The 45,747-nt window shown below is 41.9% G+C and carries 35 protein-coding genes and 1 tRNA gene (1 of these 36 cut by a window edge); 14 read left to right on the forward strand and 22 right to left on the reverse strand.

What is annotated here, in order from left to right; genetic code table 11:
• Both D0T51_RS06580 and D0T51_RS06585 read left to right on the forward strand, forming a co-directional pair.
• A protein-coding gene (locus D0T51_RS06580) for a KamA family radical SAM protein (RefSeq protein WP_163726902.1) crosses the window boundary here: on the forward strand, positions 1-1,901 show its 3' portion. 220 nt of this gene lie to the left of the window's left edge; the window shows 1,901 of its 2,121 coding nt (coding positions 221-2,121); its start codon lies beyond the left edge, outside the window; its stop codon occupies positions 1,899-1,901.
• A gap of 74 nt (positions 1,902-1,975) precedes the next feature.
• Complete coding sequence (locus D0T51_RS06585; protein WP_163726905.1) at positions 1,976-2,509, forward strand: ferredoxin domain-containing protein; 534 nt, start codon at positions 1,976-1,978, stop codon at positions 2,507-2,509.
• On the opposite strand, the gene yihA is transcribed toward D0T51_RS06585, so the two are convergent.
• From yihA to D0T51_RS06605, 4 genes are read right to left on the reverse strand one after another with little or no spacing between them, the layout of a single operon-like run.
• Positions 2,510-3,112 carry a ribosome biogenesis GTP-binding protein YihA/YsxC gene (gene yihA, locus D0T51_RS06590; RefSeq protein ID WP_163726907.1) on the reverse strand — a complete coding sequence of 201 codons (603 nt, stop codon included), beginning with the start codon at positions 3,110-3,112 and terminating at the stop codon, positions 2,510-2,512.
• Positions 3,113-3,125: 13 nt separating this feature from the next.
• A complete protein-coding gene (locus tag D0T51_RS06595; protein ID WP_163726910.1) occupies positions 3,126-4,598 on the reverse strand; it encodes a sodium:solute symporter in 1,473 nt (490 codons plus the stop codon).
• 44 nt (positions 4,599-4,642) lie between these two features.
• Positions 4,643-5,962 carry a SpoIID/LytB domain-containing protein gene (locus D0T51_RS06600; protein ID WP_163726912.1) on the reverse strand — a complete coding sequence of 440 codons (1,320 nt, stop codon included), beginning with the start codon at positions 5,960-5,962 and terminating at the stop codon, positions 4,643-4,645.
• Between the two features lie 4 nt (positions 5,963-5,966).
• The gene (locus D0T51_RS06605) at positions 5,967-7,970 is read right to left on the reverse strand and encodes an OPT family oligopeptide transporter (protein WP_163726915.1); all 2,004 of its coding nucleotides are present in this window, start codon (positions 7,968-7,970) and stop codon (positions 5,967-5,969) included.
• A gap of 230 nt (positions 7,971-8,200) precedes the next feature.
• On the opposite strand from D0T51_RS06605, the gene D0T51_RS06610 reads away from it, so the two are divergent.
• Positions 8,201-8,797 carry a 30S ribosomal protein S16 gene (locus D0T51_RS06610; protein WP_163726918.1) on the forward strand — a complete coding sequence of 199 codons (597 nt, stop codon included), beginning with the start codon at positions 8,201-8,203 and terminating at the stop codon, positions 8,795-8,797.
• 183 nt (positions 8,798-8,980) lie between these two features.
• Entirely contained in the window at positions 8,981-10,228 is a 1,248-nt protein-coding gene (locus D0T51_RS06615) for a hypothetical protein (protein WP_203583336.1), read from the forward strand.
• Here the strand turns inward: D0T51_RS06615 and D0T51_RS06620 are convergent.
• The 6 genes from D0T51_RS06620 to D0T51_RS06645 all read right to left on the reverse strand — a co-directional run bounded on the left by D0T51_RS06620 (position 10,225) and on the right by D0T51_RS06645 (position 21,898).
• Complete coding sequence (locus D0T51_RS06620; RefSeq protein WP_163726924.1) at positions 10,225-10,443, reverse strand: FeoB-associated Cys-rich membrane protein; 219 nt, start codon at positions 10,441-10,443, stop codon at positions 10,225-10,227. The genes D0T51_RS06615 and D0T51_RS06620 overlap by 4 nt on opposite strands.
• Before the next feature lie 42 nt (positions 10,444-10,485).
• Positions 10,486-12,969: a ferrous iron transport protein B gene (gene feoB, locus D0T51_RS06625; protein ID WP_163726926.1), complete on the reverse strand. Its 2,484-nt coding sequence runs from the start codon at positions 12,967-12,969 to the stop codon at positions 10,486-10,488.
• 314 nt (positions 12,970-13,283) lie between these two features.
• On the reverse strand, positions 13,284-13,862 hold the full coding sequence (locus D0T51_RS06630; RefSeq protein WP_163726927.1) for a Crp/Fnr family transcriptional regulator: 579 nt from the start codon (positions 13,860-13,862) through the stop codon (positions 13,284-13,286).
• Between the two features lie 113 nt (positions 13,863-13,975).
• The gene (carB, locus tag D0T51_RS06635) at positions 13,976-18,391 is read right to left on the reverse strand and encodes a carbamoyl-phosphate synthase (glutamine-hydrolyzing) large subunit (protein ID WP_163726929.1); all 4,416 of its coding nucleotides are present in this window, start codon (positions 18,389-18,391) and stop codon (positions 13,976-13,978) included.
• Between the two features lie 10 nt (positions 18,392-18,401).
• The gene (locus D0T51_RS06640) at positions 18,402-20,309 is read right to left on the reverse strand and encodes an amidophosphoribosyltransferase (protein ID WP_163726931.1); all 1,908 of its coding nucleotides are present in this window, start codon (positions 20,307-20,309) and stop codon (positions 18,402-18,404) included.
• Between the two features lie 299 nt (positions 20,310-20,608).
• Positions 20,609-21,898 carry a DUF1080 domain-containing protein gene (locus D0T51_RS06645; RefSeq protein WP_163726932.1) on the reverse strand — a complete coding sequence of 430 codons (1,290 nt, stop codon included), beginning with the start codon at positions 21,896-21,898 and terminating at the stop codon, positions 20,609-20,611.
• Positions 21,899-22,371: 473 nt separating this feature from the next.
• On the opposite strand from D0T51_RS06645, the gene ileS reads away from it, so the two are divergent.
• The 5 genes from ileS to D0T51_RS06670 all read left to right on the forward strand — a co-directional run bounded on the left by ileS (position 22,372) and on the right by D0T51_RS06670 (position 28,046).
• Positions 22,372-25,791 carry an isoleucine--tRNA ligase gene (gene ileS, locus D0T51_RS06650; RefSeq protein WP_163726935.1) on the forward strand — a complete coding sequence of 1,140 codons (3,420 nt, stop codon included), beginning with the start codon at positions 22,372-22,374 and terminating at the stop codon, positions 25,789-25,791.
• A gap of 118 nt (positions 25,792-25,909) precedes the next feature.
• On the forward strand, positions 25,910-26,290 hold the full coding sequence (locus D0T51_RS06655) for a TraR/DksA C4-type zinc finger protein (protein WP_163726936.1): 381 nt from the start codon (positions 25,910-25,912) through the stop codon (positions 26,288-26,290).
• A 1-nt stretch (position 26,291) separates the two neighbouring features.
• Complete coding sequence (locus D0T51_RS06660; protein ID WP_163726939.1) at positions 26,292-26,927, forward strand: lipoprotein signal peptidase; 636 nt, start codon at positions 26,292-26,294, stop codon at positions 26,925-26,927.
• Positions 26,914-27,714 carry a DUF4296 domain-containing protein gene (locus D0T51_RS06665; protein WP_163726941.1) on the forward strand — a complete coding sequence of 267 codons (801 nt, stop codon included), beginning with the start codon at positions 26,914-26,916 and terminating at the stop codon, positions 27,712-27,714. The genes D0T51_RS06660 and D0T51_RS06665 overlap by 14 nt, the downstream gene beginning before the upstream one ends.
• An 8-nt stretch (positions 27,715-27,722) precedes the next feature.
• A complete protein-coding gene (locus D0T51_RS06670; protein ID WP_163726944.1) occupies positions 27,723-28,046 on the forward strand; it encodes a hypothetical protein in 324 nt (107 codons plus the stop codon).
• Here D0T51_RS06670 and D0T51_RS06675 read toward each other — a convergent pair.
• Complete coding sequence (locus D0T51_RS06675) at positions 27,969-28,736, reverse strand: RNA methyltransferase (protein WP_163726947.1); 768 nt, start codon at positions 28,734-28,736, stop codon at positions 27,969-27,971. The genes D0T51_RS06670 and D0T51_RS06675 overlap by 78 nt on opposite strands.
• Positions 28,737-28,810: 74 nt before the next feature.
• Here D0T51_RS06675 and D0T51_RS06680 point away from each other — a divergent pair, with 74 nt between their 5' ends.
• Together D0T51_RS06680 and D0T51_RS06685 are read left to right on the forward strand one after the other, a co-directional pair.
• On the forward strand, positions 28,811-31,171 hold the full coding sequence (locus tag D0T51_RS06680; RefSeq protein ID WP_373457009.1) for a BamA/TamA family outer membrane protein: 2,361 nt from the start codon (positions 28,811-28,813) through the stop codon (positions 31,169-31,171).
• A gap of 87 nt (positions 31,172-31,258) precedes the next feature.
• Positions 31,259-31,332: transfer RNA gene (locus D0T51_RS06685), tRNA-Arg, on the forward strand.
• A gap of 383 nt (positions 31,333-31,715) precedes the next feature.
• Here the strand turns inward: D0T51_RS06685 and D0T51_RS06690 are convergent.
• The 11 genes from D0T51_RS06690 to D0T51_RS06740 form a co-directional block, all read right to left on the reverse strand.
• Positions 31,716-32,660, reverse strand: coding sequence for a YafY family protein (locus tag D0T51_RS06690; RefSeq protein WP_163726950.1), 945 nt, complete (start codon positions 32,658-32,660; stop codon positions 31,716-31,718).
• 1 nt (position 32,661) lies between these two features.
• On the reverse strand, positions 32,662-34,392 hold the full coding sequence (locus tag D0T51_RS06695) for an ATP-binding protein (RefSeq protein WP_163726953.1): 1,731 nt from the start codon (positions 34,390-34,392) through the stop codon (positions 32,662-32,664).
• 11 nt (positions 34,393-34,403) lie between these two features.
• A complete protein-coding gene (locus D0T51_RS06700) occupies positions 34,404-34,925 on the reverse strand; it encodes a hypothetical protein (RefSeq protein WP_163726955.1) in 522 nt (173 codons plus the stop codon).
• A gap of 473 nt (positions 34,926-35,398) precedes the next feature.
• Complete coding sequence (locus D0T51_RS06705) at positions 35,399-35,614, reverse strand: hypothetical protein (protein ID WP_163726958.1); 216 nt, start codon at positions 35,612-35,614, stop codon at positions 35,399-35,401.
• Positions 35,615-35,624: 10 nt separating this feature from the next.
• Positions 35,625-36,230 carry a metallophosphatase domain-containing protein gene (locus D0T51_RS06710; protein WP_163726961.1) on the reverse strand — a complete coding sequence of 202 codons (606 nt, stop codon included), beginning with the start codon at positions 36,228-36,230 and terminating at the stop codon, positions 35,625-35,627.
• Positions 36,231-36,235: 5 nt separating this feature from the next.
• Positions 36,236-38,587 carry a DUF262 domain-containing protein gene (locus D0T51_RS06715; protein ID WP_163726964.1) on the reverse strand — a complete coding sequence of 784 codons (2,352 nt, stop codon included), beginning with the start codon at positions 38,585-38,587 and terminating at the stop codon, positions 36,236-36,238.
• Positions 38,577-40,499: a DUF262 domain-containing protein gene (locus D0T51_RS06720; protein WP_163726967.1), complete on the reverse strand. Its 1,923-nt coding sequence runs from the start codon at positions 40,497-40,499 to the stop codon at positions 38,577-38,579. The genes D0T51_RS06715 and D0T51_RS06720 overlap by 11 nt, the downstream gene beginning before the upstream one ends.
• Before the next feature lie 10 nt (positions 40,500-40,509).
• Complete coding sequence (locus D0T51_RS06725; protein WP_163726970.1) at positions 40,510-41,001, reverse strand: 3'-5' exonuclease; 492 nt, start codon at positions 40,999-41,001, stop codon at positions 40,510-40,512.
• Positions 41,002-41,360: 359 nt separating this feature from the next.
• On the reverse strand, positions 41,361-42,635 hold the full coding sequence (locus tag D0T51_RS06730; protein ID WP_163726973.1) for a relaxase/mobilization nuclease domain-containing protein: 1,275 nt from the start codon (positions 42,633-42,635) through the stop codon (positions 41,361-41,363).
• A complete protein-coding gene (gene mobC / locus D0T51_RS06735; protein WP_239056717.1) occupies positions 42,625-42,813 on the reverse strand; it encodes a plasmid mobilization relaxosome protein MobC in 189 nt (62 codons plus the stop codon). The genes D0T51_RS06730 and mobC overlap by 11 nt, the downstream gene beginning before the upstream one ends.
• Positions 42,814-43,515: 702 nt before the next feature.
• Positions 43,516-44,037: a DUF3408 domain-containing protein gene (locus tag D0T51_RS06740; protein ID WP_163726976.1), complete on the reverse strand. Its 522-nt coding sequence runs from the start codon at positions 44,035-44,037 to the stop codon at positions 43,516-43,518.
• A gap of 594 nt (positions 44,038-44,631) precedes the next feature.
• Here D0T51_RS06740 and D0T51_RS06745 point away from each other — a divergent pair.
• Genes D0T51_RS06745 through D0T51_RS06755 form a run of 3 tightly spaced genes read left to right on the forward strand, consistent with a single transcriptional unit; the run spans position 44,632 to position 45,586 of the window.
• Positions 44,632-44,943 (forward strand): helix-turn-helix domain-containing protein, encoded by a 312-nt coding sequence (locus tag D0T51_RS06745; protein WP_163726979.1) that lies wholly within the window; start codon positions 44,632-44,634, stop codon positions 44,941-44,943.
• Positions 44,940-45,239: a hypothetical protein gene (locus tag D0T51_RS06750; protein WP_163726982.1), complete on the forward strand. Its 300-nt coding sequence runs from the start codon at positions 44,940-44,942 to the stop codon at positions 45,237-45,239. The genes D0T51_RS06745 and D0T51_RS06750 overlap by 4 nt, the downstream gene beginning before the upstream one ends.
• Before the next feature lie 47 nt (positions 45,240-45,286).
• Positions 45,287-45,586 carry a helix-turn-helix domain-containing protein gene (locus D0T51_RS06755; protein ID WP_163726984.1) on the forward strand — a complete coding sequence of 100 codons (300 nt, stop codon included), beginning with the start codon at positions 45,287-45,289 and terminating at the stop codon, positions 45,584-45,586.
• Positions 45,587-45,747 lie beyond the last annotated feature (161 nt).

Below are 45,747 nucleotides of genomic sequence, written 5' to 3' on the forward strand. Positions count from 1 at the left end.
AGACAGTGAACGAACTGTCTACCGGAGAGAATCTTTCTATACAAACAATCACTTTTTTGTGGAAATTTCTAAGAGGGACCGTAGAGGATACAGTCTCTGCCGATCTCTTTTTGGATTTGTATAATCAGTTTCTTTTACTTTTTTCTTCTTCTGAGCAAGAAACATTGGAGCGTTCACGCCTGAAAAGGCAAATGAACCGATGGCCTACTGGAATGGATGAAGAAGTCCGGGAGATCCGACAAAAGAATAAAGAACGTATTATACATGGATTAGTTCGACGTATTGAGCGCCGCCATGCTCCCTCTTCCCGCTATCAATTTGTTCCTGCACTCAATTATGAGGAAAAATACCAGCAGGTAATAGAGTGGTGGAACTCCAGTCGTTTTCATCTGTCTATGGCAATCAAAAGCCCCGGCGAACTGAATGCTTTTCTGGGCAATACTCTTTCGGATGAAACGATGCAATTATTGATGCAGGCAAAGAAAAAAGGAATGCCGTTTTTTATAACGCCTTATTATTTATCCCTGCTGAATACGACAGATGAAGGATATGATGATGCTTCTATACGTTCCTATATCCTTTATTCGAAGGAACTGGTGGATACGTATGGGCAGATACGAGCCTGGGAAAAAGAAGATGTCGTTGTGGGCGGAGAGCCGAATGCTGCCGGATGGTTGTTGCCGGAAGGACATAATATTCATCGTCGTTACCCGGAAGTGGCTATTCTTATCCCCGATTCTATGGGGCGTGCCTGTGGCGGCTTATGTGCTTCTTGCCAGCGCATGTATGATTTTCAGAGTGAGCGTCTGAACTTCGATTTCGATTCACTCCAACCCAAAGAGACATGGGATAAAAAGTTACGCCGGTTGATGCAATATTTTGAAGAAGATACCCAGCTTCGCGATATCCTGATTACCGGTGGAGATGCTTTTATGAGCCAAAATGCTACTTTGCGTAAAATATTGGAGGCTGTTTATAAAATGGCTGTCCGTAAGAGAAAAGCCAATGAGGAACGCAGGTCGGGAAAAAAATATGCCGAATTGCAACGCGTCCGCTTAGGCTCTCGCTTGTTGGCTTACCTGCCTATGCGTATCACGGATGAATTGATTGATATCTTGCGTGAATTTAAAGAAAAAGCCTTAACCGTTGGCATCACCCAGTTTTATATACAAACGCATTTTCAGTCTCCCCTGGAAATAACCCCGGAAGCCAAACGGGCAATAGAGGCGATTCTGGCTGCCGGCTGGACGATAACTAATCAGTTGGTCTTTACCGTTGCCGCTTCCCGTCGGGGGCATACAGCTAAACTACGTCAGGCTTTAAATGCGGTTGGCATCGTTTGTTATTATACCTTTTCTGTCAAAGGTTTTCAGGAGAACTATACTGTTTTTGCACCGAATAGCCGCTCTTTGCAGGAAGAACATGAGGAAAAGATATTTGGGCAGGTGCCTTGTGAAAAACGTGAGGAGTTAGAAGCCCTGATAAGGATCAAACGTCCTTTAGGTAAAAATATGCTTCGTTTCCTGAAAGAAAATAATCTGCCTTTTGCTGCTACCGACCGAAATGTATTAAATCTGCCAGGGATAGGGAAAAGCATGACCTTTCAAACTGTAGGTATTACTGCCGAGGGGAAACGAATCCTCCGCTTTGACCATGATGCCAGTCGGCACCATAGTCCGATCATAGATAAGATGGGAGAAGTTTTTATTGTAGAGAATAAGTCGATAGCAGCCTACCTGCGGCAACTCAAACAGATGGGGGAGGATATAAATGAATATCGTTCTATATGGAACTATGGTGAAGGTATAACAGAACCCCGTTTCAGTATGTATGAATATCCGGATTACGCTTTTGCGGTGACGGATCAAATAAGTAATCTGCGGATTCAACAGCCTGATTGAAAAACTCTTCCCGTATTATTTAACTTTTGAGTCTATCTGTTTATCTTTGTCCCTGTCAAATAAAGAAGATACGAATGATACAGAACGAACGCGAAATCAGAAAAGAACTGGTTCTAAATGCTGCCCGTCGCATGATGACAGCCGCCCGTACGGCCCCTAAAGGTAAAGGCGTTGATATTATAGAAATAGCAATTGTTACCAACGAGGATATAGAACGATTATCCAAAGAGATGATAAACATATCGGAGGAAACCGGAATGAAGTTTCTCCTGCGTGATGCCGATAACCTGTATAAGGCGGATGCAGTATTGATCCTGGGTACAAGACAAGAGGTGCAAGGATTGAACTGTGCTCATTGCGGATATATTACCTGTGCGGAAAAACCGGCTCAGGTGCCATGTGCCATAAACTCAGTAGACTTGGGCATTGCGATTGGCTCTGCTTGTGCCACAGCCTCGGATATGCGTGTGGATACACGTGTGATGTTTAGTGCAGGTCTGGCAGCTCAACGTCTGGCGATGCTGGGAGAAGCCAAATGTTGTATGGCTATCCCTATCAGTGCCTCTTCTAAAAATCCTTTCTTTGACCGCAAACCCAAAGAAGCCTGATTATTCCGTCAGGCTTTTGTTGATCTCAGCAATATAATCCAGTATTTCCTCCCGTCCGTCTCTCTTTTCCGAAGAAGAGAGAAAGATAGGAGGGAGTTCTTCCCATGTTTCTTCTAACTTGGTATGATACACTTTCATATTTTCTTCCAGCCGGGAGTGGCTGAGTTTATCTGTTTTGGTAAAGATAATAGAGAAAGGAATTCCGCTTTCTCCTAACCATTCCATAAATTCCAGGTCGATCTTTTGTGGTTCATGTCTGCAGTCCAATAAAACGAAGAGGTTGGTTAATGCCTCGCGCTCCAGGATATAATCCTCGATAATACGTCGGATATTTTCTCTTCCGGCTTTTCCCCGTTGGGCATAACCATATCCGGGAAGGTCGACAAGGTACCATTCTTCGTTGATGATGAAATGATTGATCAACTGTGTCTTGCCGGGTTTTTGTGAGGTCATAGCCAATCCTTTCCGGTTGGTTAACATATTGATCAGAGAAGATTTACCTACATTACTTCGTCCGATGAAGGCATATTCGGGCCGGTTGTCCTGCGGACATTTTTTGACGTCCGTATTACTTATAACAAATTCTGCACTTTTGATGTCCATATGTTTTTTTATTTTATTCAGTTGGCACTTGTTCTAATTCTTTTTGTCCGGTAGCACTTATCCACAGGCCGGTAAAGGTGATAAGTCCATTTACCATAAGCATCTCGTAACCGAACGTATAGTTTGTATATGACTTAACCAGGTAATCGGTCATGAAACAGATCAGCGGGGAAGCGATACAAATATAAGGAACATATTTATCCCGCGGACGTTTTTGGGTGAAAAGACCGAATATGAATAATCCCAATAAGGGGCCATAGGTATAAGAGGCGATCATATAAATAGCATCGATTACACTTCGGCTATTAACCGCTTTAAAAAGCAGGATAATAACTGCAAATAAGATCGAGATAAGCAAATGAACTTTCAACCGGGTGCGTTTGGCCTGCTTGGCTTCTTCTTTTTCTACGCCCAGGATATCTACGCAGAAGGAGGTGGTTAATGCCGTAAGGGCAGAGTCGGCACTGCTAAACGCCGCCGCAATGATTCCTATAGTGAAAAAGATAATAATGCTATCCCCTAAAAGGCCTGAAGTGCAGAACATCGGTAGAATGTCATCATTTAAAACTGGTAATTCTATCTGTTGCTGGGTTGCCAGGCTGATTAATAATACCCCTAACGAGAGAAAGAGAAAATTGACAGGGGTAAAGGCAAAACCATAGGTGTACATGTTTTTCTGTGCATCTTTCAGGTTTTTACAAGAAAGATTCTTTTGCATCATATCCTGATCCAGTCCGGTCATTACGATGGTAATAAAGATCCCGCTGAAAAACTGTTTGGCAAAATGTTGTGTACTGTGCCAATCCTTGAATTCGAAGATACGAAAATGCGGGCTTGCTGTTAATGTTTCTACCATTCCATCTATATCCAATCCCATCCGGTCTTTCACCTGCCAGATGATAACGATTAACATACCAACCAGGCATATTGCCTGTAGGGTATCTGTCCAGATAATTGTTTTTATGCCGCTGCGATACGTATAAAGCCATATGAGTAATATACAAAGAAGGGTAGTGACCCAGAATGGAATATGCCAGGTATTGAATACATAGGTTTGTAATATGAGCACAACCAGATATAAGCGTGCAGCAGCACCTACAATTTTGGATAACAGGAAAAAAGAGGCTCCCGTTTTATACCCTCTGTGTCCGATACGACTGTCTAGGTAAGAATAGATGGAGGTCAGTCTCAGTTTATAATAGAGGGGTAGCAGTACTTTGGCGATGATAATATATCCGACAAAGAAGCCAAGAACGGTCTGCATGTATGTCATATCAATACTCCGCACCATTCCCGGCACAGAGACAAATGTTACCCCCGATAAAGAAGTACCTATCATGCCGATAGAAACAATATACCAGGGCGACTTTCTGTTGCCTAAGAAGAATGCTTCATTGCCCGCATTCTTTCTTCCGGTAATCCACGCAATCAAAAGTAAAACGCCAAAATAAACCGCAATGATGCATAGGATGATTGAACTGTTCATGTACGCAGTATAATTTTCCGCAAAGATAGGAATAAAATCCAGGATCAATATTTTTTGATCAGTACGGTTCCGGGGTAATAGTGTTGCAGTATCTTTTTATAATCATAGTTTTGTGTTGCCATAACAGCGGCACCTATCTGGCAAAGACCGACCCCGTGTCCCCATCCGGCACCTGTAAGAATGAAACGTCCGGGTATACCCTTTTGTATATCTTCTTTGTCTACGACAAAAGCAGAGCTATACAGGTGACTTTCGGACAAGATGCGCCGTATCTCCAACTCTTTACCTAGGATAAATGTTTTTTTCGAACCTACTATTTTCAATTCTGTTATACGTCCGGATGCCCCTCGTTTAACAGGGATTAAGTCCAGAATAAGTCCAAAGTCTATCCCTTCTGTTTTTTTATGCAGGAGGTTGCCTAACTCCTGTTGGGTATATATTGTTTTCCAACGATAAAAATCAATCGTCTCCTGGTCGTAGTTATTGAGTACCTGGTTGAGTATAGCCTTGTCTGTTGTATGGCAAAAAGCCATGGGTGCATTCCGTATCCATTTGTCTGCTTCCTGCTCTGTTGTGAGATCGGGCAGTTCTCCTTGGGTATTGTCTCGTATGGCGGTGAGGTAGGCGTGAGGTTCGGGCTCCCAGCAATGTTCGAACTTTTCAGTGACTCCTCCGCAGCATTTGGAAAAGCGGGTGTCACAAATCATTTGTCCGTCTGTGAGTATTTCTCCCCAGGTCTCTTTCACTGCTTTTTCCACGACGAGGTTTGAGGAGGGGGCAATGCCCTGGTAGCGTTGGCAGTGATCATCGGCACACACATCAAAAAGGGCATGGTCTTCCCGGTCGTACCAGCGGATGAATTTTTTTTCATCCCGGTAGCTACATTCTTTTTTCTCGGCATTGTTCTCCGCATGATGTTTTTTCTCCAACTGGGCCAACAACCAGCTCCGGGAAATAACAGCATGTGCTTTTAATAATTCGATGGAAGAGGTCGCATTCATTTCGGAAGAGATAACACTGGTCAGATAGACTTCAATATCCACCTCGTTGATAGCCACAATCCCCTCTTCAGTAGCAAGCAGGTTCAAGGCTCCCTTGAAACGTTGATCTTGCTTTTGTTGCCAATGAAAGTTTTTGCCAATAACCACTCCTTGTATATCAAAAGTGGCTGTTTGACGTGATGCCGGTTCAAAGAAAAGTTCTTCGTACTGTTTCCCATTGAAACGAATCTTATTGTTGACAAGCAGGACACGTTGTTCTCCTTCTAAAAATTCCCCGGTCTCCTTATGTATATATGCTTCGTTGAATATAAAGGAGAGGGTGTTTTCCGTCAGAATGCCAACAGTAACAGCAGGTGATCTCATTGTGTTAATCGGTCTTTGGGGTTCGTAGTGAATTTACAGTGAGATAAGCAATGATAGCAATATACATGACGACAGCAAGGATTTCAGCCCCTTTGCTTTCGAACCAGACTTCATTCAATAGGTTGATGCCTGCAAAACGAAGGGCTGCACTCACTACTCCCATCAAAGCTCCTCCGGCAATGAAACCGGATGCAAGAAGGGTGCCTTTTTCTAAGCGTGCGGCATTGACTTTCTGATCTTTACTTCTACTGCCTACATACCAGCTGACAGCTCCCCCGATCAATAAAGGAGTATTCAGATCCAATGGAATAAACATACCCAAAGCAAAGGCGAGTGCCGGAACTTTCAGGAAGTTCAGGACTATGGCCAGAACAGCACCGATACCATATAATATCCAGGGAGCACCTGCTCCACTCATCAAGGGTTCAATCACTGCCGCCATGGCATTGGCTTGCGGGGCAGCCAGTTGTCCGCTGGTGAAACCAAATGTCTGGTTTAATATCAGGATCACACCTCCCACCGTAGCAGCCGATACGAGGGTACCTAAGAATTTCCAGGTCTGTTGTTTTGCCGGTGTACTTCCCAGCCAATAACCGATCTTCAGGTCGGTGATAAAACCTCCAGCCATGGAGAGTGCTGTACAGACAACTCCTCCGATAATCAAGGCAGATACCATACCGGTGGTTCCCTTTAACCCAGCGGCAACTAATATGATAGAGGCTAAGATTAATGTCATCAAGGTCATACCCGATACCGGGTTGCTTCCTACGATAGCAATGGCATTGGCAGCCACTGTTGTAAACAGAAAAGCGATAATGCCTACCAGTAACAAGGCAATTACTGCATGAAACCAATTATCCAATACCCCGAAATGGAAGAAGAGGTAAGTCACTATAAGTGTGATAATAATACCTATCGTAATGATTTTCATGGAAAGGTCTCTCTGTGTGCGTACTTCTTCACTTTTAGCCTCCCCTGCTTTGCCTTTCATCTCCTGAGCAGCCAGTGAGACGGCTCCTTTGATAATACCCCATGATTTGACAATGCCAATTACTCCGGCGGTGGCAATGCCTCCGATACCGATATGCCGGGCGTAAGTCGTGAAAAGTTGTTCGGCACTCATGCTGCCTACACTTGCAGTGATTGCACTATTACCCAATGTGAGTACTTCATTGCCAAAATAGGCAGACATAAAAGGAATAATAATCAACCATACCAGAAAGGAACCGGCACAGATAATAGCAGCATATTTCAATCCGATAATATAACCTAAACCTAAAACGGCAGCCCCTGTGTTAACCTTAAAAACTACTTTGGCTTTATCTGCCAGCATTTCACCAACTCCCACCATACGGGTCGTAATGGTTTCACTCCACCAACCGAATGAGGCGATAATAAAGTCGTATAATCCTCCGATGATACCGGCGAAGATAAGGGGACGAGCTTGGCTGCCTCCTTTTTCCCCGGAAACAAGTACCTGGGTCGTTGCTGTCGCTTCGGGAAATGGATATTTCCCATGCATGTCGGAAACGAAATATTTGCGGAAGGGGATTAATAACAGAATACCTAATATCCCCCCTAACAATGAACTCATAAACACTTCAAAGAAGTTGACCGTTATTTCCGGATATTTGTCTTGCAGGATGTAGAGTGCAGGAAGGGTAAAGATGGCTCCGGCAACAACAACACCGCTGCTTGAACCGATCGATTGTATCATAACATTTTCTCCCAGGGAGTTTTTCCGTTTGAAAGCACCGGAAAGTCCGACAGCAATGATCGCTATCGGAATAGCCGCTTCGAATACTTGTCCTACTTTGAGACCCAGATAGGCGGCTGCCGCACTGAAAATAACAGCCATCACTAATCCCCAGAAAACAGACCATGGAGTGACCTCTTTGTATTTTTTGTTGGGCGACATAATGGGTTGATACTCTTCTCCTTCTTTCAGTTCGCGATAAGCATTTTCGGGTAATCCGCTTATCTTTTCTTCGTTGTTCTCAGTTTTCACAATATTAAAATGTTAGATTTTTGGACTTGGATTTGTTTGTGAATCGGGTCACGGACACAAATCTAGGGCAATTAATTGAAAAATACAAATCAAAATGTCAGGGAAGTCAGCCTCTGTTCTTCTTCCAATATAGAAAGATGAATTAAATCCCTTGTTACTCTTTCCTTTTCCAACTATTCTTTTTATCTTTGCACCCGCTAATACAAACAGCTTAAATTAATTATTCAAACATGGCAACAAAAATCAGATTGCAAAGACACGGTCGTAAAGGGTATGCTTTTTACCAGATCGTAGTCGCTGACAGCAGGGCTCCACGTGATGGAAAGTTTATTGAAAGGGTAGGTTCTTATAATCCGAACACTAATCCTGCTACAATAGATTTGAATTTCGAAAGAGCTTTGTATTGGTTACAAGTAGGTGCACAACCTACGGATACCACACGTAACATCCTTTCTCGCGAAGGTGTTTTGTTGAAAAAACACTTATTGGAAGGTGTGAAGAAAGGTGCTTTTGACGAAGCTGCAGCGGAACAAAAGTTCCAGCTTTGGTTGAAAGACAAACAAGCCGCTACGCAGGCTGTGAAAGACAAAGATCGTGATGCCGCAAATGCAGCAGCGAAGGCTCGTCTGGAAGCTGAAAAAGAGGCTAACAAAGTGAAAGCAGAAGAAGTAGCTAAGAAGAAGAAAGCCGAATTAGCCGCTGCTGCTGAAGCACAGGCTGAAGAAGCTGCGGAGGAAGCTCCTGCAGTAGAAGAGGCTCCTGTAGAAGAAGCAGCACCTGTTGCTGAAGCTCCTACAGAAGAAGCTCCTGAAGCTAGCGCTGAGTAATTTGCGTTTTCTCTGAAAAGAATATGGTTGACAGATGGAAGTCTGTCAACCATTTTTTTTGCCTTTATCATTTGCCGGGTTCTATTCGGAGCCCTATCTTTGCCTGTCTGATTAGAGAAACAAACAGGAAAGCTAATAAAATAAACACAGGATATCCATATAGAGATGAAAACAATAAGTACAATGATTCTATTTTGTAGTTTGGTTTTTTGTTTCTCTGTAAATGCACAGACACCTACACCGGTTTCTTTGCAAGAGGAAGAGCAGAGGACCGAGAAATTAAGAGATGAAATCTTATTGTTGAAAAAACTAAAGGTCTCCGGTTATATACAGGGACAATATCAATATGGACAGGAAGCTGCCTCATTGAAAGTAGGTGGTGCCAATGAAAATCCGGAGAAATCATACAATCGGATCGGTATTCGCCGGGGACGTATTAAATTTCAATATGACGAAGGGATAGCCTCTGGCGTGTTTCAGCTTGATCTGACGGAAAACGGAATCCACTTTAAAGATGTTTATCTGAATATAAAGGATCCTTGGTCTCATACATCTGCCTTGCGTGTCGGTGTCTTTGACCGTCCTTTTGGGTATGAGATCAGCTACTCTTCTTCCCGTCGCGAATCACCGGAGCGGTCGACGATCTTTCAAACGCTCTTTCCGGAAGAACGCGATCTGGGGGCAATGTTTATACTTCAACCGCTCCCAACCTCTCCTTTTCACTTCCTAAAGGTCGAAGCCGGCTTATTTGCCGGAAACGGAATCAAAAAAGATACGGACAGCAAAAAAGACTTCATCGGTCATTTTTCTGCGGCAAAAACGATTGGTAAAAATAGTGCCTGGGGAGCGGGTCTTTCTTATTATAACGGATCGGTGTATCAAGGCACTGAGAATGTGTATAAAATGCAAGGCCGGAAGTTTGTATTGGATGCGGATCCAGGTCATAAAGGAGGATTTGCCAAACGGGAATATATCGGTTTGCATGCCCGTTTATCCTTGACAAATAGTTGGGGGAAGACAGAGGTGCGCGGGGAGTATTTGTTTGGTCAACAGCCGGGAACTCTTTCCGGCAGTAAGAGTCCGAATGCTTCTTCATTGCCTGAAGCGGATGTGTATATACGGGATTTCCGTGGAGGATATCTTCTTCTGGTACAGGATATCGGCAAACTCCCCTTTTCTGCGGTCCTAAAATATGATTGGTATGATCCGAATACGGATGTTTCCGGTAACGATATCGGTCTGAATGAAACGACATCAACGGATTTGTCAATGCATACGATCGGTGGGGGAATCCTTTGGTATATATATACGAATCTCCGTCTACAAGCTTATTATGAGATAAATAAAAATGAAAAAACGTCTCAGATAGAAAGGTATAAAGGAGATGTGAAGGACAATGTCTTTACGCTGCGTCTGCAATACAAGTTTTAATGGGTTTGAACCGTCTGTTTTTTACGCTTCTCATCGCAATTTACCTGACCTAGTATACAGTCTTCACCAGCCTTCACTTCGTTCATAAGTGAACAGCCTGGGCAACCGATACATGGATTGTGGGTCGCAGGTGCTGTAATTGTTTTATATAGTTTATATCCTACATAAAGAATTACCAGTAAGGCTACTATACCTGTTGCTATTTCTTGCCACATAAGTCACTTTTTCTTCTATAACAAAGGAGGAAGGGGATAGGTTTAATTCAATAATTGAATTAACCAGCCGCCTGCCTGATAGACAATGAAAGAAACAATCCACGCCAAAACGCAGGAATAGACGATGACAAAAGCCCCCCATTTCCAGGATCCCGACTCTTTACTGATGGCCGTAATGGTTGCAATACAAGGAAAATAAATAAGTACGAACATCATCAGGCTTAATGCTATTAACGGAGTGAACACCAGATCCCCCGATGCATTCCGGTCTTCCTGTAAACGTTCGGATAAGGCCTGGCTCTCTTCTTCATCACCGGTGTAAAGCACACTCAGGGTGCTGACAACGACTTCTTTGGCTGCCATGCCGGTAAGTAGGCTGACGCTCATCTTCCAATCGAAACCAAGAGGTGCCATGATGGGCTGAATACCCTGTCCCAAACGACCGATATAAGAGTGTTCCTGATGATCCATACTTTTGAGTCTCTCCAGTTCGGCTATCGTATTTTCTTTTTCTTCTGCCTGCATCGTGCTGTTTGTTACCACTTCAATTTGTTGATCGTATACTTCCATGCCGGCAGAATGCCTCGGGAAATACCCCAGGAACCAGATGATAATAGAAGCCACCAGGATAACACCTCCCATTTTGCGCAGGTACTGCCGGGCTTTTTCCCACATATGAATAAGGATCGATTTAAGCGTAGGCATGCGGTAAGGAGGTAATTCCATCACAAAGGGTACATCTTCCTTCTTGAAAAGAAAACGTTTAAATAAACGGGCCATAATAACCGCCAATAGAATACCGGTAGCATATAAACTCAATAGAATGACACTGGCATGATTTGGGAAGAAGGCTCCTGTCAACAAAACGTATACGGGAAGGCGGGCGCTGCAACTCATCAATGGATTAATCAACATGGTTATCATCCGGCTGTTACGACTCTCAATCGTACGTGAGGCCATGATGGCCGGTACATTGCAGCCGAATCCCATCACCAGGGGAATGAATGATTTCCCGTGTAGCCCCATCTTGTGCATGATCTTATCCATAATGAAAGCTGCCCGGGCCATATACCCCGAATCTTCCATGAAAGAGATGAAAAGATACAAGATAAGAATATTGGGAAGGAAGACAATAACTCCTCCAACTCCTCCGATAATTCCATCGACCAGTAGATCTTTGAAAGGCCCTTCACTCATCAGATTGCGTACTGTATTACCAATCCATTCCACCCCTGCTTCGATCCACTCCATCGGATAAGCTCCCAGGGTAAATGTGGCTTCGAACATAATCCACATAAACAAGATAAAGAAGGGAAAGCCAAGAAGTTTGTGGGTGACAAAGAGGTCGATAATTTGTGTCTTACTAATCTTCTGAATTTTATTCTCTTCAAAAGTTTCCAATAGTGCCCCGGAGATGAAACCATAACGTGCATCCGTGAAGGCTGTTTCGCAATCTTCTTGTAAGAGTTCTTCTATCTCGTTTACTTTTTCTTCTCTGACAGCCAGTATATGTCCGGATTCAGGAAGTTCGCTGATATAGGTTTCGACTTGTTTATCCCTTTCCAATAGCTTAATGGCCAGGTAACGTTTGGATAGGTCCCGTGGAATATTGGCATTGGTTTTAAGCGTTTTTTTGAGGCTATGAATGCCTTTTTCCAAAACATCTCCGTAATTGATATGGATATGACGGACGGTAGGATCCTCCTCTTCGTATACCTTAATGACACGGTCGAAAAGATCTTTGATCCCAAAGCCGGTCTTGCTAATGGTCGGAACGATAGGGGCGCCCAGCATCAGACCCAGTGAGTCGTAGTCGAACTTATTCCCTTTGCGTTGTAATTCATCATACATATTAAGTGCGATAACCATACGCATATCCATATCGATCAACTGGGTGGTGAGGTATAAATTCCGTTCCAGGTTGGAGGCATCGATAATATTGATCACCACATCCGGCTGTTCCTCCTGCAAGTGTTTACGGACATATAATTCTTCCGGTGTATAAGTGGACAATGAATAAGTGCCGGGTAAGTCGACAATACGGAAAGTATATCCGTTTTGTCGGAATATCCCTTCTTTGGCATCCACGGTGACACCGCTATAATTGCCCACATGTTCATGCAGGCCGGATGCAAAATTGAATAAGGATGTTTTTCCACTGTTGGGATTCCCTATCAATGCAACATTGATTATCTTTTGTTTGTTCAAGGCAATCGCATGTAGGTCTTCATCGGAAGGAATGAGTGACGATCCCTGAAAAGAAGGGGCCTGTTCTGCACCCAGGTGTTCTTTAGCAAATTCATGTGCACTGACAACCTCTATCAGGGCCGCTTCACTTCGACGAAGCGAAACATCATACCCCATCAAACGATAGTGTATAGGATCTTTTAGTGGGGCATTTTGAACCACCACCACTTCTTTTCCGCGGATAAATCCCATCTCGATGATCCGTTTACGGAAGGCACCACGCCCCATCACTTTCACGATAACTCCTTTATCCCCTGTGCGTAAGTCCGATAATTTCATAATTTGCTAATTCTTTGACAAAGGTAATTATTAAAGGTGACACACTCAATACCTATATGTAGGTATTCACGAAGTGGTTTAATAAGGAGGGCGTACAAAAATAAAAGGGACAAAACTCACGCTCTGTCCCTTTTTGAGAATTAAAAAACTAACCTAATCCATCTGTGTATATATCATAGTCGGTTGGTGTCTTTTTGTCATTTGAAGTTATCCAAATGACAGTACAAATATCTTATTTTTTTGCGATATATTTATTGATGTATGTCAAATTAGCTATGGATTTAAAGTTTATTGACAAAACGAATTGTGTTGAATTACAATATATTTGCCCGTACACGACTCAGTGTTTCCGGGGTCATAAGCAGGAAAGAAGCAATGTGAGAAAGAGGTGCGCGTTTGATTATCTCGGGGTGCTCTTTCATTAAACGGAAATAGCGTTCGGTCGCTGTCTCAAACCGGAGGGAGTCTGTTTTGCGTTGAGAGATAATCAAGGATTGTTCTAAAAAGGCACTGTATAAGAGGGCTATTTCCGGTTCTTTACGAAGTAACTCTTTCAACCGATCGAATGGCATGCCGTAGATGAGGGTAGGCTCCAAAGCTTCAATGATCATATGGGAGGGCTGTTTGTTGAAACAACTCTCTATGGCCATGACAAAATAGTTTTCGTATGCGAAATGTTCGGTTATGTCTTTGTTGTTTTTATAGTAGTATTGGCGTACAAACCCTTGATGGATATATCCGATCTGCTTACAGACCTCCCCCTCTTTCAAGAAGAATTCTCCTTTTTTTAATTCTCTGGGAACTAAAATGGAGGCTAATTGCTCTTGTGTCTGTTCGCTCAAGGGCATAAAAATCTGACCAATACATTGTGCTATTTGTTTTGTCGTTTCCATTCGGTTAGTTTTTCCCAGGCTAAATATAAGAAATTAATGAAAACCACCATACCCAATAAGGGCATAATTCTCAGATAAAGAATTATGCCCTTTCATTCAGTCGTATCTTTTATTTATTTATACTCCTGCCAGCTCTTGATCTGAATATCCTCCATCTTGATGGTGCAGAAGGCTTCAATAAAGGCGCTTGCCAGACGCGCATTGGTTATCAGCGGTATATTCAGGTCGATAGCAGAACGGCGGATTGTATACCCATTGCTTAACTCCCGGGCGGTCAGGTCACGTGGTATATTCACCACCATATCTATTTTCTTTTCCCGCAGCAGATCCAGTGCTTGTGGATGTTCTTCTTCACTGGGCCAATATGCCCGTGTACTGGATATGCCGTTTTCTTCCAGAAAACGATGTGTACCTCCTGTTGCATAGATGTTATAGCCTTTTGCTTTCAGCATTTTAGCAGCATCTAACATACTCACTTTCTGTTTGGCTGTACCTGTGGAAAGAAGGATATTCTTTTCGGGTATGCGTTGACCGACAGCCAGCATACTGGTGAGAACCGCTTCGGATACATCATCCCCCAGGCAACCCACTTCTCCGGTAGAGGCCATGTCGACTCCTAATACCGGGTCTGCTTTTTGCAGACGGTTGAAGGAGAACTGGGAGGCCTTGATACCTACATAATCCAGGTCGAACTCGTTCTTGGCAGGTTTCTCCACCGGCAGACCCAGCATGATTTGCGTAGCCAGCTCGATAAAGTTTATCTTCAAAACCTTGCTGACGAAAGGAAAACTCCGCGAGGCGCGCAGGTTACATTCGATCACTTTGATCTCGTTCCCCTTTGCCAGGTATTGTATATTGAAAGGACCGGATATCTGTAATTCCTGGGCTATCTGTTTACTGATGCGTTTGATCCGGCGTACGGTTTCTACATATAATTTCTGTGCAGGGAACTGGATGGTAGCATCTCCGGAGTGTACTCCCGCAAATTCTATATGTTCACTGATGGCATACATAATGATCTCTCCCCGGTCGGCAACGGCATCTACCTCTACCTCTTTGGCGTACTCGATAAACTGACTGACCACCACCGGGTGTTTCTTGCTGACATTGGCCGCCAACTGCAGGAAGCGTTCCAGTTCTTCCTGGTTTGAACACACATTCATGGCAGCACCACTCAATACATAACTGGGGCGTACCAATACGGGGAATCCTACTTCGTCGACGAAGCGATCTATATCCTCCAGGGAAGACAATTCTTTCCAGCGCGGCTGATCGACTCCGATCCGATCCAGCATCGCGGAGAATTTCTCGCGGTCTTCCGCGTTGTCTATACTCTTGGCCGAAGTACCTAGTAGAGGCACTTTCTGTTCGTCCAGGCGTATAGCCAGGTTGTTGGGGATTTGTCCGCCTGTAGAGACGATCACCCCATGGGGATTTTCCATCTCCAGGACATCCATGACACGCTCGAAGGTCAATTCGTCGAAGTACAGGCGATCGCACATGTCATAGTCCGTTGATACCGTCTCCGGGTTATAGTTGATCATGACGGAGCGCCAGCCCTCTTTGCGTATTGTCTGAAGAGCCTGTACCCCACACCAGTCGAATTCCACCGAGCTACCGATGCGGTAAGCTCCCGATCCCAATACAACAATGGAGCGTTTGTCATTCAGGTAATGCACATCGCTCTCAGTACCGCAGAAGGTCATATAGAGGTAGTTCGTCTGTGCCGGATATTCGGCTGCCAACGTGTCTATTTGTTTAACGACAGGTAGAATGCCCCGGTTTTTCCTGTCCTGGCGAACCAAGAGACTGGCTTTTTCAAGATCATCCCGGCTCTCTTTGAAGACTGCCCGGGCTATCTGAAAGTCGGAGAAACCTTGTTCTTTGGCATGTCTGAATAATCTATCCGGCACTTCCGGCAGGGCATTGTGTGTTTCCAATGCTTCGGCCGTTCGCATGATACCCTGTAATTTCTGAAGGAACCATTTATCAATCTTTGTCAGGTCATGGATTTGATCGATCGTGTATCCGGCGCGGAATGCTTTGTTTATCACAAAGATACGGCGATCTGTTGGCTCGTTCAATGCTTTGTCGATATCATCTATTACCAACTCTTTGTTTTCAACAAATCCATGCATTCCCTGTCCGATCATGCGCAAGCCTTTCTGTAAAGCCTCTTCGAAGGTGCGGCCAATAGCCATTACTTCTCCTACCGACTTCATGCTTGATCCCAGTTCGCGGGCTACCCCATGAAATTTACCCAAGTCCCAGCGCGGTATTTTGCAGACTACATAGTCCAAAGCCGGCTCGAAGAAGGCCGTTGTTGTTTTTGTTACGGAATTTTTCAGTTCGAAGAGACCGTAACCTAAGCCCAGTTTAGCGGCCACAAAGGCCAATGGATAACCGGTTGCTTTAGAAGCCAGGGCGGAGGAACGACTCAGGCGGGCGTTGACCTCAATGACCCGGTAGTCTTCACTTTCCGGATCGTATGCATATTGCACGTTACATTCTCCGACAATGCCTATGTGGCGGATGATGCGGATAGCTAACTCACGTAGTTTATGATAGTCTGTGTTGGTCAATGTCTGAGAGGGGGCAATAACGATACTTTCCCCCGTGTGGATTCCCAGTGGGTCGAAGTTCTCCATATTACATACCGTAATACAGTTGTCAAAGCGGTCACGCACGACCTCGTATTCAACCTCTTTCCAGCCTTTCAGGCTCTTTTCCACCAATACTTGCGGGGAGAAAGAGAAGGCCTTTTCGGCCAATACGTTCAACTCTTCTTCGTTGTCGCAGAAGCCCGATCCTAACCCTCCCAGGGCATAAGCCGCACGAATAATCACCGGGTATCCCAGTTCCATAGCCGCCCTGCGGGCGTCGGCCACCGTAGAGACAGCTTCACTTTTTATGGTTTTGACATCTATCTCATCCAATTTATGGACAAAGAGTTCACGGTCTTCCGTATCCATAATCGCCTGTACCGGGGTACCCAATACACGGACATTGTACTTCTCCAATATACCGCTTTGGTACAAAGCAACCCCGCAGTTCAGTGCCGTCTGTCCTCCAAAGGCAAGCAAGATCCCTTCCGGTCGTTCTTTCTCAATGACTTTCTCCACAAAGAAAGGTGTGACAGGCAGGAAATATACTTTGTCTGCAACCCCCTCAGAGGTTTGTACGGTGGCGATATTCGGATTGATCAGTATCGTTTCGATGCCTTCTTCCTTCAGGGCTTTCAATGCCTGGCTACCGGAGTAATCGAATTCACCGGCTTCACCGATTTTCAGAGCACCGGAGCCTAAAAGAAGCACTTTCCGCGGCAGAGTTTTCTCTGCTTGAGAATGGAGGGGTGGCAATTGATGGGAGGTGGCAGAGGTCGCATCCGTTTGAGGCTCAAAGGATAAGGAGCCGGTGTGGAGGCTGTCGACAAAAATATCGAAGATAAATTCCGTATCGGTCGGACCACTGCAAGCTTCCGGGTGGAATTGGGAGGAAAAGAAAGGTTTTGTTTTATGCTTGATACCTTCGTTCGTGCCATCATTCATATTGATGAATAAAGGTTCCCAATCGCTTCCCAAGGTGTCGTTGTCTACGGCATACCCATGATTCTGGGAGGTGATGAAACATCTTTCCGTGCCCACCATACGTACTGGTTGGTTGTGGCTGCGGTGACCGTATTTCAATTTAAAGATAGAGGCTCCGCCGGCTTTTGCCAGTAATTGGTTTCCCATGCATATACCGCAGATGGGTTTGTTTCCTTCCAGGGCTTTGCGTATGTTTTCTACTGCTTCTACGCAGGTGTCCGGGTCGCCGGGACCATTGCTGATAAACAAACCGTCGTACGCTAACTGGCTGAAATCATAATTCCAGGGTACACGGATAACCGTTACATTTCGATTCAACAGGCTCCGGATGATATTATGTTTGACTCCACAATCGACAAGCACTACCCGTTTTTTGCCTTCTCCCTCTCCGTAGGTGATGATCTTTTGGGTAGAGACTTTGCCTACATAGTTCACTTCATCATAATGAACAATCGTTTGTTTCTTGTTTTGGGATGAATCCTTTTCTTCTTTCTCTTTTCCATCTCCCCAAACGATTTTTCCCATCATCACTCCATGTTCCCGGAGCTTTTTGGTGAGAGCACGGGTGTCGATACCGTATATGCCGGGAACTTTCTCTTCTTTCAGCCAGTCACCCAGGCTGCCCGTAGCGTTCCAGTGGCTGTATTCATGGCTATAGTCACTGATGATCATTGCTTCAGCGTGAATCTTTTCACTTTCCATCAGGGTGGCGATGCCTTCCGGACTGAAGCTGCGGCGCGGAACGCCGTAGTTGCCTACCAGGGGAAAGGTGAGAACCATGATTTGTCCGGCATAAGAGGGGTCAGTCAGGCTTTCCGGATAACCGGTCATTGCGGTGTTGAACACTACTTCTCCTGTCACTTCTCCTTCATAACCGAAAGAAAAACCCTGAAAGACGCTGCCGTCATCCAGAATAAGGCTTGCAATCTTGTCCTTTTGCATATCTTGGGTGTTATTTAATGTTTAGTCGTACGTTTCTGTGTAAATATTCTTCTTCCATAAAATGAATGAAGGCATTGTTCACCATGCGTGCTCCGCCGGGGGTAGGGTAGTTGCCCGAGAAATACCAATCTCCCGGATGATCCGGACAGGAGGCATGCAAGCCCTCCAATGTCTGGTACACAATCTCCACTTTGGCCTGAATACCCGGAGGGGTCAATAGTTCAACCATTTTCGCGGATATCTCTTCATCCGTAAAAGGGGCATATATCTCTTTCACATAATTGACAATAGCCTTGTCGGGTAATGACTCTTGCTCTTTGGCTTTGTCGTATACCTCTTTGATCAATCCCGTTTGTCCCCGTTCTTCCAATAAGGCGATAGCCGCTTTAAAGGCGATAAACTCATTCATGCGTGACATATCTATTCCATAATAATCCGGATAACGTACCTGGGGGGAGGAGGAGACAATCACGATCTTTTTCGGATGGAGGCGATCTAATATACCGATGATGCTTTGCCGCAAGGTGGTACCGCGTACGATACTGTCATCGATCACCACCAGATTGTCTTCATAAGGGCGTATACTGCCATAGGTGATGTCGTATACGTGAGCCGCCAGGTCGTTCCTGCTATTGCCTTCTGCAATGAATGTACGCAGTTTGATATCTTTGATGGCCACCTTTTCTGTCCGTATCCGCATCGAAAGGATTTGTTCCAGTTCTTTTTCCTGCAAGAGATGGCTGCGATCGGCTATCCACTCTTTCTTCCGTTTGTTCAGGTACTCATTCAGTCCGTCCAGCATACCGAAGTAAGCCACCTCGGCCGTGTTGGGGATGAATGAGAATACGGTATGATTCAAATCGTAATCGATTGTTTTCAATAGAGGGCCCACTAGATTTTCTCCCAGTCGTTTTCTTTCTTTATAAATATCTACATCACTGCCCCGCGAAAAGTAGATACGTTCAAAAGAACAAGCTTGGTTCTCTTGGGGAGCTACTATCTGCGTGGTGTGCATTTTTCCTTCTTTATTAATAATAACAGCTTCTCCCCGTTTGAGTTCATTTATTTCATCACAATGTACATGCATGACCGTCTGTATGACCGGACGCTCGGAGGCCAGAACGAAAATCTCCTCATCGGCATAATAAAAGGCGGGGCGGATTCCCCAGGGGTCGCGTACACTGAATGACTCACCACTTCCGGTTAACCCACAGATAACAAATCCCCCGTCCCAGGAAGGAACGCAACGTTTCAATACGTTGGCTATGTCTATCTGTTTTTCGATTGCCTGGGTGATATCCATGCCCGTTAATCCGTCCGCTTCGCATTGGGCATAGAGGCGTTCTACCTCCCGGTCCAGGCGGTGTCCCATTTGTTCAAGCATGATGTAGGTGTCGGAATATTTCCGGGGATGTTGTCCGATAGAGGTGATCTCTTGGAATACATGATCTACGTTTGTCAGGTTGAAATTACCGCAAAGAGCCAGGTTTCTGGCACGCCAGTTGTTGCGTCGTAAAAAAGGATGGATATAAGAAATACCGGATTTCCCGGTAGTGCTGTAGCGGAGGTGTCCCATATAAAGTTCTCCGGCGAAAGGAAGTTGGGTCTTGGCAAAAAAAGGATCGTTTACCTGTTCGGGCGGAATCCCCTTGTAGTGGTCGTGAACAGCGGCGAATATATCGGTGATAGCTCCGGTTCCAATGGCTCGCTCCCGAAACATATATTCTTCTCCAGCTTTTGCTTCTAACTTGACGCAGGCTAAACCTGCCCCTTCTTGTCCCCGGTTATGCTGCTTTTCCATAAGCAGATAAAGTTTGTGGAGACCGTACATCCAACTTCCGTACTTTTGGTGATAATATTCTAAAGGTTTTAGCAATCGGACCATGGCTACACCACACTCGTGTTTCAATATTTCCATTCCAGATAATGTTGTATAAATTCCGTCAGCAAAGGTACTTCTTTTTTGCTGTAAAATCCTTCCGGGAGGACAGGCGAAGGTTGAAAAATGTATAAAAAATATCTATTAATAAATCAAAGAGTTAATGATTGTGCTTAAATTGTGTGATTTGGTTATGATTTGTTAGTAAAACGGATAAAAACAGAAGAGTTGGTAAAAGAGTCAAGGAGTCAGAGGAGTTAAAGGAGTAACGATGCATTCTACTTAACTCCTAAGTCGCGAAGCGACTGATAACTCCTTTGACTCCTTTGACTCCCTCCTTATAACGTCTTAACCTGCAGGTTTCGCCAAGCTACTTTAATACCTCCCCCGTCGTGAATTTGCAGGGCGATCCGTCCCTGGCCAGCACCGATTTTTTCATCATTGAGATTCACCATCTCTTCGCCATTCAACCAGGTCGTTACATTATTTCCTTGTACCTTTATGCGCAATGTGTTCCAATCGCCTTCTTTGAGTATCGTTTCTTTTTCGTCCGGAATCTGTACCAACCAACCCCGGCCATATGATTCGTATATGCCACCGGTATCATGGTTTTTAGGGGCTACTTCCACTTGCCAGCCGTTCACTTTAACACCTTCTTCGATGAAAGAACGAATGAATACGCCGGAATTACCGTCTGCTTCCTGTTTAAATTCAACGCTGAGGTCGTACTCGTCATAATAATTGCGGGTTGCCAGGTAACCGTATTTTTTATCCGGACCGCTTTCGCAATAGAGTAAACCGTCTTTTACATACCATAATTCTGTTCCATAGGCTTCCCATCCGGTAAGGTCTGTTCCGTTGAAAAGAGTTACTTCCTGCGTTTTGCGAGGCAGTTCTTTTACCTTTATATTGCGGAAAGAAGCAGGGTCGCCATGGTCTTGCAAACAAAGTACTCCTTTTTTAGCCAGGCCGTATTCCGGTGCATTGGCCCATTTGCCACTGTTCTTGCGTGCATGCCAATCTTCAGTCCAGGCTTCGAATTCCACTATTTTCTCTCCATTGAGCCAATGTTCTACATGTCCGTTGTCGAATACGATCTTGGAATTGTTCCATTGCCCGAAAGGGTTGACCTTCATCTTGGCTGGATCGGGCAAATGCATGGCATAGTCTACGCCCAGCTTTTGCCATTCTTCCAATTCTCCCTCAAAATTGGGGACATCCAACAATTGATATTCCGGCCCTGTTACGTAGGGAACTTTATATTGAGGACGTTCCACAACATGATACAACATACCGCTATTACCTCCTTTGGTCAGTTTCCAATCCCAGGACAATTCGAAATTTTCATATTGTTTCTCTGTAACAATATAACCGCTTCCGTCGCTGCCTGTTCCTTTTGCTTGTATGCAACCGTCGACTACATGCCAGGGTTCCGTCAACGTTGTGCCGTTATAGTCGCGCCAGCCGTCCATCGTTTGTCCGTCAAAAAGCAGTTGCCAGCCTTCGGCCTTTTCTGCTTCCGTCAGCGTGTTGTGCTGTGTCGTCTCACACGATGAAAACAATGTGCATGTCAATGCACAACAAGCCCATAGGCTTGCCATTCTTCCTTTTTTCATAAATCCATTCATTTTAGATCGTTTAATAAGTATATAATTATCGGGAACAAATATACATATAAATTGGGAGTTAAAGGAGTCAGAGGAGTTAGAGTAGTTAAAGTAGTTAAAGTAGTTAAAGTAGTCAGAGTAGTTAAAGGAGTTAAAGTAGTTAAGGAGTAACGATGCATTCTACTTGACTACTTTGACTACTCTGACTACTTGACTCCTCTGCCTTTTTAACTCCTCCTTTATCTTACTGCTGATGGGCATCGACAATGTTGCTGAAGCCCTTCGACAATGTTGCCGATGCGCTTCGACAATATTGCCGATGCGCATCGGCAACAGCATTTCCCCCTGAAAAGCGCATTTCTCCACAAAGTGTATTTCTCCAAGAGCCATACTATTTTAGTGAAAAAGCCCGCCCGCAGAAATATTGTCTATTTCGAATTATATGAGTAAATTTGCACCTTCTTTAATGTGAGACATATAACCCTAAAGTAAAAATGAGTAAGAAATTTGCCGAATATTCGAAGTTTGACCTGTCGAACGTGAATAAAGAGATGCTGAAGAAGTGGCAGGATGGGGACATCTTCCATAAGAGTCTTGAAATCCGTGAGGGGCAGCCATCGTATGTGTTTTATGAAGGTCCACCTTCTGCAAACGGTATGCCTGGTATTCACCACGTAATAGCTCGTTCGATTAAGGATATTTTCTGCCGCTACAAAACCATGAAAGGCTTTGAAGTAAAGCGTAAGGCAGGGTGGGATACCCATGGTCTGCCGGTTGAATTAAGCGTTGAGAAAGCGTTAGGTATAACCAAAGAAGATATTGGCAAAAAGATTTCTGTGGCCGAATATAATGCGGCTTGTCGTAAGGACGTAATGAAATACACCAAAGAGTGGGAAGACCTTACGGTTAAAATGGGTTATTGGGTGGATATGGAAGACCCGTATATCACCTATGATAACCGTTATATCGAGACTTTATGGTATTTATTGAAAGAACTGTATAAGAAAGATTTCCTGTATAAAGGGTATACGATTCAACCTTATTCACCGGCAGCGGGGACGGGATTGAGTACCCACGAACTGAATCAACCCGGTTGTTATCGGGATGTAAAAGATACGACGTGTACGGCACAATTCCGTATCACCGAGCCCAAACCGGAAATGACAGGGTTTGGAGAACCTTTCTTCCTGGCGTGGACCACTACACCGTGGACTTTACCTTCCAATACGGCTCTTTGCGTAGGCCCGGCGATTACGTATGTAGCTGTACAGACGTATAATCCGTATACCGGTATGCCTATGACGGCTGTGTTAGCCAAGGATTTGGTGTCCGCCTATTTCAATCCCAAAGCGGCCGATCTGGCATTGGAAGATTATAAAGAAGGGGATAAACTGGTTCCTTTTAAGGTCGTGGCAGAATGGAAAGGCTCGGAACTGGCCGGTATCCGTTATGAGCAACTGATCCCTTGGGTGAATCCGGGAGAGAAGGCTTTCCGGGTTATTACGGGAGACTTTGTGACAACGGAAGACGGTACGGGTATTGTGCATATAGCTCCTACATTCGGCGCGGATGACGACCGGGTGGCTAAGGCCAATGGTATTCCTCCGTTAATGCTGGAAGACAAAGAGGGGAACAAACGCCCGATGGTCGACCTGACAGGTAAATATTATAAGTTGGAAGATCTGGATCCTTTGTTTGTTCAAAAGCAAATGAATGCAGCGGATTACGATCCGTTTGCCGGACAGTTTGTGAAAAATGCATACGATCCGACTCTGACCGATAAAGATGAAACCCTGGATGTACGTATCTGCATGATGCTGAAAGTACAAAACCGGGTATTCCGCATAGAAAAACATGTACACAATTATCCGCATTGCTGGCGTACAGATAAACCGGTGTTATATTATCCGTTGGATAGTTGGTTTATCCGGACGACCGCTTGTCGTGAACGGATGATTGAACTGAATCATACGATCAACTGGAAACCGCAAAGTACCGGTACGGGTCGTTTTGGTAAGTGGTTGGAAAACCTGCAGGATTGGAACCTGAGTCGTAGCCGTTATTGGGGTACGCCTTTGCCGATCTGGCGGACGGAAGACGGAAATGAAGAGATCTGTATCGGCTCGGTAGAAGAATTATATCATGAGATAGAGAAATCTGTTCGTGCCGGATTTATGGAATCCAATCCTTTTGCAGCGTTTAAACCGGGTGTTTATACCGCTGAAAACTATGAGAAGATCGATTTGCATCGTCCTTATGTCGATGATATCACCTTGGTGTCCAGTAAAGGAGAACCGATGAAACGGGAGACAGACCTGATCGATGTATGGTTTGATTCCGGAGCGATGCCTTATGCACAGATTCATTATCCTTTTGAGAATAAAGAGATATTGGACAACCGGGATGTCTATCCGGCTGATTTCATTGCGGAAGGGGTGGACCAGACACGGGGCTGGTTCTTTACCTTGCATGCCATAGGAACGATGATTTTTGACAATATAGCCTTTAAGACGGTTGTGTCCAACGGGTTGGTATTGGATAAGAATGGAAATAAAATGTCCAAACGCTTAGGAAATGCGATCGATCCATTTGAGACAATCGATACATACGGTTCGGACCCCTTGCGCTGGTATATGATTACCAATGCATCTCCTTGGGATAATATCAAGTTCGATGTAGAAGGAATGGAAGAGGTGCGTCGGAAATTCTTCGGCACCTTGTACAATACCTATTCTTTCTTTGCCTTGTATGCCAATGTGGATGGCTTTGCTTATGCACAGCCGGATGTGGAATGGGAAAAACGACCGGAGATCGACCGTTGGATCCTTTCTTTATTGAACACATTGGTGAAGGATGTGGATGCCTATTACGATACGTATGAGCCTACCCGTGCCGGACGTGCAATCTCTGAATTTGTAAACGATAATCTGAGCAACTGGTATGTGCGTCTGAACCGCCGTCGTTTCTGGGGGGGAGGTATGACAGAAGACAAATTGTCTGCTTATCAGACCTTGTATACCTGTTTGGAAACCATTACTAAATTGATGGCTCCTATCGCTCCTTTCTACTCCGATCAAATGTTCCTGGATCTGATAGCCGTGACAGGGCGTGAAAAGATCGAATCGGTTCACTTATCCGATTTCCCGGTATGCCAGGAAGAATATATAGACAAAGGCTTGGAAGAACGGATGCAAATGGCTCAGGACATCTCGTCAATGGTGTTGGCGCTTCGTCGGAAAGTGAATATCAAAGTGCGTCAACCTTTACAAACAATCATGGTTCCGGTGATGGATGCCCATCAGCAGGAAAGTATTGAAGCGGTGAAGGATTTGATATTGAATGAAGTGAATGTAAAGGAACTGCGTTTTGTCGATAATACGGCCGGTATATTGGTGAAAAAGATCAAGCCGGACTTCAAAAAACTGGGACCGCGTTATGGTAAGATCATGAAAAGTCTTGCAGCCGTCATACAGGAGATGAAACAAGAGGATATCAATGCATTGGAATCGACGGGCACATTCACCTTGCAGGTAGAGGGAGAGCAGGCAACGATAGAATTGGCCGATGTAGAAATTATATCGGAAGATATTCCGGGTTGGCTGGTTGCCAATGAAGGCCGTCTGACTGTAGCTCTGGATATAACGATAACCGAAGAGCTGCGCAAAGAAGGGCTGGCGCGTGAATTAGTGAACCGTATTCAGAATCTTCGCAAGAGCAATGGGTACGATATCACCGACAAGGTGAAGATTCATGTGCTTTCTTCCGAGATGTTGGATGAAGCCATCAATGAATATAATGAGTATATCCAGAAGCAGGTATTGGCTGTTTCCTTAAAGGTGGTAGACATCCTGAGTGAACCGACGCTGTTGGAATTTGATGACTTTACGGTGTCGATCCGCGTAGAAAAGGCGTAATAATTTGGGGAGAATAAGCTGCAAATACGAAAATACCGTTATATTTGTAAACAAGTGAAATGAATACGTCGCTTAGTTGTTAGAATAAATCGAATGTTGAACCTCAAACTGAAGAATTATGGCAGAAAAAACGAGATATTCGGATGCTGAACTGGAAGAGTTCCGTACCATTATATTAGAGAAGCTGGAAATAGCAAAAAAGGATTATGAATCGTTGCGCGCAGGAGTAACCAATTCGGATGGAAACGATGTGTCGGACACTTCGCCCACATTCAAAGTGTTGGAAGAAGGAGCAGCGACCCTCTCGAAAGAAGAGGCCGGTCGTTTGGCTCAACGGCAGATGAAATTTATTCAGAATCTGCAAGCGGCATTGATCCGTATAGAGAATAAAACCTATGGCGTTTGCCGGGAGACCGGTAAGTTGATTCCGAAAGAACGTTTGCGTGCCGTGCCCCATGCGACTTTAAGTATTGAAGCAAAACAAGGCGGTGCGAAATAATATGAAATATACAAAAGGGTGGGGAGCAGTGTTAATCGTAATACTGCTCCTTCTGCTTGACCAGGCACTTAAGTTTTGGGTGAAAACCCATATGCAGTTACATGAGAGCTTTGAGATCACGTCGTGGTTTTATATCTATTTTACGGAGAATCCGGGCATGGCCTTTGGCATGGAAGTGATCAATAAATTGTTTCTTACGCTTTTCCGTATAGTTGCTGTCGTCTTTATTGGTTATTTTCTTTATAAATGGGTTAAGGCAAACTATCCATTCGGTTTTTTAGCGAGTATGGCCCTTGTCTTTGCCGGAGCGATAGGCAATATTATCGATTCTGTTTTTTATGGCGTGATATTTGACCATAGCTTTGGTCAGGTGGCTACCTTTATGCCTGAAGCCGGGGGGTATGGTACCTGGTTGCACGGAAAGGTGGTCGATATGTTCTATTTCCCATTGATTGAGACTACTTTCCCGGATTGGTTGCCTATATGGGGAGGGCAGGAGTTTGTTTTTTTCCGTCCTATCTTTAATGTGGCTGACTCGGCCATCTGTGTAGGAGCTTTTCTCCTTTTGTTGTTTTACCGGCGTACATTATCAAACAGCCTTTCCAAAGAAGAAAAAAAGGTGGATGCAAAATCATAAGTATATATATGTTATTGTATTGGGGGGGCTTTTATTCCTTTCCGGTTGTAAGAAGACTCCCAAAGATATTCTCTCAGAAAAGGATATGCAAAAGGTGCTGACGGATATGCTGATTGCAGAATCTATGGTAGGCACAGATTATACGACCTATTCCAATGACACGATTAAAACGGCCTTGTTTGAATCGGTCTTTCGCAAACATAAAATAACGCAGGCGACATACGATAGCTCGTTGGTTTGGTATGGGCGTAATCTGGATATCTATATGAAGGTATATGATCGCGTGATTGCCGATCTGAAGAAGCAGATCCGGGATCTGGGGGATGTACAGGCCGATGCTGCTCCGACCTCCAACCGTGATTCGGTGGATATATGGCCGCGCCGCAATGTGATGGAACTTTATCCTCAGGCGGTATTCAATGGAACTGTTTTTGATATTAAACCGGATAAGAATTATGCCTCCGGTAGTACTTTTGTTTTAGGTATGCGTGTTTGGGGACTTAGGGAGGGTATGAAGCATTATCCGGAGATACGCCTGCATGCTGTGCAAAAGGATACATTGATTACTATCAATAAAACAATCAATAAAGATGGGTATTATGCCTTTGACTTACGGACATTACCTACGCGTCAGGTATCTCGTGTGTATGGCTCTATCCGGATGGATAATGCGGAAAAATCGTATATGAAAATCTTTGTGGATAGTTTGAGTCTGATGCGATATAACTACAAACCTCTTTTCCAGAAAGAAGTGGGAGACTTAGAGATCCAGCCTCTTAGTGATTGATTTTTCGTATGCGTCGGTTGGCTTCACATTATATTTGGTGGCGGGATGTGTACCGGTTGCATTATCTGGAATTGGATGATGCGAATCGCTTGGTGGGTGTCTATCCCTTAACAGAAGAGATGGCAGGAACCGTCTTTGTGGAAGGGATACTTCTTCCGGTGCTCGCGGAAGAAACGAAGGTGGAAGAGAAGATGCCTCATTGGAAGCTTTTGACAGAGAAGGTGGAAATAGGTTCCTTTATTCAGGTTTATCACTTACAAGGACTGGAACTGACGGCGGCGAAACTCGGCACATATGATGGCGGTAGCCACTGCCACATTCAGCGACTCTGAAGTCTCTCTCTCGGTAGGATAGTTGGGGATAAACAATTTTTCGTTGATTAATTTTTCGATGTTGGGGCGTATCCCATTGCCCTCATTCCCCATAAGAAGGATGCCTGTGTCTTTTAATTCTTTGGCATATATATTTTCTCCGTCGAGGAAAGTGCCGTATAAAGCAACGGAGGTCTTCTTTTGTTTGATTAAAAACTCCTCCAGTTCGGTATAATAGATTTTGACATGAGCCAGGGCTCCCATGGTGGCTTGTACTACCTTGGGGTTGAATACGTCCACCGTATCTTTGCTGCAGATGATATGTTCTATGCCGAACCAGTCGGCTAAACGGATGATAGTGCCCAGGTTGCCCGGATCCTGTATGCCGTCCAGGGCAAGGACTAATTCTTCGGCAGGTTTGACCGTCTCTAAATCCCAGGAGGGTTGTTTGAATACGGCAATTACGTCTTGTGGGTTCTTCAGGAAACTGATTTTTCGGATATCCTCTTCCTCCCCTTCGAGTAACTCTGCGGTGGGGATGTCTCCTTGGGTTGCCATCCAGGAAGGTTTGGCGATGATAAGTTCGCAGGTGTAGGCCGTTAACATATCAGCAACCAATTTATTTCCTTCGGCGACAAAAGTCTTGTATTCGTTGCGGTATTTCTTTGATTCTAATGACCGGATATATTTTACTTTGTTCTTACTTACCATTCCCTTGCTTTTTACAAAGCAAAAGTAGAGGAAATTATTTTAATTCAAGTAAATTTGCGATTGTAAAAAAATGAATGATGATAAGTCGCCTGCGATTCATACTATGGATAGGTATTGCCGTTTTGTTTGCTTCCTGTAGCACAACAAGATTTGTAGGCGAGGGTGACTATTTATTGGATAAGGTCGAGATAAAATCGGACAATCCGGATTATAAAACGAGCGATTTGAAACCTTATCTTCGGCAACAACCTAATTTTAAATTGTTCGGATTGGTAAAATGGCAATTGTACGTATATAACTGGTCCGGCCGAAATGGAAAGAACTGGTTTAATAAACAGTTGCGGCGTATAGGGGAGGCACCGGTAATCCTGGATAGTACATTGATCGAACAATCAACAGCAGAGTTAGACCGTTTTCTGTTCAATAAAGGATATGTGCATGCCCAGGTTCATGCTACGGTAGACTCCTCCAAGCAGAAGAAAGCGACAGTGACTTATCATATAACCTCTCATGAGCCTTATCGTATCCATCGTTTTGCGATGGATCTGAATGATACCCATATAGATAGCCTGGTACGTCATACGACTGCCCGTCGCCCCTCTCTTCCTTCCGCTTTTCGTTCGACCCTGGAAGAGCAGACCTCTCTCGTGAAAGAAGAAAATTTGTTTGACCGGGATGTGTTGGACCAGGAGAGACAACGTATCACCTCTTTGTTGCGGCGCCGGGGGTATTTTGCTTTTAACAGGGATTATCTGGCTTATCTGGCGGATACGACTTCGATGAAAAACAGGGTCGATCTCGATATGATATTGAAACCTTACCGGCAATTGAATCCGGATGGAAGTATTACGGATACTTTGCATCGTCAATATGTTATTAATAAGGTGTCGGTGTTGACTGATTATAATCCATTGGGGGATAATGCAGCCGCTCGTTTTACTTTGACGGATTCGGTTAAAAGCCGTAATATCTCCGTTTTATACGGACAGAGTGGGAGAGGCATTCGTTCGAGCGTATTAAGTAAAGCCACCTATATAGCCCCCGGGCAATTGTATAACGAGAGGAATGTGGAACAGACCTATTCAGCTTTTGCTTCCCTGCGGGCATTGAAAAATGTAAATATCCGTTTCTCCGAATATGAAGAGAATGACTCTCTCAAGCTGGATTGTACAATTCTGACCTCTTTTGCTAAACCCCAGAGCCTGGGTTGGGATGTGGAAGGAACGAACTCGGCAGGAGACTTGGGTTTTGCTTCCAGTCTGACGTATCAACACCGGAATATATTCAAAGGCTCGGAAGTCTTTAGCGCCCGCCTGCGCGGGGCTTATGAATCTCTTTCGGGAGGGAAAGATTATGATGGGCTGGATAATTATTGGGAATGGGGAGGAGAACTTTCGGTTTTATATCCTCGTTTTCTGTTTCCTTTCTTAAGTTATGATTTCCGGCGTCGGTTGCGTGCTTCTACGGAAGTGAAAGCCAGTTATAATTGGCAAACCCGCCCGGAATATGAACGGGCGATTCTTTCCGCCGGGTGGAGTTATATATGGCATGACAGGAGTAATACGTTGGCCAGGCATGTGTTTAAATTGATTGATTTGGACTATGTCTTCTTGCCCCGCGTATCGGAAGATTTTAAAAACAAACTTCCGGAATCAATGATTCAGTATAATTATACGGATCAGTTTATAATGTCTGCCGGATATACCTATTCTTTCAATAATTATACGCCGCAGAATCGTTTGAGAAATACCCATTCCCTGCGTTTGTCTCTGGAGACATCCGGTAATTTATTGTATGCCATATCTACCTTGTCGAAAGCAAAGAAAGACGCAAACAACCGGTATGAGTTATTCGATATCAACTATGCACAATTTGTAAAAGCGGATATTGATTTAAGCAAAGGTATTGTCTTGGATAACCGGAACCGATTGGCGTTGCATTTAGGCATGGGCGTAGGGGTTCCCTATGGAAATGCCAAACGTTTGCCTTTTGAACGGCGTTATTTTTCAGGAGGAGCCAACAGCGTACGGGGGTGGTCTGTGCGGGAGTTAGGGCCGGGAAGTATGCCTGTCGATTCTGCCACGAGCTTCGCCTTGCAGGTAGGAGATGTCCGGTTGGATCTGAATGTTGAGTATCGGACCAAGCTCTTCTGGAAATTTGAATTGGCCGCCTACGTGGATGCCGGAAATATATGGACTATCCGCCCTTACGAGGATCAACCGAATGGGAATTTTGACCTGGCACGCTTTTACAAAGAAATAGCCGTTTCTTACGGTTTAGGCTTACGTCTGGACTTTGACTTTTTCCTTCTCCGTATCGATACCGGATTTAAAGCACATGATCCCCAAAAGAGTGGATCCAAAAGATGGGCGATTACCAATCCTAACTTCCGGAATAACTTTGCCTGGCATTTTGCCGTTGGATATCCTTTCTAAGAGAATATCACCTTTTCAGCGTGAAAAATCTCCCGCGCCATTTTGTATATCTAAAAAAAATACTACCTTTGCCCCCCGAATAAGGCCGGTCGGGTAGCTCAGCTGGATAGAGCAACAGCCTTCTAAGCTGTGGGTCATGGGTTCGAATCCCATCCTGATCACCCTAATAAAGCAGTTAATTCTACGGAGTTAGCTGCTTTTTTAATTTGGTTTTGTTAAAGCATGATTATGCTCTTTTTGTGTCAAATTGTTACAAATCCGTCACTTAGTTGTCACTCGTTTTTACTGATTTTATCATGGTTTTAGGAGGGTTCAGTAATGGGGGTTGTCACGAAATAGTAACAAAACTATGCTTTTGGATTATTATTTTCTGAATCAGCTGTTTGGCTTGGCTGTTATTCAGAATAGGTAACGGATAAGTAACGAGATAACTTCATCAATTTGCCCCGCTTTGAGCAGGTTGATTAGCTTGGTACAAAGTTAAGTAAATTTTCTCTATTGACAAATTCCTTTCGGTATAGATGATGTATATCGACTCCATAAGTTACCTTTTACTACTTTGATATACATCATATTGAGCCGATATAATCTCTGCAATTTCATCCCGAAACCATTTAGGAGATAAAACTTCAACCTCTGATCCATGAGAGAGCAACTCCTGTCGAAAATCAAAGCTTGGTTTTATATGGTAGCTGAATATGGTATAGTCGGATGTACTTTCAACTTCCTTTTGCGAGTGATGCAATGGCAAAGCCCTGATATAACTATCTTGAATTTTATATACCTTAATCAGAACGTTTTCTGTTTTGTGTCCGTCTCCGGCTACAATTCCAAAGCAGTCCATAAAAAATGCTTCTCCATCAAAGTTTTTTGGTAACTGGAATTTATTCTCATTGATGTGGATATGTTTGATTCTATCTAAAGCATAAATGAGGATGTTTTCTTTATATGAGCTGTATCCTATAACATACCAACGTTGTTTAAATACTTTTATACAATAAGGATGAATCTCAAAAGTATTAGGTGTATCTCGCCAAAAACTCTGATAAGTCATTTCAATGGATAGGCTATCCCTCATTGCTTCAATAATAGATGTCAAATGCATTTGCCCAGATGGTATTTTTTCAAATAAAATACGTTGTTTGAGTTTGTGACTCTCATTTATCAGATTATTTACTGCGAATGTATTTAATAGCCAACTCCGAACGCCTCCATGTTCCATATCATCGGTATTCTCTATGTAATATTTATATCCATTTCGCTTATCACACTCAATATTAATATCAAACATCTGCTCAATAGCCTGCCGATGGTTATGGAAAGTGCGCAAAGGAAGATCTTCTCCATCAAAATTTAATAATGATCTTTGCCAATATTCATTAATCTCTTCGAATGTTATTTTCCCTCTTCGATAAATGATGTCAACTAGCCAAACATATCTGTTGAATAAATTGGACGTGTTATCCTTAGAACTTTTTTTCTTTTCCATATCAATTAAATCCTATTCTTTTTCGTTCTTCATTCTTATACAAAAACTCGCTTTGGCAGTAGCTATGTACCGTCTCCAATGTCGGTGTTACTCCGCTTAAGATGGAGTCCACAGTATATTTGCGAACGATATTTTCTATTTGTCCACCGCTGAAATTATAATTATTTGCTAATTCTAATCTCTCTTGCTCAGATAATGTTGGCAACATGGTTTGCCAAATTTTTTCTTTAGCTTCAATACAAGGTTTCTCAAACTCAATCTTGTACAAGAATCTTCGTTCAAAAGCTTTATCCAAATTTTGTGTAAGGTTGGTTGTGGCAATCATAATTCCATCAAGATTTTCCATCTCTTGCAAAATGATATTCTGAATTGAATTTTCCATTTTATCCACTGCTCTTTCTGCTCCATTTTGACGAATTCCTAGCACTGCATCTGCCTCGTTAAAGAGGAGAATTGGGGTGGTTTCTGACTGTTCTGAAAATCTACGATAACGATCAAAAAGACCCTTAATGTGTTTTTCGCTTTCACCAACCCACATACTTTTTATCTCCGACACATTTACTGTCAAAATATCTCTATTTGTTTGTCGTGCAATTTGGTAGACGGTTTCTGTTTTACCCGTACCGGGGACTCCATAAAACAAGCATGCAAACCCTTTTCTCATTCCACTTCCAATCAATCGCTTTTGGACAGACATGAAATTTTCCTGTTGCAACAAAGAAGATAATTGTGCTATTTGAGAATTTTCTTTTTTGTTGTAGTAGAGTGATTTTACAGCAATATCTGTTGCACAAATAATATCTTCGGGTTTTTTCTGTTTTTTGATTTCGATCTCTAGCTCTGATAATAATTCATCTTTAGCCTTGTCTGTAAGGCTATAATAATCTCTACTAACCAAATCACTCCCTTTTTTTGTTTCAACTAAATTTTGTGTAAATAATGTATTCCATTGATATTTGAACCCATTACGCACGTTAATGAATTCTGATTTTGAGTTGAATATACGTTCCATATCATAAAAACCAAGACTATCATCATTTTCATTAACAAATTTGTGACAAAATAATAAAAGCATTGTTACCTCATAGCCATCCTCTTCGTTGTCGATAGAGTATGAATTTATTGCTTTGGAGATTTCCAAATGTGGATTCTCCTCAATAAGTTCGTTAATTCTTTGTGACAAATCCTCGATAGATAGCTCGTCATCTTCTGCATCATTGAAAAGTTGATATAAAAAATCAAAAAACTTCTTTGGAGTCAAATTTGTGATGGATGGAGCTGAATATGGTGTGTTTTTCTTTAAAGCACCTACAACATCCTCAGGGACACGATATGTACTGTGTCTTTGATGCCTACTTGGCTTTCTTTTCCTAATATATCCTCTCTTTTCAATAGCATCAAAATCCTCGGAATGACACATTAAGGCAACATTGCGACAGTCAAAATGCCGAGCAATATCATTGATTTTTATTGATTCATCATAACTCTGATCTATAAAAATCGCAAGAAAAACGGTTTGCCTCTCTGTAAGAGATAGCTTATCCGATAATATCTTTGCGTGAGGCTTGCAGTTGGCAATAGCTTCATCACTAAACTTCGATTCTTTTGTGAAGGAAACAATTTTCTCAATGTGTTGCATCAATGTCATTTTGCTAAAATTAGGTCTCTTCTTTGGCTTAGATGTCTCTTGAGACTGTTCCTTTTCCTTCTTTGTTGTTCTCAACTGTCGCATATTAAGTGTAATTAAATTGTTCTAATTTCGCGAATAAGCTCATCCTTTTTCTCTTCAACAATACGACTCCATAGGGAAGACGATTGAAGATCTGATACAGGAATGTAGTCTTTAAATTCTTTCAAAAAATCAGAACTGTACAACTCATTTAATCCCCAATTAGAGATAAGTTCCTCCCAATTCCATTTGTCCACAAACTCTTTCAATAGCTCTCGGTTAAATTTGATGCTAGAGTTTGAAGACAACTTTGTCCAATTCCAGTATACCTTAAACTTTTCAAGCATTTCTACAGAGAATAGACTCCAAGAAGAGGAATCAGACAGTTCGTCCCAGTCAATCCTGTTCTTATATTTCTCAATCATAGAGTTAGTCCATAATATTTCCCGATTTCCAGACACCTCTTTCCAGTTCACTTTGTCTTTGTACTTATCCAAGAGTTGTTCATTCCATGGTAAACTGCCTGACACTTCTTTCCATGCTAAATCTTCAATTACCTTCTCCATAAAATCCTCATTCAAATTTCTTGTACTCATAATCTTTTTTTTAATATTATACATAAGTCTCAATTATACTACAAAGGTATTGGATTGGTATGCCATATATTAGCACAGGACATAAAAGTTTCTAAAAAAACTGCTCGTATGAGCAGTTTTTTTCATATAGCAAGAGATTAAGGAGCTGGAGCATGTTTCCCTTTGTTTGAACCATCTGGATGTCGATGACACCAAGCGCCAGTTAGCGAGGTTAATGAGGAATAAGAAGTTCCACAATATCTACAGGTGTATTTACTCTTTTCACTACCTTCGTATAATTTGTGTTTCCCTTTGTTTGATCCGTTGGGATGCCGATGACACCATGCTCCGGTCAAAGATGTTACACTTGAATACTTTGTTCCACAATACTCACAATAAAAATTTGCCATAACATTTCTATTTTAATGGTTTATATATTTTTACAAAATCACATCTTGTATATGCCAAAAGAGAGCATTAGTTGGATCAGATAATTAATGGATTGTGTTTTCTTTCCATTGTTTATCTGATTCAAAACTTGTTAGATCTATGCTATCACCGATAAAGCCGTGCTCTCTTGCGAAATCTTCATCTACCCATGCAGTCATTTCAAGACCTGCTTCATCACAAATTTTATAATATTCATTCTCGGATATTTCTTTATCTAAATATCTCGCTCTTATTTCCATCCATTTTTCAATATGTGTCATTTGTCGCTATTTATATATCAAATACGATAGGGTTGTTTAATAGTTGATAATTTTCATCTACTAATGCTGTATTGGCAAAGGTCGTATATTTAGACTCCTCAATACCATAAGCATCGTGGATATGCCCGAAAAGATGATAACGAGGACGAACCTCTGATATCTTTTGAAGTAAATCAGGACAACCATAAGAAATATTATTGGCGTTATCCAAAATACCAAGCGGTGGGCGATGAGAAATCAATACATCTATATCATTTGGAATTTGTGCAATCAAGTTGAGGTAATTACCACTCACATCATCGGAAAAGAAAAACGGAGTACCCCAAAATTTCAAACCTTCAATCTTAACGCCACTATTGCAGAGGTAAAAACAGTTTTCAGGTAAAAACTGCTGAATTCCCTTTATATCTTTCTCCTCTAAGCAATAATCGTGATTACCGGCAATGAAAATTTTATACTGATAATCTAACGCTCCAAACCATTCAACAAAATCCACAACTTCCTTACCAGTGCCAGCATACGAAATGTCACCGGAATGGACAATAATATCGGCAGCTGGTAGATTATTTAACTGCCGATGGAGGTTGTGAGTGTCGGAGAGGTGGAGGAGGCGCATAGGGATTAGATTATTTTATGTATCAGATTCTCAAATTCTACGATATACATATCTTTATTTATCTCGGATTCAGGGAAAAACAAATATTGTTCATCAATCATTATACGTTCATTTCTGTTATTTAATAAATATATATTTCGATCTGAATTCCATTGAAATTTATAATCCTCATATTTATTCCACTTGAAATTTATATCCCAGCCTCTAAAGAAAGACATTCCAGCAACTATCTGCCAATGATCAATTTCGATTAAATTGTCATTCATTAGTTCTGATAATATATTATCCCGTTTATCCATATCTAAAATAATTCCAGGATAACGTGCCGGATAAATGGCTTTATGCCCATGAATATCTCTTACCCTTGATGCTTCCATATTAGTTGCAACATAGGATAACAGAGTTGTTTCATATATTTTTTTATGCCAATTGACGGTACTAATATCGACAATCGAAAGATTTCCTGATAAAATAATGTTCATTACTTGTCTTAAGCCCGAATTTGTTAACAGGATTTTCCACGTGTAACTCTTATTATCAAAGACCTCTTTATTATACCATAAATAATCCCAAGGGTTTTCTACTCGTGAAACGAAGGTTCTTAAAAGTAAAGCATCCGTTCTATATTTCATTTCAGGGGTATCTTTTACCCCATTTTCGTCAAAATATTCATTTGCTTTTTTAAAACGAATGTCAAATAAGTTCCACTCAACTTCTTTATCATCATCTGCTCTATATAAAAAACGGATACATCCTTTAAAAAAAGCATACTTTTCTGCTTCAATAATTCTTTCTTCCCAGTTTTCTTTTTCTTCTTCCTCTGTAAACTTATCTTCACGAATAATTATACGAGCTTTTTCTTTTTCTTCTTCCATTTGTTCTTTGGCAAAATCTGATTTTATGGAAATACTTGAATTTGCCAAAGTTCCATATAAATTTCGCGAAAAATAAGAAAGTTCCTGAACCAAACGTATTGCCCCAATCATTGCTTGAACTGTGGTTATATTTCCATTCTCCACGATATTCCAAACTACACGCATCCAACGCCTAAAACTTATTTCCTCATATTCACCACCGTCGAAATAACAACATATCGCATAAAAAGAAACCCTTTGAGATTGAGTTAATGTTGTTATTTTATAGTGTCCATCATTATTCTTTTCTCCAAGGTACTCCGGAATAAATCTAAAATCAGAATTACTTTGCCAAGGTGGAGAAAACAAGCGATTTCTTTCTTCTTCTGCTGTAGAACCAAAAAACGCACAGAAATTATCCATCATTATTTCAAAACGAGCAATAAGAGAATTTAGATAATTTTCTTCTTGATATATTTCAAAACCACCATATTCATGATACTGTCCGTCATAAATATACCTAAATAATCTATTCTGCTCAATATTTTCTTGAGTATACAGGTAATTATCAGTCCCAATTTCTGTTGCAGTAATTAAATAATTCAGCATAAATCGATTAATAAACGCAAAATAGATTTCATCTATCCCTTGTTCTGGAGATCTGTATTTCCAAAAAAGATCAGTCCAAGTTGTATCTAATTTATGCGCAATTGAGTTTTTCGGATTATCTGATTTATCTAAATCATTCTCCTTGATGTATCCGACAAGGTCGGCTTTGAAATTTTCGAAGTTTGTTAAGGGTTTTCCTCTGGCATTCATTTTGATATATAAGTCATCTGACAAACCTATTCCGAATAAGTCTAAATAATAGAATATAATGGGGCAACTGTTACTTTGGAGTTTTTCCCAATAGCGAACATACAAAGAATCTTCGCAACCTTCAAATATTTCTTCAATTCCATCAATGATCTCATTTTCATCTTTATCTTTCATCGAGGTTCCACCAAGCATATAAAGCATGGACTGAATAGTTGGGTCTTGTTTCCAAACTGACAAAAACCATGTTTGCTTTTGAATGTGCTCTACGATTTTATCGGAACTACAACTTGTAAACTCCGATAGTTTTGAGCAAAATTCGCGAGAAGAAACCCTTGTTTCGTAAGAGAAATTTTTGAATATTTCTTTATGATCGTTCAATTTCCCGGCTTTGTGAGCTATAAACCAATGTAAAAGCCATAAAGTCGTCAATCTTTGCTGTCCATCCAACGGATTCAAATGCTTATTTTCGATGCTTCCGTAAACAAAATCAAGCTTCAATTTTTTTTCTTCGTTATTTAACTTATCATCTAACGCATTCTTTAAATCACCGAGAAAGGTTTCTCGCAGTTTTTCTTTACCCAATCGCCCCTGTGCATAGTCGCGTTGAATAATAGGAATTTCTATTTTATGCTGTTTCAGAAAATTCCAAAATGTTGTTTGTTGAGTATTAGTGCTATTGTTCATTTGATTCTCTTTCTTTTGTCGATTCTAAAAATATGGATAAAGCAGTTCTTATATTGCTTAGGTATGCTTCTGCGTCTTGCTTATCCCATTCTCGTAAATTGTTAGTTGAATGGTTGAAGTATTTTAAGAATACATTTTTTGTGCAAGGCGGCACAAATGCAATACCTCCTTCTTTTTCTTCAACCTCAAGTGTATCACTAATTTCATATTTTTTGCCTTGATCTTTACCTACAATAATTCTTCGCTTTGAAGGAAAAATAGAGTTTCCATACCCTCTGTTTGTTGAAGAATCCAATAGACAGAAATTATATAGCCTATCTTTCTCATCATCAGATAATCTACTTTCATTTTTTGGTTGACGGTGAAAATATGTTACATCATTGTATAAATCAAAAAAATCACCTCCTTCTTGAATAAATGTGTGAATTTTTCCTTTTAAAATTTCATCTTGAATTCCAAATAAAGAATACTTCAACCATTCTTTCTGATCTCTCTCGCTTTCTAGCTGATTTTCAGTATTGGAATCAATATGCTCAACATCCCATTTTTCTTTTTTGAATAAATGAAAAGGAAATTTGTAAAAGACAGGAAGTCTGTATTTTTCACTCTTTTTGAGATTTTTATTTTGATTAACTATTGTTTGAATATTATGTAATAGAAGTATCGGGCGGCATTGAGTTTTTGGATTGTTAGAGGTTTCATATTGCTTGTTTAGATCAGAACATGCCGATAATGTATCTTTTATCTTTTCGATAAGATAATGATTCACAAACTTATCTTTTGTTTGATTGTCGATACTCCAGTGAGATATTAAATCTGATATTTTTAGTTTTGATATTCGCTGTCCATTTACATCTGATAATAAATATCCGATGTAATGATACAGTTCCAAGTCGTTAAACCATTCTACAAATATTTGAAATATTTTTTTTACCTCTTGCCAACATTCGGTAATTCCATTTTCGTTTTCAGGCTTCTTAAACCAAGTGTAGAAGTACCTGAAAGTTTGGTATTCATCTGTTCCTATCTCTTTTATCTCCTCAGTTGTGAGCTTAAGAATGTTTTTGCTGCAAATTAAATCAAAAATTAAATCTATCCTTGTTGGTTTGTCATAATCTTTTTCATTCAAAAAAAGCCAAAATTCATCATTTTGCAATGTATATTCGATGGTATCCCATTCACCGGCAATTTCTTGTTGCTGAAGTCTTATCTTTTGAGAATCATTTCCCCGAAAATTTGACCTGTTCAAAAACAAAGCTTTTATAAGTTCTGCATTGGTCAAAGATATCTTCCCTATATTCAACCGTGTAAATACTTTGATTGGATTTTCATTTTTTGATTCGTACCAAATGAATTTTACTTTTTCGAGCAAGGTATTAAGAAAATTAGCTGAGTCTTCGGCTTTAATTTCAAACCATTCAGCAATTTGCTTTTTAGCTTCAATCATGTGATAATAGTCAATATTAGGGTCTTCCGCATTCGCATTAATCTGCGCCAAAAAAGCCTCACTGTCAGGTCGTGTTTCATATTCAATCAAATAATGATTTCCTTTGGTAAGATGGGATAGTAGAATGAAAATTGTAGTTAGCCGCTGCTGACCATCAATAACTTCCCATTTTGTAAATTCTGAAATGATTTTTTCTGTCTCCTGCAGTAAATTGTCCTTGTCGTTTATTGCAGAAAGTTTTTCTTTAAAATCAAACTTTCTGTCATTTGGAATGCCTTTTTTTACAACTAACGGTTGAATACAATAAAAACCTTCATGCTTTTTATTCATAAATTCATTAATGTCGTCTAGTAAATCTTTCACTTGCTGTTTAGTCCAGCGATATCCGCGTTGATAATTCGGAATAAAGAAATTCATTCCTTGTAATTCACTGATTGATTTTAACTCAATTTTATTACTACTCATTTTTTATATTCTACATTATTTGTAATGCTATCTTCGCACAAGCTTCCGCATCAGCCAAGGCGTGATGATGATTTTCCAAGTCGTATCCTACATGTGCTGCCACTGTGTGCAGTTGATGATTTTCCAAGTTGGGGAACTCTTTTTTAGCTGTTCGATAGGTGCAATGAAATTCATAATTAGGATATTGCATCTCATATAAATCATGTACAGCTTTCAAACAACCTGCATCAAAAGGACTATTATGCGCAACCAATGGCAGATTCCTCAGTTTAAGCTTAATGCCTTCCCATACTTCTGGAAACTCCGGTTCATTTAGTGTGTCATAATAAGACAATCCATGAATATCCGTAGCCCATGAACAATAAAAATTGGGTCGTGGGCGGACAAGACTATATATCTTATCTACGACTACACCATTCTCTACAATGACAATTCCCAAGCTACATATACTTGAGCGATTGTAGTTTGCCGTTTCAAAATCTATTGATGCGAAATTTAACATTCGTCTATATTCTAAGTTACTATTCTCATAAAGAAAAAGCGTGGTACTGTACGCTTATCTTGTTAGAGGTATCGCCAAACACCTTGTAGCAAATAAACAACAGCCCACGCCTGATATGTTGCACAAAATGTACAATCATCAAACAGGAACGCTATGTTTATCCTTGCTACATTAGTCAATTGGCGATTTCCTAAACAAAGGATGAAACTTGACGCTTCTTCAATATGTATAAGCAACCTGTTGTTGCTGATTGCAAATATACATATTTATTTTCAGAAGCGAGTAGCGTTCAGGCTGTTGCTATTTGCTGCAACAAAAATAATCTATCTGTATGCCAAATCGTTGCGTATGCTGTTTATTTACCTCTTCCTCCCTCTATTCTTCTGTTGAACAATAGGTTGTTTGGGCTTTTGCTCCTCTTTTTGAGTTTTTGGCAACCGCGGGTCGCTCCATGATTCCTGATAATCCGTATCAGACTTGTTAGCTTTCCAGAGATATGGATACGCATAGTTTACACCTCCAAACCATTTTACTTTGGCTTTGGTGATATATCCGTTTTCAATCAAGATTTTATCTCTGATACGCATTTCGTACTTGCCATATTTCACAAACTCATCAGGATTGTCATAGGTGAGTAACACCCGTTTCTTCTCATCATTAAGGAAAGCATATGCTGAAAACTGTGTTTTCCCATCTTTAGCTGTCATATTTTTAAGGAAAATATAATCGCCGTCCATCAAGGTTTTCTCTTGCTCATCACTCAATTTTACACCCTTAACAACAAGGTTACGTTTTGCTGTTTGTGAATTGGTTTCGGCTTCTTTTCTTGCCCTTTCATCGGCTTCCAGTTTCGCTTTTTGCTCCGCCTGCTGCCGTAAGTAAGCATCTTCTGTTCGCCTGTTTTCTTCCAAAAGGTTCTTCTGAAACTCCTTCTTTAGATTCCCGAAGCTGTATTTCCTATCAATTTCAGAGCCTTTGAAAGCAATATTCTCATATTTGAACGATACACCTTGAATTTCATTTGAGCCTCGCTTAAACTTATAATCTATCTCAACTCCAGACTTTTCAAGAGCAAATCTCAGGTCAGCAGGGTTCTTGCAGCTGGGTAAAACCGTCTTTATGGCATCATGGATAAAGTACTTAATTTTATCAGGATTCTTCAATTTCTCCCGCTTGACTTTCTCTTTATCCTTGCCATAAGTGAGCTTGTGTTTGTCCTTCAGCTTCTTGCAAACCTTGATATTCCGTTTATAATCGTGGTTAACGGAGATAAGTTTAAGGTCGTTATTGATACGGTTATAAACAATATGCAGATGTGGATTCTCTGTGTTATGGTGGCGAACAATGATATATTGAGTGTTGCCAATACCCATTTTTTGCATATATTCTTTGGCTAATTGCACCATAAAATCATCGGTCATCCGGTGTTTATCTTCGGGTGAAAAGGCAATTGGGATATGTCCGACAGGCTGTTTCACTTCCCTTCTACCGGAACGCTGCATGGCAAAGCTCCGGATAATATCTTCTTTCTTAGCTGCCCATACACCTTCCGCTTCGAGCAAAGTTGCCCCTTCATGCATCACATAGGATACGCAACCCTTGAATGACTTCCCTTTAATATTCTTAGCGATCATGGAACAGGCTTTTGATTTTGTCAATAATTTCGATGAGAACTTCTGTTACCATATATAATCCTCTTTGATGGGCAAGTTTGGTAATCTGATTCAGATTATTCGCCATACCTGAAAGTTTACGCATCAGGTCGAGTTCTTCCAATGTAAAGCAGGATTTTACTTTTCCTTTAAGAGCCATTTCCCGTGCGTATTGAGTAGCTTTTCATTCCCAATTTCTCGGCTTTCTCTTTCAAAAGAAAATAGTCATCCTCAGTCAATTTCAGGTTAATTGACCGGGTTAACTTGGTCTCTTCTTTTAGAGGGCGACCGGGTTTTGCTTTATGTTCTTTCTTATTTTCTATCACTAGTGTCCCATTAAAACTTAAAAACACTCATCTAATCGTTTGATAAATAGTTTATTATAGAGAAATTACGAATAAACGGACTTCAATTTTCATCTCTTCAAAAAAACTAATTTTCAACATAACAAAGTGCGGTGTGGGTCTTGTGAGCCAAGTTTAACTGATTAAATTTTAATAATCTCATTTTAATGGGACACTAGTGATTTTCTATAATATTTTGATTGAAAATATTCATTTAAGCCGAAGCGAAAGCGACCATCGGGAGATTGAGCGAAGGCGTTCACACAACAGACTGCCGGAGTGACCATCGGGAGCGGAGTCGTCGGTCGTGAAGTGACCTTACCGGTTGCAACCATCGGGCGCATTAGGTATGGTCACTGCCCCGCAGGGCAAGGTATGCATAGGAGTAACGAGAAAGAGCCGTCAGGCGAATTTCGGGTTACCCGTGCGATTACCTTGCTACTGAACATTTCATGTTCCGTTAGAGAAGTAAGCCATAAACGATACAGGCGTACTCTTCATATGGTAGAAGCCAACTATTAAAGCTTCTTCCATCCTTCGACATCATCCTGATAGATGTCCAAATGGTGGCGGGCAAGGTTTTCGATGAAGCCCGACACGCTCCGTCCTCTGCCGCCCAAACGGTGGACTATCTCATCTATCCTGTCCCGCACCTCTCGGCTGATAAAGACAGGCTTGCGGTCTTCAAGTTTGGGGATAGTTAGAAATGTTTGTCGATACTCTTCAAGCGATTCTTTCCGCTGTTTGGAAGTGGTTCGCTTAGAAACTATCGTTGGGATAAGAAGTTCGTTTGAATTAAGACCTTCGACAGCTTGGGTTTGCAAACTATCTTTACTATCGTCCGTTTCGTTCGGTTGGATAGTTTCATCGGTGCCGATATCGTTACCGGCAACTTCTCTTTCAACCGCCTTTTGAAATTCTGCCTCTATGTCATCGCTGACGGAGTTCGTTTCCCTTGTTTTGACAAATCCCGAGGTTGGCAGAAAATCGTCTGGGATTTGAACTTTGCCTTTCCGGCTTTCTGTTTGCTTACTACTCATAGCATACTGTGTTTAGAAAATTATTACTATGGCTTCCCATACTATGGGCAACCAATTATCGACAGCAAATAAACGACTATTAACCAGCAGGCTGAACAGATTGGGTTTATATGAAATAATCCGCAATAACTTTCTACTTTGTTTACTATGTAATCGGTTCAGACTGCACCGATTTTCCGATTTGATTATGCTCTGTCAATAAAGTCCTCTGATTTTTTAAAGTAAATTATATGAATTGCAGAAAGTTTGAAGCCTCTCCCAGCCACAAGTACGCACACATCCTCCGAACCATTGAGTAATGAATTATTCTGTTTTTCTTCGTGTCGGACAAACGAAATTTTGCAGGACTTCGAAGCCACTCTATGCCAAATCGGTGCCACATGCTGCCACCTGATTTAGAATCCATTGAATAGCGGACAATTCTGCTTTACTTCGTTGGCGAAACGGTGAAGACAGCACCGCCGAAAGAGATGATACCGTAGAAAAATACTGTATCCGGTTGCATACGAAACGGAATTCTTTCAGGTGCTAAACAGACACTGTAATTTTGAGTGTAAATGAGAAAAATTGAATTATAAATTAAATAGTAAGACTATGCAAATCATTAATGTAGATGCGGAAACATTCGAGGCGATGCTCTCGAAGTTCGAAGATTTTGCAAGCCGGATAGAGAAACTCTCCCGCTTGCATGGGGATAAGGATATGAAAGAGTGGATGGATAATCAGGACGTGTGCCAACTGCTGAACATTTCGAAACGGACACTTCAAACGCTTCGGGATAACGGAACGCTGGCGTACACCCAAATCAGCCATAAGACTTATTACAGACCGGATGATGTTCTTAAGATTGTTCCGATAGTGGAAGAAAAGCGGAAGCTGGCTAAATATAAAGGGAAACAGCTATGAGACCAGAAGAGAAATATCAATCAGACATCAATCATCTGTTTTCTTGGCAAGGTGGATGGGAAAGTATAAATGGTAATCCCGATGTATATATCTTTCGGGACTATGACGGTAGTTACTATCTGCTTACATATAGCTATGACAGGGATTACGGACGCGGGAGCTTTTCTTGCCACAGGATAGAGTCGGACGAAAATGGTTGCTATATCTGCATGGGAACAAAGCATTATCGCTTGACGGAAGAGAAATATCCATACGGATTATGTATCGGGGATTGGGGCAGCTATATGAAAAATTAGAATGAAACGAAAATCAAGTTTAACATAAAAAAGAAAGGAGCAACATTATGAGTAACCAGTTAATTACACGGGAGAACAATGAGAGGGTCAAGGGATTTTTTCTTACGCTCGAACGGATATCTGTCGCAGTAGAGAAATTATTCTCCTCTCGCAAACCAACCCTGAACGGCGACAGCTTTTATACGGATGAAGAACTATCCGAGAAATTGAAGTTGAGCAGAAGGAGTTTGCAGGATTATCGGAACGAGGGACGAATCCCCTACATCAAGCTGGGAGGTAAAATCCTCTATCGCAGTTCGGATATTGAGAAATTGTTGGAAGATGGGTATCGGGAGAAGTTGAGGTAGTCGCTCCACATAAGGAAAGTACGAATAATTTTTCCTTTTTCGACTGATAAACACCTCTTAATTGGAAAATCCTCTCCTCGTTGACCCCTGTTCGCCAATCAAAACTGATCCTCTCTGCCAATTGAAATTGACCCCGTTTGCCAATTGAAATTGCCCCCCCC

The sequence above is a fragment of the Parabacteroides sp. 52 genome (assembly GCF_010500925.1).
In the GTDB taxonomy this organism is placed as follows: Bacteria; Bacteroidota; Bacteroidia; order Bacteroidales; family Tannerellaceae; genus QVMG01.

Bases quoted from the DNA above. Each gene is read 5' to 3' on its own strand.
- D0T51_RS06585 (WP_163726905.1), top strand. From the start codon at position 1,976: ATGATACAGAACGAACGCGAAATCAGAAAAGAACTGGTTCTAAATGCT.
- yihA (WP_163726907.1), bottom strand. From the start codon at position 3,112: ATGGACATCAAAAGTGCAGAATTTGTTATAAGTAATACGGACGTCAAA.
- D0T51_RS06595 (WP_163726910.1), bottom strand. From the start codon at position 4,598: ATGAACAGTTCAATCATCCTATGCATCATTGCGGTTTATTTTGGCGTT.
- D0T51_RS06600 (WP_163726912.1), bottom strand. From the start codon at position 5,962: ATGAGATCACCTGCTGTTACTGTTGGCATTCTGACGGAAAACACCCTC.
- D0T51_RS06610 (WP_163726918.1), top strand. From the start codon at position 8,201: ATGGCAACAAAAATCAGATTGCAAAGACACGGTCGTAAAGGGTATGCT.
- D0T51_RS06615 (WP_203583336.1), top strand. From the start codon at position 8,981: ATGATTCTATTTTGTAGTTTGGTTTTTTGTTTCTCTGTAAATGCACAG.
- D0T51_RS06620 (WP_163726924.1), bottom strand. From the start codon at position 10,443: ATGTGGCAAGAAATAGCAACAGGTATAGTAGCCTTACTGGTAATTCTT.
- feoB (WP_163726926.1), bottom strand. From the start codon at position 12,969: ATGAAATTATCGGACTTACGCACAGGGGATAAAGGAGTTATCGTGAAA.
- D0T51_RS06630 (WP_163726927.1), bottom strand. From the start codon at position 13,862: ATGGAAACGACAAAACAAATAGCACAATGTATTGGTCAGATTTTTATG.
- carB (WP_163726929.1), bottom strand. From the start codon at position 18,391: ATGCAAAAGGACAAGATTGCAAGCCTTATTCTGGATGACGGCAGCGTC.
- D0T51_RS06640 (WP_163726931.1), bottom strand. From the start codon at position 20,309: ATGGAAATATTGAAACACGAGTGTGGTGTAGCCATGGTCCGATTGCTA.
- D0T51_RS06645 (WP_163726932.1), bottom strand. From the start codon at position 21,898: ATGAATGGATTTATGAAAAAAGGAAGAATGGCAAGCCTATGGGCTTGT.
- ileS (WP_163726935.1), top strand. From the start codon at position 22,372: ATGAGTAAGAAATTTGCCGAATATTCGAAGTTTGACCTGTCGAACGTG.
- D0T51_RS06655 (WP_163726936.1), top strand. From the start codon at position 25,910: ATGGCAGAAAAAACGAGATATTCGGATGCTGAACTGGAAGAGTTCCGT.
- D0T51_RS06660 (WP_163726939.1), top strand. From the start codon at position 26,292: ATGAAATATACAAAAGGGTGGGGAGCAGTGTTAATCGTAATACTGCTC.
- D0T51_RS06665 (WP_163726941.1), top strand. From the start codon at position 26,914: ATGCAAAATCATAAGTATATATATGTTATTGTATTGGGGGGGCTTTTA.
- D0T51_RS06670 (WP_163726944.1), top strand. From the start codon at position 27,723: ATGCGTCGGTTGGCTTCACATTATATTTGGTGGCGGGATGTGTACCGG.
- D0T51_RS06675 (WP_163726947.1), bottom strand. From the start codon at position 28,736: ATGGTAAGTAAGAACAAAGTAAAATATATCCGGTCATTAGAATCAAAG.
- D0T51_RS06680 (WP_373457009.1), top strand. From the start codon at position 28,811: ATGATGATAAGTCGCCTGCGATTCATACTATGGATAGGTATTGCCGTT.
- D0T51_RS06690 (WP_163726950.1), bottom strand. From the start codon at position 32,660: ATGGAAAAGAAAAAAAGTTCTAAGGATAACACGTCCAATTTATTCAAC.
- D0T51_RS06695 (WP_163726953.1), bottom strand. From the start codon at position 34,392: ATGCGACAGTTGAGAACAACAAAGAAGGAAAAGGAACAGTCTCAAGAG.
- D0T51_RS06700 (WP_163726955.1), bottom strand. From the start codon at position 34,925: ATGAGTACAAGAAATTTGAATGAGGATTTTATGGAGAAGGTAATTGAA.
- D0T51_RS06705 (WP_163726958.1), bottom strand. From the start codon at position 35,614: ATGACACATATTGAAAAATGGATGGAAATAAGAGCGAGATATTTAGAT.
- D0T51_RS06710 (WP_163726961.1), bottom strand. From the start codon at position 36,230: ATGCGCCTCCTCCACCTCTCCGACACTCACAACCTCCATCGGCAGTTA.
- D0T51_RS06715 (WP_163726964.1), bottom strand. From the start codon at position 38,587: ATGAACAATAGCACTAATACTCAACAAACAACATTTTGGAATTTTCTG.
- D0T51_RS06720 (WP_163726967.1), bottom strand. From the start codon at position 40,499: ATGAGTAGTAATAAAATTGAGTTAAAATCAATCAGTGAATTACAAGGA.
- D0T51_RS06725 (WP_163726970.1), bottom strand. From the start codon at position 41,001: ATGTTAAATTTCGCATCAATAGATTTTGAAACGGCAAACTACAATCGC.
- D0T51_RS06730 (WP_163726973.1), bottom strand. From the start codon at position 42,635: ATGATCGCTAAGAATATTAAAGGGAAGTCATTCAAGGGTTGCGTATCC.
- mobC (WP_239056717.1), bottom strand. From the start codon at position 42,813: ATGGCTCTTAAAGGAAAAGTAAAATCCTGCTTTACATTGGAAGAACTC.
- D0T51_RS06740 (WP_163726976.1), bottom strand. From the start codon at position 44,037: ATGAGTAGTAAGCAAACAGAAAGCCGGAAAGGCAAAGTTCAAATCCCA.
- D0T51_RS06745 (WP_163726979.1), top strand. From the start codon at position 44,632: ATGCAAATCATTAATGTAGATGCGGAAACATTCGAGGCGATGCTCTCG.
- D0T51_RS06750 (WP_163726982.1), top strand. From the start codon at position 44,940: ATGAGACCAGAAGAGAAATATCAATCAGACATCAATCATCTGTTTTCT.
- D0T51_RS06755 (WP_163726984.1), top strand. From the start codon at position 45,287: ATGAGTAACCAGTTAATTACACGGGAGAACAATGAGAGGGTCAAGGGA.